The 57671-nt window shown below is 61.2% G+C and carries 37 protein-coding genes and 1 tRNA gene (1 of these 38 running past the window's edge); 16 read left to right on the top strand and 22 right to left on the bottom strand.

Annotated elements, in window-relative coordinates:
• Positions 1-22 precede the first annotated feature (22 nt).
• Positions 23-1360 (bottom strand): diaminopimelate decarboxylase, encoded by a 1338-nt coding sequence (gene lysA / locus QP999_RS07395; RefSeq protein WP_284847990.1) that lies wholly within the window; start codon positions 1358-1360, stop codon positions 23-25.
• 12 nt (positions 1361-1372) lie between these two features.
• A complete protein-coding gene (argS, locus tag QP999_RS07400) occupies positions 1373-3034 on the bottom strand; it encodes an arginine--tRNA ligase (protein ID WP_250223778.1) in 1662 nt (553 codons plus the stop codon).
• Between the two features lie 236 nt (positions 3035-3270).
• On the opposite strand from argS, the gene QP999_RS07405 reads away from it, so the two are divergent.
• The 6 genes from QP999_RS07405 (at position 3271) to QP999_RS07430 (ending at position 10073) form a co-directional block, all read left to right on the top strand.
• Positions 3271-4923 (top strand): L-lactate permease, encoded by a 1653-nt coding sequence (locus QP999_RS07405; RefSeq protein WP_070562998.1) that lies wholly within the window; start codon positions 3271-3273, stop codon positions 4921-4923.
• A 324-nt stretch (positions 4924-5247) separates the two neighbouring features.
• Complete coding sequence (locus QP999_RS07410) at positions 5248-6033, top strand: (Fe-S)-binding protein (protein ID WP_070708381.1); 786 nt, start codon at positions 5248-5250, stop codon at positions 6031-6033.
• Positions 6033-7538: a LutB/LldF family L-lactate oxidation iron-sulfur protein gene (locus QP999_RS07415; protein WP_070684325.1), complete on the top strand. Its 1506-nt coding sequence runs from the start codon at positions 6033-6035 to the stop codon at positions 7536-7538. The genes QP999_RS07410 and QP999_RS07415 overlap by 1 nt, the downstream gene beginning before the upstream one ends.
• Positions 7535-8164, top strand: a complete 630-nt coding sequence (locus QP999_RS07420; RefSeq protein ID WP_070708379.1) for a LutC/YkgG family protein — start codon at positions 7535-7537, stop codon at positions 8162-8164. The genes QP999_RS07415 and QP999_RS07420 overlap by 4 nt, the downstream gene beginning before the upstream one ends.
• A 104-nt stretch (positions 8165-8268) precedes the next feature.
• On the top strand, positions 8269-9861 hold the full coding sequence (locus tag QP999_RS07425; protein WP_284847991.1) for an alpha/beta hydrolase: 1593 nt from the start codon (positions 8269-8271) through the stop codon (positions 9859-9861).
• Between the two features lie 138 nt (positions 9862-9999).
• Positions 10000-10073, top strand: a tRNA-Arg gene (locus QP999_RS07430).
• Between the two features lie 203 nt (positions 10074-10276).
• Here the strand turns inward: QP999_RS07430 and QP999_RS07435 are convergent.
• The 8 genes from QP999_RS07435 to QP999_RS07470 all read right to left on the bottom strand — a co-directional run bounded on the left by QP999_RS07435 (position 10277) and on the right by QP999_RS07470 (position 19976).
• Positions 10277-10717, bottom strand: a complete 441-nt coding sequence (locus QP999_RS07435) for a hypothetical protein (RefSeq protein ID WP_284847992.1) — start codon at positions 10715-10717, stop codon at positions 10277-10279.
• Between the two features lie 307 nt (positions 10718-11024).
• A complete protein-coding gene (locus QP999_RS07440) occupies positions 11025-11231 on the bottom strand; it encodes a hypothetical protein (RefSeq protein WP_154737117.1) in 207 nt (68 codons plus the stop codon).
• A gap of 182 nt (positions 11232-11413) precedes the next feature.
• Positions 11414-11707 (bottom strand): molecular chaperone GrpE, encoded by a 294-nt coding sequence (locus tag QP999_RS07445; protein WP_070597093.1) that lies wholly within the window; start codon positions 11705-11707, stop codon positions 11414-11416.
• Between the two features lie 66 nt (positions 11708-11773).
• Positions 11774-12283, bottom strand: coding sequence for a MarR family winged helix-turn-helix transcriptional regulator (locus QP999_RS07450; protein WP_284847993.1), 510 nt, complete (start codon positions 12281-12283; stop codon positions 11774-11776).
• A gap of 24 nt (positions 12284-12307) precedes the next feature.
• Positions 12308-14881: an AAA family ATPase gene (locus QP999_RS07455; RefSeq protein WP_284847994.1), complete on the bottom strand. Its 2574-nt coding sequence runs from the start codon at positions 14879-14881 to the stop codon at positions 12308-12310.
• Positions 14882-14883: 2 nt separating this feature from the next.
• Positions 14884-16008 carry a metallophosphoesterase family protein gene (locus tag QP999_RS07460; protein ID WP_167595750.1) on the bottom strand — a complete coding sequence of 375 codons (1125 nt, stop codon included), beginning with the start codon at positions 16006-16008 and terminating at the stop codon, positions 14884-14886.
• A 62-nt stretch (positions 16009-16070) separates the two neighbouring features.
• Positions 16071-16904, bottom strand: a complete 834-nt coding sequence (locus QP999_RS07465; protein WP_070597097.1) for an SWIM zinc finger family protein — start codon at positions 16902-16904, stop codon at positions 16071-16073.
• Positions 16905-19976, bottom strand: coding sequence for a DEAD/DEAH box helicase (locus QP999_RS07470; RefSeq protein WP_284847995.1), 3072 nt, complete (start codon positions 19974-19976; stop codon positions 16905-16907).
• A gap of 242 nt (positions 19977-20218) precedes the next feature.
• Here QP999_RS07470 and putP point away from each other — a divergent pair, with 242 nt between their 5' ends.
• From putP to QP999_RS07485, 3 genes are all read left to right on the top strand, one after another.
• Positions 20219-21781 carry a sodium/proline symporter PutP gene (gene putP / locus QP999_RS07475; RefSeq protein ID WP_284847996.1) on the top strand — a complete coding sequence of 521 codons (1563 nt, stop codon included), beginning with the start codon at positions 20219-20221 and terminating at the stop codon, positions 21779-21781.
• A gap of 311 nt (positions 21782-22092) precedes the next feature.
• Positions 22093-22635, top strand: a complete 543-nt coding sequence (locus QP999_RS07480; RefSeq protein ID WP_070524985.1) for an HNH endonuclease family protein — start codon at positions 22093-22095, stop codon at positions 22633-22635.
• Positions 22636-22682: 47 nt separating this feature from the next.
• Complete coding sequence (locus tag QP999_RS07485) at positions 22683-23126, top strand: DUF2269 domain-containing protein (protein ID WP_284847997.1); 444 nt, start codon at positions 22683-22685, stop codon at positions 23124-23126.
• Between the two features lie 94 nt (positions 23127-23220).
• Here the strand turns inward: QP999_RS07485 and QP999_RS07490 are convergent, their stop codons facing one another.
• The 6 genes from QP999_RS07490 to QP999_RS07515 form a co-directional block, all read right to left on the bottom strand.
• A complete protein-coding gene (locus QP999_RS07490; RefSeq protein ID WP_269948162.1) occupies positions 23221-25236 on the bottom strand; it encodes a DEAD/DEAH box helicase in 2016 nt (671 codons plus the stop codon).
• Between the two features lie 287 nt (positions 25237-25523).
• Complete coding sequence (hutI, locus tag QP999_RS07495) at positions 25524-26702, bottom strand: imidazolonepropionase (RefSeq protein ID WP_284847998.1); 1179 nt, start codon at positions 26700-26702, stop codon at positions 25524-25526.
• A 21-nt stretch (positions 26703-26723) separates the two neighbouring features.
• On the bottom strand, positions 26724-28400 hold the full coding sequence (gene hutU, locus QP999_RS07500) for a urocanate hydratase (RefSeq protein WP_070528883.1): 1677 nt from the start codon (positions 28398-28400) through the stop codon (positions 26724-26726).
• A 286-nt stretch (positions 28401-28686) separates the two neighbouring features.
• Complete coding sequence (gene hutH / locus QP999_RS07505; RefSeq protein ID WP_284847999.1) at positions 28687-30240, bottom strand: histidine ammonia-lyase; 1554 nt, start codon at positions 30238-30240, stop codon at positions 28687-28689.
• Positions 30241-30429: 189 nt separating this feature from the next.
• Complete coding sequence (locus QP999_RS07510) at positions 30430-31158, bottom strand: IclR family transcriptional regulator (RefSeq protein ID WP_284848000.1); 729 nt, start codon at positions 31156-31158, stop codon at positions 30430-30432.
• 37 nt (positions 31159-31195) lie between these two features.
• Positions 31196-32542 carry a YjiH family protein gene (locus QP999_RS07515; RefSeq protein WP_284848001.1) on the bottom strand — a complete coding sequence of 449 codons (1347 nt, stop codon included), beginning with the start codon at positions 32540-32542 and terminating at the stop codon, positions 31196-31198.
• 367 nt (positions 32543-32909) lie between these two features.
• On the opposite strand from QP999_RS07515, the gene QP999_RS07520 reads away from it, so the two are divergent.
• Genes QP999_RS07520 through QP999_RS07535 form a run of 4 tightly spaced genes read left to right on the top strand, consistent with a single transcriptional unit; the run spans position 32910 to position 38820 of the window.
• Positions 32910-34310: an amino acid permease gene (locus QP999_RS07520; RefSeq protein WP_284848002.1), complete on the top strand. Its 1401-nt coding sequence runs from the start codon at positions 32910-32912 to the stop codon at positions 34308-34310.
• Positions 34311-34312: 2 nt separating this feature from the next.
• Complete coding sequence (hutG, locus tag QP999_RS07525) at positions 34313-35281, top strand: formimidoylglutamase (RefSeq protein ID WP_284848003.1); 969 nt, start codon at positions 34313-34315, stop codon at positions 35279-35281.
• Between the two features lie 33 nt (positions 35282-35314).
• The gene (locus QP999_RS07530) at positions 35315-35707 is read left to right on the top strand and encodes a (deoxy)nucleoside triphosphate pyrophosphohydrolase (protein WP_284848004.1); all 393 of its coding nucleotides are present in this window, start codon (positions 35315-35317) and stop codon (positions 35705-35707) included.
• On the top strand, positions 35704-38820 hold the full coding sequence (locus QP999_RS07535) for a DUF3427 domain-containing protein (RefSeq protein ID WP_284848005.1): 3117 nt from the start codon (positions 35704-35706) through the stop codon (positions 38818-38820). Before QP999_RS07530 ends, QP999_RS07535 begins: the two co-directional genes overlap by 4 nt.
• Before the next feature lie 350 nt (positions 38821-39170).
• Here QP999_RS07535 and QP999_RS07540 read toward each other — a convergent pair whose 3' ends face one another.
• Complete coding sequence (locus tag QP999_RS07540) at positions 39171-40406, bottom strand: MFS transporter (RefSeq protein WP_070547289.1); 1236 nt, start codon at positions 40404-40406, stop codon at positions 39171-39173.
• A 94-nt stretch (positions 40407-40500) separates the two neighbouring features.
• Between QP999_RS07540 and QP999_RS07545 the strand changes: the two genes are divergently transcribed.
• Positions 40501-41022, top strand: a complete 522-nt coding sequence (locus QP999_RS07545; RefSeq protein WP_246819891.1) for a hypothetical protein — start codon at positions 40501-40503, stop codon at positions 41020-41022.
• A 67-nt stretch (positions 41023-41089) separates the two neighbouring features.
• Here the strand turns inward: QP999_RS07545 and QP999_RS07550 are convergent, their stop codons facing one another.
• The 3 genes from QP999_RS07550 to QP999_RS07560 all read right to left on the bottom strand — a co-directional run bounded on the left by QP999_RS07550 (position 41090) and on the right by QP999_RS07560 (position 44686).
• On the bottom strand, positions 41090-41941 hold the full coding sequence (locus QP999_RS07550; protein WP_070547269.1) for a hypothetical protein: 852 nt from the start codon (positions 41939-41941) through the stop codon (positions 41090-41092).
• A 62-nt stretch (positions 41942-42003) separates the two neighbouring features.
• Positions 42004-42879, bottom strand: coding sequence for a DNA primase (locus QP999_RS07555; protein ID WP_070547270.1), 876 nt, complete (start codon positions 42877-42879; stop codon positions 42004-42006).
• 76 nt (positions 42880-42955) lie between these two features.
• Complete coding sequence (locus tag QP999_RS07560) at positions 42956-44686, bottom strand: carboxylesterase/lipase family protein (protein WP_284848006.1); 1731 nt, start codon at positions 44684-44686, stop codon at positions 42956-42958.
• Between the two features lie 115 nt (positions 44687-44801).
• Between QP999_RS07560 and QP999_RS07565 the strand changes: the two genes are divergently transcribed.
• On the top strand, positions 44802-45569 hold the full coding sequence (locus QP999_RS07565) for a hypothetical protein (RefSeq protein WP_284848007.1): 768 nt from the start codon (positions 44802-44804) through the stop codon (positions 45567-45569).
• 153 nt (positions 45570-45722) lie between these two features.
• A complete protein-coding gene (locus QP999_RS07570; protein ID WP_284848008.1) occupies positions 45723-49460 on the top strand; it encodes a multifunctional oxoglutarate decarboxylase/oxoglutarate dehydrogenase thiamine pyrophosphate-binding subunit/dihydrolipoyllysine-residue succinyltransferase subunit in 3738 nt (1245 codons plus the stop codon).
• Positions 49461-50140: 680 nt separating this feature from the next.
• On the opposite strand, the gene QP999_RS07575 is transcribed toward QP999_RS07570, so the two are convergent.
• The gene (locus tag QP999_RS07575) at positions 50141-57109 is read right to left on the bottom strand and encodes a G5 domain-containing protein (protein WP_284848009.1); all 6969 of its coding nucleotides are present in this window, start codon (positions 57107-57109) and stop codon (positions 50141-50143) included.
• Positions 57110-57498: 389 nt separating this feature from the next.
• Positions 57499-57671, bottom strand: the end of a protein-coding gene (locus QP999_RS07580; protein WP_284848010.1) for a hypothetical protein. 604 nt of this gene lie beyond the right edge of the window; 173 of the gene's 777 nt are visible here — the last part of the coding sequence; the start codon falls outside the window, past its right edge — the gene reads right to left on this strand; its stop codon occupies positions 57499-57501.

The following is a 57671-nucleotide window of genomic DNA, read 5'->3' on the forward strand; positions in this document are numbered from 1 at the left end:
GGTGAGCTGTGACAACGCCGCGCTAATCGACGTCCAACGCCAGCAAGTCCTCCACCGTCTCCCGGCGCAGCATGAGCTGGGCCTTGCCGTCGCGCACGGACACAACCGCCGGGCGCAAAGCGCCGTTATAACGCGAAGCCATCATGTACTGATAGGCGCCGGTGGTGGCGAAGGCGAGGAGATCACCGGTGGTGATATCCGAGGGGAAACGGCGCTCGTTGACCAGGATGTCGCCAGATTCGCAGTGGAAGCCCACTATGCGTGAATCCACCGGCTCACCCTGGGTGCGGCGGTTAACCACGCGCACGTCGTACTCAGAGCCATAAAGCGCTGGGCGGATGTTATCGGACATGCCGCCGTCCACGGAGAGGTAGCGGCGCATCGGCAGATCCGCCTTGCCGGTTTCTACGTCCTTGACCGTGCCCACGCGGTACACGGTGACCGCAGAGGCACCCACCAGGGAGCGGCCGGGTTCCACCAGCACGAAGGGCGGCGTGATGTCGAGCTCGGTGGCGGTGCGTTCCACGGCGTCGAGCAGATCCTTGGCCAGCGTGGCGACGTCGAGCGCTTCCTCGTATTCCATGTAGGGAATGCCGAAGCCGCCGCCCAAGTCCAGCTCCTCGAGGGCAACGCCGAGCTCGCAGTGGATGCGCTTGTACAGGCTGAGCACGCGCTCGGCGGCCAGCTTGAAACCATCAGCATTAAACACCGAAGACCCCACGTGGCAGTGCAGGCCCACAAGCTTAAGGTTGGCGGATTCCAGCACCTTCTGCGCGGCGTTGAAGGCGGCACCGGTGGACAGGGAAATGCCGAACTTCTGATCCTCGTGCGCCGTGGCGATGAACTCGTGGGTATGTGCATCCACGCCGGGCTTCACGCGGATCATCACTGGCTGCACGCGGTCGGCGGACGCCGCGATGCTATTGAGGCGCGAGAGCTCCTCCTCGTTGTCGAGGACGACGTGCCCGATACCTTTATCCACGCACAGCTGCAGGTACTCGTCTTCCTTGTTGTTGCCGTGGGCGGTCATGCGCTCCGCCGGGAAACCTGCGGCCAGCGCCAGCTTGGCCTCATTGAGGGAGGCCACGTCGAGGCACAGGCCCTCCTCATCTACCCAGCGCACGATGCGCTTGGTGATGAAGGCCTTGGAGGCATAGTGCACGTGGTCGGGCCCGCCGAAGGCTTGGGCCATATCCCGGCAGCGCGAGCGGAAGTCCTGCTCGTCGAAGACGTAGAGCGGGGTGCCATATTCTGCGGCCAACTCGGTCAGAGCCACACCGCCAATCGAGACCACACCATTAGAGTCTCGAGCGGCGTTGCGCGGCCACACGTGGGCCGGAAGAGAATTGAAATCAGTCATCGATACCTTTTCTTACATCTTCTCCGGCGCGCTGACCCCGACCATGGTCAAGGCATTCGCCATGACCTGGCGGGTGGCTGCAGCCAGGGCAAGGCGTGCGGAGTGGATCGGCTCGGTCTCTTCGCCTGCCTTCGGCAGCACCTGGCACTGGTCATAGAAACGGTGGAACACGGCAGCGAGCTCCTCGGCATAACGCGCGATGCGGTGCGGTTCACGCAGCGTGGCGGCGGTGGCCACAACCTCGGGGAACTCGCCCAGGGTGCGGATAAGGTCGCCTTCCTTGTCGTGGGTGAGGAGGTCGAGGGGGGCGTCGCCAAGCGCGGCAGTGTCGAAGCCCAGGTCCGTGGCCTTGCGCAGGATCGAGCAGATGCGGGCGTGGCCATACTGCACGTAGTAGACCGGGTTATCGGACGACTGGGAGGCCCACAGGCCCAAGTCAATGTCCAGGCTGGAGTCCACGGAGGAGCGCACCAGCGAGTAGCGCGCGCCGTCGACGCCGATGGCCTCGACGAGGTCATCCAAGGTGATAACGGTACCCGCGCGCTTGGACATCTTGACCGCCTTACCGTCGCGGACCAGATTCACCATCTGGCCGATGAGCACCTCAACGGCCTCCGGGTCATAACCCAAAGCCTGGGCCGAGGCGCGCAGGCGGGCGATGTAACCGTGGTGGTCAGCGCCGAGCATGTAGATGGCCAGGTCGTGGCCACGGTCGAATTTATCGGCCACATAAGCGATGTCGCCGGCGATGTAGGCAGCATTGCCATCGGACTTGATGACCACGCGGTCCTTATCGTCGCCGTATTCGGTGGACTTCAGCCACCACGCCCCCTCGGCTTCGTAGAGTTTGCCGTTGTCCTTGAGCGTCTGGATAGCCTTCTCCACGGCACCGGATTCGAAGAGGGAATTCTCGTGGAAGTACACGTCGAAGTCCACGCCGAATTCGTGGAGGGATTCCTTGATCTGGGCAAACATCATCTCCACGCCGTCAGCGCGGAAGTTCTCCTGGACCTCGGCATCGCTGCCCTCGAGAGCCTGCGGGTTCTTCTCCACTACCGCCTGCGCGATGTCCTTAATGTAGTCGCCGCCGTAGCCATCCTCCGGGGTGGGCTCGCCCTTGGCCGCGGCCACGAGGGAGCGAGCAAAACGGTCGATCTGTCCGCCGTGATCATTGAAGTAGTACTCGCGGGTCACGTCCGCGCCGGAGGCCTCGAGCACGCGGCCGAGTGAGTCCCCCACGGCGGCCCAACGGGTACCACCCAGGTGGATGGGACCAGTCGGGTTCGCGGAGACGAACTCCAGGTTGATCTTCTTGCCCTGGTAGGTGGAATTGCTGCCGAACTCTGAGCCGGCGTTAAGAACCTGCGCCACGATGGCACCTTGTGCGGCGGCAGCGAGGCGAATGTTGAGGAATCCCGGGCCCGCGATGGACGCTTCATCGATGGCGTCGTTGCCTGCGAGGGCATCGGCAAGCCACTGCGCCAACTCGCGCGGCTGGGCGCCAGCCTTCTTAGCCACCTGGAGGGCCAGGTTAGTGGCGTAATCGCCGTGCTCCGGGTTGCGTGGGCGCTCCACGGTCACGGTCTCTGGCAGGACTGAGGCGTCTAGCTCATGCTCGGTGAGCACGGCGGCAGCGGTGTTCTTGATCAGGACGGAAAGATCTTCAGGATTCATAGGGCCAAAGTCTATCGTCCCCGCCGCTGGGAGGCACTATCAGGTCGCGGACGTTAGCAAGGTCACCCACCCCCGTAGTGTGAATCCGGCGACACAAGCACTCGCATGGTTTTACCCTAAACTTGATATCTGAACCGATTTATTCTTTCGCCTCTCTCGCCCGGCCGAAACTTGTGGTGCCACACCGCGGGGACCACCGCAGGGACGCCGGCGGGACTCAACCTGAAGTGAGCGTTATGTCTACATTCACAATCACCACCGACGCCATCGCTGGCAACGTCGGGCTTACCGCGCTGGTGTCCACGCTGCCGCTCATCGCGTTCTTCATCATGCTCCTGGGGATCAAGGCCCGCGCCCACACCTCGGGTGCGGTAGCGCTTCTCGTAGCGGTTCTCATCGCCATTTTCGGCATGGGCATGCCAACCGGCATGGCTTTGTCCTCCGCGGTGCGCGGCGGGCTCTTCGGCCTCTTCCCCATCGTCTGGGTGATCATCACCGCCATCTGGTTCTACGAAGTGACCGTGGCTTCCGGACGATTCAATGACCTGCGCAAGACCTTTGACTTGCTGGGCGATGGCGATATCCGCATCCAGGCCATCCTCATCGCCTTCTGCTTCGGCGGCCTGCTGGAGGCCCTCGCCGGCTTCGGCGCCCCCGTGGCGATTACGGCGACCATGATCCTGGCCTTGGGTGTTAAGCCGCTCAAGGCGGCCACCACGGTGCTCATTGCCAACACCGCGCCCGTGGCCTTCGGCGCGGTGGGCATCCCAGTCACCACCGCGGGCTCGGTCGGCGGGCGCACCGCCGAGCAGACCGCTGACATCGCCGCGTTGATTTCCCTCCAGGTCCTGCTCATTGCCGCCGTCGTGCCTTTCTTCATCCTCTTTATCCTTGACGGCATGCGCGGTGTTAAGGAGGCCGGCCCCGCCGCGGCCGTCATCGGCATCTCCTTCGCCATTGCCCAGTGGGCCGCGGCTACCTTCTTCGCCTACCAGCTCACCAACGTCGTGGCCTGCATCGTCTCCCTCGGCGCGGGCTTCATCTTCCTGCGTGTGTGGAAGCCCAAGGGTGTCGACAGCCTGCGCGAGCGCATGGAGCTGCCCGCCCAGGAGGAGGTCACGGATCTCAACAGCAGCCGCATTTGGATGGCCCTGCTGCCCTATGCCGTGGTCACCGCTGTCTTCGCCATCGCCACCGCATGGCCGGCCATCTTCGGCTTCCTCCAGGTCAACGTTGCCTGGCCGCTTCTCGACGGCACCGTCTTCGACGCCGAAGGCCACGCCATGGACACCGCCTTCACGTTCAACGTGCTGGGCAACCCGGGAACCCTACTGCTGATTTCCGGCATCATCGTGGCCCTTATCTACATGACCTTCAACGAGAACGGCCGCTACAAGCTGGACGCCTCCGCGCCGCTGACCAAGTTCGGCGAGGTTGTCTCCCGCATGAAGTTCTCCGCGCTGACCATCATCCTGGTCCTCGCACTGGCCTACACCATGAACTACTCCGGCCAAACCATCTCCATCGGCCAGTTCGTGGCTTCTGTCGGCGGCATCTTCGCGCTCTTCTCCCCCGTCCTGGGCTGGATCGGCACCGCCGTCACCGGCTCGGATACCTCCGCCAACGCACTCTTTGCCAACCTGCAGGTCACCGCCGCCGAGCGCATCGGCGTCAATCCGGACCTCATGCTGGCCGCCAATACCTCCGGTGGCGTTGTGGGCAAGATGATCTCCCCGCAGTCACTGGCCATCGCCGCCACCGCCGTGCAGATGGAGGGCGAGGAATCCCGCATCTTCAAGGCGGTCGTGGGCTACTCCGTGGCCTTCCTCGCCGTCGTGTGCGTCATCGTCTTCCTCATGACCAACGTGCTGGGCTTCTTGGTCCCCTAAAAGGGTTTAGCCATAAAGTTCTACACCACTAACTACCCCCAGATTCGGGCGTCTTCATCGCCCAGTCTGGGGGTTGCCTCATATCGGCCGCGACCGCTGCGACCATCACCGCACGTTAGGAATTTCACAACATTAGTGTTGCGATAAAAAGCCAGGTAGGAGGGGTAATCCTGTGTCGATAATGTGAGTTTTGGGCGGTAGGCTTAAAGGTACACACTCGAAAAATGCCCAGTGCGGCTGTCCTGGTAGCGCGCATCCGAGCACAACTCCGCTGTGCACAGCACGGGACAAGCCACATGGAGGCAGATTAAGGAGCGCTCACAAATGCGAATAGCATTGTTTTCCACCTGCATCGGTGATTCACTCTTCCCCGATGCACACAAGGCCACGGCCCTCATTCTCTCCCGCTTAGGACATGAGGTGGTCTTCCCGGAGCAGCAGACCTGCTGCGGCCAGATGCACATTAACACCGGCTACCAGGAGCAGACCTTGGGCATGATCCGCACTTACGCGGATGCCTTTGCGGATCCGTCCATCGATTACGTCGTCTCCGCCTCCGGCTCCTGTGTAGGGGCCGTGCGCGAGCAGCACGAGATGATTGCAAACCGCTTCGGCACTTCCGCCGATGTGGACGGCGCCAAGAAGGCCGCCGGCAAGACCCTGGACTTGCCGGAGTTTCTTGTCGACGTCGCCGGTGTCACCAACGTCGGTGCCTTCTTCCCCCACCGCGTGACCTACCACCCTTCGTGCCACGGCCTGCGCTTCCTCAAACTGGGTGACCGCCCCTACCAGCTTCTTAAGGAGGTCGAAGGAATCGACCTCGTCCAGCTGCCTAATGCCGAAGAGTGCTGTGGTTTTGGCGGCACCTTCGCCCTCAAGAACGCCGAGGTTTCTGCAGCGATGGTCGGTGACAAGACCCGCCACATCCGTGAAACCGAGGCCGAATATATTACCGGCGGTGACTCCTCCTGCCTGATGAACATTGGAGGCGCTCTGGCTCGCCAGCGCTCCGGTGTTCGCGCTATCCACCTGGCGGAAATCCTCGCCTCCACCAAGGAACACCCGTGGACTCCCACCTCCGCGGCCTACTCCAAGGAGAAGATGCTCTAATGACTTCCTTCCTCGACACCACCCCTCCCCGCGCCCCAGAAGGCTACGGCAACCTGCGCGGTTCGAAGGCGTTCGTGCCGCTGGCACACGTTGGCCTCAATAACGCCACCCAGCGCCGCAACCTGCACCACGCCACCACCACCATTCGCAACAAGCGCCAGCACGCCGTGGAGGAGACCCCGGACTGGGAGCAGCTTCGCGACGCCGGTTCCGCCCTCAAGGATGACGTTGCTGTCCGCATGGGCGAACTGCTAGTCCAGTTCGAAGAGCAGGTAACCAAGCGCGGCGGCATTGTCCACTGGGCACGCGATGCCAAAGAGGCCAACAAGATCATTGAGGGCCTTATCCGCGAAACCGGTGAGACCGACGTGGTCAAGATCAAGTCCATGGCCACCCAGGAGATCGCGCTCAACGAGCACCTGGAAGAGGTCGGTATCCACGCCCAGGAGACTGACCTGGCGGAGCTCATCGTCCAGCTGGGCGAGGATAAGCCTTCCCACATTCTGGTCCCGGCCATCCACCGCAACCGCGCGGAGATTCGGGACATCTTTGTCAACAAGATGCCGAACACCGATGACTCCCTCAAGGCCGAGCCGGCGGAGTTGGCTGAGGCTTCCCGTAGCTTCCTGCGCGAGCAGTTCATGAAGGCCAAGGTCGCCATCTCCGGCGCTAACTTTGGTGTGGCAGAAACCGGCACTATCAACATCGTGGAATCCGAGGGCAACGGCCGCATGTGCCTGACCCTGCCGGAGACCCTCATTACCGTGATGGGCATTGAGAAGCTGGTCCCGACCTTCCAGGACCTCGAGGTCTTCCTGCAGCTGCTGCCGCGCTCCTCCACTGCTGAGCGTATGAACCCGTACACCTCGATGTGGTCCGGTGTGACTGAAGGTGACGGCCCGCAGAACTTCCACATCGTGCTTCTGGACAATGGCCGCACCGCAGCCCTGTCCTCCCCCAAGGGCCACGAAGCACTCAAGTGCATTCGCTGCTCTGCCTGCCTGAACGTCTGCCCGGTCTACGAGCGCGCCGGCGGACACGCCTACGGCTCTGTCTACCCGGGCCCAATTGGCATCTCCCTGACGCCGCAGTTGACTGGTATGAAGGACCACAACGATCCGTCGGCAAGCTTGCCCTATGCCTGCTCCCTGTGTGGCCGTTGCGACGAGGTATGCCCGGTGCGCATCCCCCTCTCCCAGGTCATTCTGGAAAACCGCTACCAGAAGGTCACTAACGCCACCCCGCCGGTGGAGGAAAAGCTCTTCCAAGTCGTGGAGCTGGTGTGGAAGAACCCGAAGATCTGGAACCAGATCACCCACATGGTGGCGCTCGGCCGTGTCCTCGGTGGCTTCAACGGAGTCATCGACAAGCTACCGCTGTTCATGTCCGGTTGGTCCGAGGTACGCGATACTGCCGTTCCTCCGAAGAAGTCCTTCCGCCAATGGTTCAACTCTGACGAAGCTCAAGAACTCCTCGCCCAAGCCAAGAAGGAGGGCATCAAGTGACCACCGCCAAAGAGGAAATCCTCAACCGCATTGCCGCCGCCCAAAAGCAGGCCGGTTTGCCGGACCACGTAGACATCCCGCGCGAATACCAGAAGGAAGGCACGCTCAACTCCGACGAGCTGCGCGAGATGCTTGTAGACCGCCTCGAGGACTACAAGGCTGATGTGCACGTCACCGATGAGTCCGGCCTGAACTCCACCCTCGTGGACATCCTCAAGGAGCGCGGCTGCTCGAATGTCGTCTACGCCCCCGGCATGGACGCTGGGCTTCTCGCCGGCTTCGAGGGCACCATCACCCCTGATGACAATGCCAAGGACCCGCGTGAGCTCGACGCCGTCGACGCCGTGGTGACCGAATCCCACGTCACCTCCGCGCAGACCGGCACCATCGTGCTCGAATCCAACGAGACGTGCGGCCGCCGCGCGCTGACCTTGGTGCCGGACCGTCACGTGTGCATCGTGCGCAAGGACCAGATTGTCTACGGCGTCCCAGAAATGGTCTCCCGCATCAACCCTGAGCGCCCGGCAACGTGGATCTCGGGACCGTCCGCTACCTCGGATATTGAGCTCTCCCGCGTGGAGGGTGTCCACGGCCCGCGCGATCTCATTGTGGTGATTGTTAAGTAGTGAGGCTTTCGGGGGCACCCGCCCTGTATGAGAGCTCGGCTCACATCACCCCTGACGCATAGGATAAGGCTCGTACCAATTTACGATTTTAGGAGCCTTGTTCTATGCGTCTTTCTCGCGTTTTAGGTTCGGTTCTAGGACCTGTAGCCATCGCCGCTGGCTTGGTTGCGGCACCTGCCGTTGCTCACGCTGACCAGCCCGTCATCAACTGGGGGCCGTGCCCAGAAGGGGTCACCGAGGAGCGCGCCGAATGCGGCCACGTGACCGTGCCGAAGTACTACGACGCACCAGACAAGGGCACCATCGACGTCGGTTTCATCCGCCTCAAGGCCACGGGCGAGCGTCAAGGCACTCTGTTCACCAACCCGGGCGGTCCAGGCGGTGACGCGTATAGCTGGGTCAACTTCGCTGCCTGGCCTGAGGAAGTCAAACAAGGCTACGACATCATCGGCGTTCAACCGCGTGGTTTGCGCGAGTCTGCACAGGTGAACTGCTCGTCAACTGAGGCGGGCGGAAACCCTCTAGAACAGCTGACAAAGATCGGCTCCATTACCCGCGACGACTGTGAGAAGAACACTCCGGGCTACACCGATTCCCTGACCACGGAGAACACCGCCAAGGACTGGGATGTCGTGCGCCAGGCGCTTGGTGAGGAGAAGATCAACATCTTCGGCCTCTCCTACGGCACCTTCTTGGGGTCCACGTACTCCACGCTCTATCCGGAGCACACCGACAAGGTCGTGCTGGACTCCGGAATGAACCCCAACATGGCGTGGAACCAGATTTTCGCTTCTCAGCAGGCTGGTTATGAGAATGCTCTGCATGACTTCTTTAGCTATGTGGCGAAGAACGACGCCACCTACCACGCCGGCACGACACCGCTGAAGGCCTACGAGCGCTGGTCTCAGATTGTGGCCGCGGAGGCGGGCGTGCGCCCCACCGTGCTTCCTCCGAACGCTCAGATTGGTGACCTCCCGCCGGGGCTCGAGTTTGCCGGCCAGCCCGGCGCCAATGTCATGACTGCGACCGGTGAGCTGCGCGTACAGGCAGAGCACCTCGCGGGCAAGGTCCAGAACCCGCAGGCTGTTCAGGCCACTTCGCCGACGCTCACCGCTACCCGTGACCTCCTTCCCCGCCCGGAGTCGTGGGACTCCCTAGCCAAGCACATTGGCGGCGTCGAAGCCATCAACTTTGAGGAGCAGGCCGCACAACAGGGCGAGCAGGACCCGCAAAAGGTCCAGCAAGAGATTCTCAACTCCATGAGCATGCAGAACATCATCATGTGCAATGAGAACACTGCGCCGACGGATCCGGCCTTCATACCGGCCTTCCTCTGGTCTAACTATGTCACGGTTGACCCGTTCTCACTGTTCAACGCGATGTATGCCTCCGGCGCCGGTTGCTCCGGCCGCGCACCGATCACTACCCCGATTGCCGTTTCTGGTGACAAGCTGCAGACCAAGCCACTGCAGCTGCAGGCTACCGGTGACCCGCAGACCCCGTATGCCTTCTACCGCGGCCTGTCTGACCCGATGCAGTCCCGCGTGGTGACCGTCCACGGCCCGGGTCACGGCCACTTCGCGGTGGGCAACAAGGCTGTCGACCAGATTGTGGTTGACTACCTGCGCACTGGCGAGGTCCACACCGCGGATGCCCCGGGCTTCTTTGACCAGCCCCAGGAACAGCCGGCCCAGTAAGCGCCCCAGCGAAAAACTCGAAGCAGTGGCTACTCCGGCCGCTGCTTCTTTCCCACCACACCCCCATCGGCGCTAGGCCAATTACTGCGCTTCAGTCTTTATAGGTTAGAATCGCATCGTTGGCATTTCGCCAGCAATGCCCTTGTAGCTCAGCGGATTAGAGCATCGGTTTCCGGTACCGAAGGTCGCAGGTTCGAGTCCTGTCAGGGGCACTTTTTCATGCCCGCCTACCCCGAATCGGCCAGTACGCCCCGGCCCACTTTTTACGACGCCACGTTTGCGGGTGGGCGGCTTGTCTCATTTTGCATCTCCCCAGACCTGAAACCCGCAACCTGCAGGGTGGGCGTCGTCAAGCGCCCTCCGGCACCAAGCCACTCACTTGGAAGTATCGGGATCGAGGTCTGGGGATATGGAACTAGTGCAAGCGCGCCTTAATATCCACAACCACTTCTTCCGGGTTCTTCGCCGAAGCAATGAGAGAACTCCGGCCACATTCAATGCGCACCGTCGGCCCAGAGACGATATAGGCTGGTGCGCCATCGACGATGCGCGGGCCCGCACCTTCTTTAAGCCCCGTCTCCGGACCGATACTCACCCCGGTGATCTCGCGCAGGGGAATTCTCTTTGTGAAGACGCCAAAGACGGACACCGCAACCTCGCCATCGTTGACGGCGATCTTCACCCGCATCAAAAGGCAGGCCACGGTTGCAATGATGACCAGGGCACCAAATAGGATTGCTGCCCACGTGGAATCAATCATCGTGGGCACCACCGCTGCCACAACGGCAAGGCCAACGACTATTCCCATCCACAGGAGCGGACCGTTGAGATAGCGAATGTAGATGCGAGAGTCCATGGAGTTCAGGCTATCGGATTAACGCTCTCTCGGACGAATACGCCCTTCGCGCTCACCGAAAGGACGGGCGGCGGCTGCTCATGGAACGACGGTGAGCGCGAAGGGCGTAGGAGTCATCATGCCTCGAGACATCGCACTCGGAGATTAATTCTCAGGCTTAGCAGTGGCTCAAGCCGCCTGATGGATCCACGTCACGAGTTAGAGAGATGAGCCTGGTGATAAAGATGAGGCCCCAGCAGACAATTCTGCTGGGGCTTAAAGTCAAGCTACTCGCTTCTGCCGAACGGCAGCAAGGGAGCGAAACAGGTTACTGGGTGATGTACTGGTTGACGATCGGCTGGGTGATGTCCAAGGTGCCGTGCTCGATGTAGTACATGCCGAACATCATGGCGCCCAGCATCACCACGGAGAGAAGCATGGAGGGAATCCACTGAACGAAGACGGATACCCAGCCGTCAGCCTTGTCACGTGCAGCTGCTTCGCGCTGTTCCTGAGCCAAATCGCGCTCGACCATTATGTTTTGTCCTTTCACTTAGCTCCCCTAGCCAGATGGCGCTCTCGCTCAAGCTGCCTCTGAAAAGCGCGGGGATGCTCGCCCTTTAACACAGAGTATCTTAGCAGTTTAAACAGAACCGCCCGTAGTTAAACCCAGTAAATTTAGCCGCCATCCACCTTTAGTATGACACCGACTGTGGGCTAGACCCCAGGATCTTCGTTGTTGTTGAGCGCTTCGACGAATCCCTCGCGGTCTTGGAACATACGCTCAATATCCTCATCCGCGCCGATAATCCACAGCTGCGAGGCGTCATCGAAGGTCAGCGCGCCCTCCGGGTGCTGCTCGAGGGCCGCCTCAAGCGCGGTGGCTTGTTCCTCGGAGAGCTCATCCAGATCATCGACCGGGCCGACTTGAGCGCTGAGCTCTTTCAGCGGAGTAATGTCGTACGTAGCGTACTGGCGCTCGGGATGCTCAAACAGTTCTTGTCCCATCATGGTGCGGACAGATCACCTCCAGGTGAGTAAACGGTCGAAAACTAACACTACCCGTACGAAGCACAACTAGTCGGTGTGAATACCCAAGCGCTCATCCGGCACGAAGCCGTCATATCCCGGAAGGTTGCTTTCTGAAAGGACGCCCTCGCAGAAACGCAGGACCACCGGAGCGTCGGCAGGATCGAGGTGATCAAAAACCATGCGGCGCACGGACTCGACGTGCTCAGGTACCGCCGCCTCTAGACGCTCCCGGCCGGACTTCGTCATGACGACCTCCACGCCACGCGCATCGCCCGCACACTTTTCCTTGCGCACCAAACCCCGTTTTTCCATACGGGTGATTTGGTGGGAGGCGCGGGAGCGGTCCCACTCCAACTCCGTGCATAATTCGCGCAGGCGCCGCGTGTGCTCGGGTGCTTCCGAAAGAGAAACAAGCACCGAAAACTCCGCGGCCGAGATATCGCCGCAGGCCAACAGGGTTTCCTCCATACCGCGATTGATCTTGCGAATGCTAGCTAGAATGTGGCGCCACAGGTTCTGTTCGCTTTCGGTGAGCCATCGAGTGTCCGCTGTCATGGCTCATACCCTACACTCCGGGACTTAGGCCCTTGTAAGTTTCTCCATATCCAGCTCCATTCGCCCAGGCACCCAGGAGTAGCGCTGCGGCATACAGGTCAGCACGATGACCTGAGTGCTTTTCCCAGCCTTACTGAACAGCGCCGCCATGAGCTGAAGGCGCTGGGAGTCCGTGGAACCCAACGCATCATCGATCAAAACGGGCACCGGTTCATCGGAGACCAGCTGGGCTATGGCGAAGCGCGTCAGGATGCTCAACTGCTCTTTGGCACCGCCAGAGAGCGCGTCAAAAGACACGGTCTCACCGTCGCGGCTGCGAGCTTCGACCTTGAGCTCTTCCGACAGCTCGAAGTCCACATCCCCACCGAAGACTGTTCGTGCCAAGCTATTGAGCGCTGTGACAAACGGCGCGGCATAGCGCTGGCGCGCGGCGTCACGGTGGCGCAGCATGAGTGTGCGCAGATAACGCGCAGCCTCCGCGCGACGCTCGATAGCGGCGTGGCGCTCACGAGCAACCTCGAGCTCGGCGGCGGCTTTCTCCGCATCCTCAGCCGCACCGGAATGCATATCGATGAGTCCCCGGAACTCGCGCATGTCACCGACCGCTGCATTCACCGCTGCCTTCAGGGAATCCACGTGTGTACGCGCTCCCTTGGCAAGATGCTCGGCGGTGTCCACGTCTACCGCGGACATCTCCGCCAGCACTGCTCTTTCTTCCTGCAGCTTGGCCTGTGCTGCCTCGATAGCCGTGGTCACGTCGGCATCACTGAGTTGAGCACGGGCGGCCTCCACGGCTGCGGCCTTGGCATCGCGCTGCACGGTTGCCTCCTCCGCGCGCACGGTGGCTACCTCTAATGCCGCGCCAGCCTTGTTCTCACGGTAGGGTGCCACAGCGCGGTCGAGTTCATCGAGCTTCCTGCGTAGCTCCTCTTCCTCCTGCTCCACCACGTCCAGCTCTCGCGGTTCCGCGGCCTCCTCAGCGCCCTCGACATCCTCAATCTCTTCTGCGCCGGCCTCAAAACGCGCACGCAGTTCACCGAGGTCCTCCCCTCCCAACGCAGCAGCCAGTTCGCGCGCCGCGGAATCCGCGGCGGATGCGAGTTCGGTGTGTTTCTCGTGAGCGGCACGGGCCGACTCGAGGTCTTCGCACCCGGCATCCTCCAGCAGGCGCGCGAGCTCAGCGCGAGCCTGCTCTACGCCTTCCTCGCCGCTTTCGCCGGCACCTGCGGCATAGCGGGCGGTGACCTCGCCTACCTGAAGGGTCGTGCCCTCACGCAACTCGACTGCAAGTTCTTCACCGCTCTCCAGAGAGCGTTCCTCGCCATCGACGGCGACGGAGCCCTTCCCGGAAAAGTACAGCTTGGCAGCAGCCGCCGCTCGCAGGCGCTCCTGGACAGTGACCTCACGAGCCGCCTCTTCCAGTGCTTTCAAGTTTGGCACGTCTGGAGCGGCAGCCAGCTCACGACGGCGCGACGCCAAGGTCTCTTCCAGCTTGGTCAACGCTTCGAGGCGGGTGCCCAAAGCCTCACGTTCGGCTCGCCGCTGCGCGCGGCGGGCGCGCTGGCGTTCCTCGCGCACGGCCTCGTACCGCGTGTGCACCTCGGCGCGTTCTTCTTCCAGCTTCGTGCGCGCGGCGGACTCTTCCTCGGCGCGCTCGCGGGCTTCGCTAACCGCAGTTGCGGCACGCTCGGCCGCTTCAACCGCTGCGGAGTGCTCAGCAATCACAGCCTTGCGCCGCGCCGATTCCTCCTCCGCGCGCGTCACAGCTTCCGCGGCCCGGGTCACCGCTGCCTCCTGCGCCGTGACCTTCTCCTGTGCGGCCCGGGCGGCGACTAGTTCGCCGTCACGGCGCTCGCACTCTTCTACGGCCGCTGGCAAAGCCGCTTCGGCCTCGGCCTTCTTCAGCTCAGCGGCTTCATAGCGCTCCACCACGCCGTCGAGCTCTCGTAGCGCAGACTCAGCGTTCGCGTGCTCCTCCTCCGCCTCTGACAGCGCGGCGATCGCGGCCTTATAGTCCCCCGCCGGCTTGTCCTTCTTCGCGGTGAAATACTCCTTGTACTCCGCCTCGATGCGCGTGAGCAGCTCGGAGTCTTCCGCCACGGCATTCGCCCCGGTCTGCTCCTCTAGTGCCGCAGTAAGGGAAGGAATGCCCACGGCGGCGATGCCCTCGTGGCTATCGTCTTGGCGGACGAAGAGGGCGTCGACAAGCGCGCGGTCCATATGTTCACTGAGAATGCGCTCGAGCTCCCCATCCGCTTCCGCACCGGTCCACTGGCCCGGGCGCGGGGAGAACACATGCAGCTCCGAGGTGCGCTTCTTCACCCACCGCTTGTGGATGCGGAAATGATAGGGCCCCACGGTGGCCTCCAGCGTGACCTCTGGACCCACATCGCGGCCGGCGGGCTGCAGCGCCCTCACCGCCTTAGAGTTGGCGGTGTGTTTTTGCGTCAGCACAAAATCAATAGACTCCACCAATGTGGATTTGCCAGCCTCATTCGGCCCGCCGATGACCACCACACCGGTTTCTGGAAGGTCCTTGACCTCCAGGTGATCCACGCCCCGGACATTATTGAGTTCAACAGAATGTAGCTGCATCATGATTAAGCTCCCTTCGCGCTGAGGCGGAACAGCAGGTTGGCGGCGTCGCGGGCGGTGGGATCATCTAAGTCCTCGAGCAGCTCCGCCAGGGCATCAGCGGCATAACCGCTCAAGCTCAACTCGCTGAGCTCCTCTTCGGAGGGCGCCAGATGCAGATCCATCGTCCTCTCGCGCGGCTTGAGGGAGGCAAAAACCTCCTCCAGCTCCGCCAGCCCCTGCTCCAGACGAGCCTGCGCGCTCAAGCCCACGGTGCCACGCAGGCTGTATTTCACCGCGGTACGAATCTTCTCCGGCACGGCGTCTAGCTCCGCAAGAAAAGCCTCGACCTCCTCCAGTGAGTTAACGTCCGCATCAATCGCCCGGAAGTCCCAGCGACCGACGCGGTGCTTGGCGACGTCCACCCGCTCCCCCTCAACGGTCACCACCAAGGCATTGCCCGAATCGCGCTCCCTATCGTCGAAGGCCGTAGTCTCCGGGCTGCCGGAGAACCACACCTTGCCGGTACGGCCCAGCGATTCCGTGGAGTGCGTATCCCCCAAGGCCAGATAATCAATAACGCCTTTATCCAGGCACTCCTCCACGAAGGAGAGGTCAATCGTATCGGCATCCGAGTCCTCGCCCTCGCCCGCGCGGGACTCCACCTGGCCATGCCCCACCGCGATGCGAACCGTGGCCTCATCGGCAGGCTGCAGCGGCTCCAGCGCGCGGCGAACAAGGTCATAATTAGCCCGCTTGGACAGGTAGGGAGCGCCGACGATTTCCACGCCTGGTCGCACCTCGATGGGCTCTGAATCCGCGATGACGTGCACGTTATCCGCAAAGGAGTTGAAGAAGATGGAATCCGCCACGAGAGGATCGTGGTTGCCGGGCAGCAGGTAAACCGGCACCGGCAGGCGCTTAAACATGTCCTTGGCGCGCAGCAGCGTGGATTTGTTCAAGGAGTTGTGCTCAAACACATCACCGGCCACGACGATGAACTCCGCCCCTGTCTCGGTGGCCAACTCCCCTAGCCGCAGGGCCGCTGCTTCGCGGTCATCATCAAAGCGCGACTGCGCGGCGGGACTTAAAAACCAGCGTGTCATTCCCAGCTGGAAATCTGAGGTGTGGATGAACGTAACCGCGGCCATGCAAACTCCCTACAACGTGGTCCAGGGCTGGCGCTTGAGCCTCTCCCCTGGGGTGACAATGTCTAGTGCGTCAGATGATAGTAAAGGTCCTCGACATCGGAGACGGCCCGAAGCAAATCTATGTTCGTATGGCTGACAGACCTCATGGCCTTGCGCAGCAGTTCCGGGTCGGAATCATCGACGGCGGGAGCGGTCTTCGGTTCCGGCAGGGGCGGGAGTTCTCGCCCCTCCCAGAACAAGGCATTGCGCTCCTCGGCAGAGATTTCAGAGGCCGCGGAAGCTGAATAAGAGTCCTCCGAGGCGGCCTTGGCCTGCTCCATGACCGCTTGCTCCAGCCGCGCAAAATCGAGGCCACGCAGGGCGAAAATAACGGATGGGTCAGCATCCATGCGCGCGGCCAGTCGGTCCGCCACCGCCACGACGTGCTTGCACACGTACTCCGGATCGGGGCAGGTGCAGGAAAAACGGAGGTCGTCGGGGTATTCGGCGATGAGGATGTCGAGGGAGGCGTCGGCAAGCATGCCCTCCCTAGCCTTCGCCACGGAGTTGGGGGTGCGCGCGAACATCTCCGACAGCCGCCCGATGTCCTCGTTGTTGCGGTAAGGCACCTGGATGAGCACCGCGAAAGGTTCGTTCTGAGAGCCCGCAACCTTGCCGTGCACAGCACCATTGCGCACATCGAGGCCCACGACGTGACCCTCGGTGGCGTATTGGCGCCCGCGGCGAATGCGGCCGGAATCCGTTTGCTGGTTGACGAAATTGAGCAGGCGCGTGGCCGCCGGCTGCATGGTGCGCACGCGGTCGACGCGGTTGACCTCCTCCGGCGTGCTCACGCGCTTGCGGGTGCCGAAGTTGGCGTAGATGACGTTATTGTCCTCAGGATTCTTCGGTGCCATTTACTTCTCCTGCTCCCTATAGCTCATGAGATCCGCCAGCTGCTCAGGGCTCAGTTCGGTGAGCCAGCCCTCGCCCTCGCCCACGACGGCACCGGCCAGCTGTGTCTTGCCGTCGAGGATGTCCTGGATGGATTCCTCCAAGGTGCCGGCGGTAATCATCTTGTACACCTGCACATTGCGCTGCTGGCCGATGCGGAAGGCGCGGTCCGTGGCCTGGTTTTCCACCGCCGGATTCCACCAGCGGTCCATGTGCACGACAATCGACGCCGCCGTGAGGTTCAGCCCCGTACCACCCGCCTTGAGCGAGAGCAGCATGACGGGTGCGCCGTTATCGGCCTGGAATTCCTCCACCATCTGGTCGCGCCGGTTCTTGCTGACCCCGCCATGGAGGAAGGGAATCTCGCAGCCCAGTTGTTCAGAGAGGTAGGGCTGGAGAACGTCGCCGAAGGCCTTGTACTGGGTGAAGATCAGTACGCGCTCCTGAGATTCGATGGCCTGGTCGATGATCCGCATGAGCTCCTCCACCTTGCCGGAGCGGTGCTTGCCCTTGATGGTGATGGGGCTACCATCGGCCAAGAAGTGCGCCGGGTGGTTACAGATCTGCTTGATGCGGGTCAGCGATGCCAAGATGAGGCCGCGGCGCGAGATGCCCTCCTTCTTCTTTGCCAAGGCCTGCTCCACGTCATTGACCAGGGCCTTATAGAGGGCGGCCTGCTCATCGGTCATGCGCACGGTAATGATCTGCTCGGACTTCTCCGGCAGGTCATCGATGATATTCGGGTCCGTCTTGAGGCGGCGCAGGATGAACGGGCCGGTGAGCAGGCGCAGGCGCTCCGCCATGACATCGCTTCCTTCGCGCTCAATAGCCTTGGCAAAGTGGTTGCGGAAGAAGGAAGCAGAGCCCAGGATCCCGGGGTTGCAATAGTCCAGGATGGAGCGCATTTCCGACAGGCGGTTCTCAATCGGCGTACCGGTCAGCGCTACGCGGTGACGCGACGGGATGGCACGCACCGCCTTGGATGAGCGCGTGGAGGCGTTCTTGATCGCCTGGGCCTCATCGAGGACCACGCGGTCCCACTCCACCTTGCTCAAGGTCAAAAAGTCACGGCTCACCGTGCCATAGGAGGTAATGACGATATCGGCCTCCTGAGCTGCGCTGACCAATTCCTCGCCCTTCAGGCGCCCAGTGCCGTGTTGCACCATGACCTTAAAGTCCGGCACGAAGCGCGTAGCTTCCCTAGCCCAGTTGCCCACCACGGAGGTCGGCGCGACGACGAGGGTTGGCTTCCACGCCTCCGCTTCCCCATCTGTCTCCTGGGCAGCCTTTTCCACCGCCAGCAAAGACAGCAGCTGCAGGGTCTTGCCCAAACCCATGTCATCTGCCAGCACCGCGCCGATGTTGTTGCGGGACATCCAGTACAGCCAGTCCACACCGCGGCGCTGATACTCGCGCAGCTCGGCATGGACCGTATCGGGGATGTCCACGCGGTCGGGTGCCGTACTATCCAGCCCACCGAGCAGCGAGGTATGCCACTCGGATCCGGTGAAGGCCACGGGGTCCTCCGCCATGGACTTCAAGGCCATCTCGCGCAAGTCTGCAAGCGTTACCGCTTCTTCTTGCTCGCCCTCGTTGAATTCCTTGCGGCGGCGCTCTACTTCGGCCACCAGCTCTTCCCAGCCAGGCTGTTCCAGCTGGCGGGCCATCTCTGCGGTGGCTGCGAGTTGCTCCAACTCCTTCAGGGCGCGCTTACGTGCGGTATCGGCCAACTCGCGCATGTACTGCGAGATCTTGTTCAAGGCCTGGGTATCCGCCATGACCCACTCGCCGCGCAAACGAATCAGCCCGGACTTAGAAGTGATGAGCTCTTGCATTTCGGCGTCGGTAAGCTGCGTGTCACCCACCGAGAGCTTCCAGTCATAGCTGAACAGCTTCTCCATACCAATGTGCGCCTTGGTGGCGGCATCGGCCGGATCACGGACCTCCGTGGTTTCCAGCTTGGCCTTGGTCTCCATGTGGGACCAGGACTTGGGCAGCAGCACGGTGAAACCGGCCTTGCGCAGGGCGGCGGCGTCGTGGGTAACAAAATCCACGAGCTGCTCGGTGGTCAGGTAGACGTCCCAATCCCCCGCATTCCGGCTCGCCGGGGCGGAGTTGTACTTCAGCCGCGGAGCCACGTCGAAGGCATGGCGACGGGCCTCACGCAGCTTCTCGACGCTCCCCCGATCCAACTGGTCCTGCCGCACCGGCAGCGGCGAATCCGTACCGGAGCGCACCAGCAAGCGGATAGGCCACGCTGCGTCCTCGACGGAGTCAGTACTATTTGGCGGTTCCTCCACGAGGAAGACGAGCTGGAGGTCGACAGAAGTAATAGAGTCTTTCCACTCATTGAGCCCACGAAGCAGCTGGGCGCGCCCCTTCTTGACCGGCGCGGTTTTCAGCAAGGCCTGCGCGAATTCATGCCAGGGCGCGGCGCGTGGGGCATCGATCTGCGGGCGCAATTGGGTATAGGCAATCCAGTGCGTGAGCTCGTCGGCCAAATCATCCGAGAGCGCCCGGTTATTAATGGAGAGGATGCCGGGCGCGGAGGCTAGCATCTCTGCCAGCCAGCTGCGCTCGCCCAAGCCAGAAGCCAGTTGCCACATCGGGTACCACTCACCCGCCTGATACGACAGGCGGATGGTCACGCGGCCGGCACGGACGAAACGGTACAGGCCGCGATAGGCGCGGATGAGCCACAGGAGGTCCGGCGCAATAGCTGCACGCTGTTCCGCCGAAACCGCCTGGCTATCGGTATCGAGGTATTCCAGTTTGGCCAGTGTTTCCACTGCCTCATCCGGGGCGAACATGGCCATGGGGACCATGAGGGAGACGTCCTTGCCCTTCGGTGTGCGGAGGGAGACGCGCGCTCGGTTCCGGAAGGTCTTCTTGCTCAAGATGGTATCGACCACATCCGGAAAGGTTCCCTCCGGGACTGCTGAGGGCATGACGATCTTGTGCCCTTCGACCTGTTCGATCCATAGACTCAGGCCGGAGACGGGCAGCCAGAGGCCATGCAGCAGGTAAGAAGCCATAGGGGCCAGTTTAGCAGCACACCTTTGTGGGGAAAGGGTTGCAGAAAGTTCCCGGTTCCTGCCCAAATACGCAATTGTTACAGTCTCGTTACATAACGGCGTAACACCAGTAAGACCGTGCATTAAGCTGTGACCAAGGTAACCAAATACTGGTCAAGGTGCCGAATTTCAGTTGGGTAGGGCCTTTTGCCTCGTTAGCGTGGATGAGTCCTATTCTTAATCTCAATCTCAAGGAGAGATCAGTGCAAGACTCCACTTGGTATGTCGTTGCGATGATCATCTACCTGCTTGCCATGGCCGCCATCGGCTTCTGGAGCTACAAGCAGACGGATGAGTACGACGACTACGTTCTCGCCGGCCGCGGCCTTCACCCGTTCGTAGCCGCCCTATCCGCCGGCGCCTCCGATATGTCCGGCTGGCTGCTTATGGGCCTGCCCGGCGCATTGTTCCTGACCGGCATGTCCGAGCTATGGATGGCCATCGGCCTTCTCATCGGCGCTTGGGCCAACTGGAAGTGGGTCGCGCCGCGTCTGCGTTCCTACTCCGAGATCGCCGGCAACTCGATTACCGTTCCCTCCTTCTTTGAGAACTGCCTGCACGATAAGTCGCGCTTGCTGCGCATTATCGCGGCGGCGATCATCATCTTCTTCTTCACCTTCTATGTCTCCTCCGGCATGGTGGCCGGCGGCCGCTACTTCGAGTCCAGCTTCGGCGGTGACTACATGGTCGGCATGCTCGTCGTGGCTGCCGTGACGGTCTTCTATACCTTCGTCGGCGGCTTCCTCGCGGTGTCCTACACCGATACCGTCCAGGGCCTGCTCATGTTCGCCTCTCTCATCATCGTGCCGATCATGGTGCTCTTCTCCTTGGACAACCCGGGCGAGATTTTCAGCTTCGCCGCTGAGAACCCGTACGCCACCGGTGGTGTAATTGAGAACCCTGACTACTTCTCCTTGTTCTCTGGTGTGTCTGCCGCCGTCATCATCGGCAACCTGGCCTGGGGCTTGGGCTACTTTGGCCAGCCTCACATCATCGTGCGCTTCATGGCGCTGCGCAAGCCTTCCGACGCCCGCGCGGGCCGCTTCTACGGTGTGAGCTGGATGGGTATCTCCCTCATCGGCGCTATTTTCGTCGCGCTCTCCGGCACGGTCTTCTTCACTGAGACCAGCCACTCCATTACTGACCAGGAGAACTACGAGACCATCTTCCTGGACATGGCCCAGGTCATGTTCCACCCGCTGTTTGCTGGTCTGGTCCTGACCGCCGTTCTTGCGGCCATCATGTCCACGATGTCCTCCCAGATGCTCGTGGTCTCCACCTCCCTCATTGAGGATCTCTACCTCATCTTCGCTAAGAAGAAGCCGAGCCAGAACGTCCTGATCAACCTGTCCCGTACCGCTGTCGTGGCCATCGCCGTCATCGCTGCCGTGTTGGCCATCAACCCGTCGGATTCGATTCTGGGTCTGGTCGGCTTCGCCTGGGCCGGCTTCGGTTCCGCCTTCGGCCCGCTGGTGCTGCTGTCGCTGTACTGGAAGCGCCTCAACTCCACTGGCGCCATCGCCGGCATGATCACCGGTGCTGTCGTTGCGATTGGCTGGGGTATGAGCCCGCTGGGCGATACCCTCTACGAGCTGGTACCGGGCTTCATCTCCGCTCTTCTCGTGACTGTCGGTGTTTCCCTGGCCACCAAGGCTCCGGATGAGAAGGTCACCCAGGAGTTCGAGGAGGCATCCCGCCTGGCTAAGCTCGTTGAGAAGAACGATGACTTGGACTTCGAGGAGGCAGCGGAGCAGGTTCAGAAGTAGGCCTCTCCCCCTCTCCCCTCACGCGCGAACCCCGCTCCAGCAGTCCAGTTACTGCTGTGGCGGGGTTTCGCTTGTGATTGGATCGGATGGCTCTACATGGTCGCTACTCAAAAGGCATTTCTCAAAAGGTGCCTTTGCTTCGAGAACGCCGTGTGCGAGCCTCTAAAAGGTGTCTTTGCCCCCAAAGAAACCTTCTTACTGATGCCTTCTGGGAAATGCCTTTTGACTGCATCCATGTAGCCCTCCCTGTGCACTCACAGGCTTCCTGCTCATACGGGAACCGCGAACACCCCCGCGCAGTCTAAAAGTGCATGAACCTGCGCACGGTCTATATAGGCTTCCTCTCCGTGGCAACCGTTGTCTACGGCGGCTATCACCTCCTCCCCGGACCTGATCTGGGCGTGGCAACCGTGCCCGCGCGCGTGGAGGTCCCCGGCTATGAACGGGAAGACTTCGGCGGATGGGCACCTGGAACACGGGACAACGTCAAGGCCGCGCAGACTATCGACGGGGCCCTCTACGATCCCTATGCCCGCGCGCCCGCGCCGGACCGCGTGGAAGTTGACCACGTCTTCCCGCTCGCGGCGGCCTGGGACCTTGGGGCATCAGTTTGGCCGCCGGATAAGAAGATGGCCTTTGCTAACGATCCGCTCAACCTCGTCGCCACCGCCCGCAACCTCAACCAGGCCAAGTCCGATTCTCTGCCGGCCGATTGGCTCCCACCCGCCGACCGTTGCGACTACTCGCAGCGGCTTGCCGCAGTGGCCCGCAAATACCAACTACCGCTGCCCTCCCGCGACTACGTGGTCATGCGCCACCAGTGTCGATTCGATTTCATCTCACCGCGCCGTTAGACTCTCGCAGGGAAAAGCCCCGTACAGAAAGGTATAAGCACCCTCCCATGACTAGCTTGCTCATCTTCCTCCACGCCTTCGCCGCTATCTTGTTGGTCGGTACCGTGTGCATCTCCACCTCCGCCTTCCCCGGTCAGCTGGCAAAGGCTGGCTCCGGTGATGCTTCTGCGGCTGGTGCCGCCGGCGTCCTCAATAAGATCACCTCGACGTATGGTTACATTTCCGCCATCGTTCCGGTTATCGGTCTGGCTGTCTTCCTTACCGATCTCGACGCTTACAAGTCCCAGGTCCAGTTCCACATCGCTCTTCTTCTGGCCGTCATCGCCTGGGTTATCCTGCTCGTCGTGGTCATCCCGAAGCAGAACCAGGCCATGTCCGCGATTGCTGCCCCAGGCAGCGCCGATGTGGCCAAGCTAAAGAAGCAGCTGGCTATGTTCTCCGGCATCTTCAACCTGCTGTGGGTTGTGTGCGCCATCCTGATGTACGTCTAATCCTTCGGGTTTAGGCCCCAAAAGCGAAACCTCCCAGGCTCTTATGAGCTTGGGAGGTTTCTGGATCTAACGCCGCCGCGGCGCCGAGCGAAGGCTAGTCGCGCCAGCCGCCGCGGCGTCCACCACGATCACGGCCGCGTCCACCACGGTCACGGTCACGGTATCCGCCACGATCACCGCGTCCACCACGTCCGCGCCCGCCGTAACCGCCGCGGCCCCGGTCATCGTCGAAGTTCCGGCGCGGCGGGCGTCCGGTATCCTTCTGGATCTTGATGAGCTGGCCGGAAATGCGGGTGTCCTTGAGACGGTCCAGCACCGCCGGGTCCAGGTTCTTCGGCAGGTCCACCAGGGTGTGGCCCACGGCGATGGTGATGCGGCCGAAGTCCTTGGAGGTCAGGCCACCTTCGTTGGCCAACGCACCCACAATGGCGCCGGGGCGCACGCCTTGGCGCTTGCCGACGTCCAGCCGGTACGTCTCAAAGTCCCCGTCCGGACGGCGCGGGCCGCGGTCACGGTCGCGGCCACCACGGTCACGCCCGCGGCCATCACGATCGCGGTCACGCCCACGGCCATCGCGCTCAAAGCGATCGCGCTCGCGGCGGTCGTTCTTGGACACCGGGCGTTCCTTGAGCAGGAAGTCCGTTCCGCCCTGCAGCTGCACAGCCAGGGAGGCCGCGATGTCATCCATCGCCACGTTCTCTGCCGCGGAGTATTCGCGCACCATGTCGCGGAAGAAGTCGAACTGCTTGTCCTGCTGAGAGGCGCCGATGGCGGCGAAGAACTTCTCCTTGCGCTTGGCATTGACCTCATCCGCGGTCGGGAGATCCATCTCCTCCAGGCGGGCGTTGGTCACGCGCTCGATGGAGCGCAGCATGCGGCGCTCACGCGGGGTGACGAACAGGATGGCCTCGCCAGTGCGGCCAGCACGGCCGGTACGGCCAATGCGGTGCACGTAGGACTCGGTGTCATTCGGGATGTCGTAGTTGACCACGTGGGTGATGCGGTCGACGTCGAGGCCGCGGGCAGCAACGTCGGTAGCCACCAGGATGTCCAGGCGGCCATCCTTGAGCTGATCGACGGTACGCTCACGCTGCTGCTGCGCGATATCGCCGTTAATGGCAGCGGCGTTGTAGCCGGCCTCCTTGAGGCTGTCAGCGACATCCTCCGTGGCATGCTTCGTGCGGCAGAAGACGATGATGGCGTCGTAGTCAATGACCTCGAGGATGCGAGTGAAGGCATCCATCTTGTGGCGGTGCGGCGTCAGGAGGAAGCGCTGCGTGATGTTGTCATTGGTGCGGCGCTCCGACTTCACCGTTATTTCGGCAGGGTTGTTGAGGTACTGCTTGGACAGGCGGCGGATGGAGTTCGGCATGGTGGCCGAAAACAGCGCTACCTGCTTGTCCTCTGGGGTGTCCTCAAGAATGCGCTCAACGTCTTCCTGAAAGCCCATGTTGAGCATCTCGTCTGCCTCATCGAGGACGAGGAAGCGCAACTGGGAGATATCCAGGGAGCCCTTCTCCAGGTGGTCGATGACACGGCCCGGGGTACCCACAATGATCTGGGCACCACGGCGCAGACCAGAGAGCTGAATGCCATAGGCCTGGCCGCCGTAGATGGGCAGGACTTCGATGCGGCCAAGGTGGTCCGCGAAGGATTGGAAGGAGTCCGCAACCTGGAGGGCCAGCTCGCGCGTAGGCGCAAGGACAAGGGCCTGCGGATAGCGGGCTTCTGTATCGATCTGGGAGAGCACCGGCAGTGCAAAGGCTGCGGTCTTACCCGTACCCGTTTGGGCGAGGCCGACGACGTCGCGGCCCTCCATGAGGATCGGGATGGTTTCTTCCTGAATCGGGGATGGCTTGGTAAAGCCCACCTTGGACACGGCTTCCTGAACGTCATCGGGAAGGCCGAGGTGTGCAAAACCCTGGGAGTTGTCGTTGGCTGAAGCTTCTTCAGCGCCGGTGTCCTCAGGGTTATTCGCAGCCCCGGTGTCATGGTTCGACACCTGCGAAGCGTCCAATGCTTCGCCACCTTGCGAGTTTTCCTGAGATTCCGACTTATTGAATTCTTCCGGCTCGTTGACGCCGCCGGTGGCGTTATCGGTAATGCTCATTGCTCAAACCAGAGTACGGCACTGAGGTGAGATTAGCTATTTCTCCCCACGACCTGTCTCTTCCCGACGCGGCACCCCGGCACCTCGAACTTCAGCCAAGGCCCTTTAACTCAGCCCCATTTGACCCAGCCCTTTGAATCACACTTAGTCCCCGTCCGCGAAGGCCCGAAAAGACCGAAGATACCAAACCCAAAGGCACCATTTGCGGCTTCCGAAATCTAAAACCCCACGTCAATACATGTCGGTTTCTTTATAAGGTGCCCCTCAAATGGTGCCTTTGCCCCGGCCTAGACTTCGCGGCCACCCACGAAGGTCTTCCAGGTCATCGGCATGCCCGGGCGGTAGGCCAGGTGGATAGCGCTCGGGGCATCGAGGACATGCAGGTCCGCGGCAGCGCCGACCACCAGCGAGCCCTTGGCCGGGCGGCCCTTCGCGTCCTTACCCTCACCGACATCCTGGCGGCGCAGCGCGGTGGCACCACCCAGCGTGCCGGCGGCGATGGCCTCATCGAGAGTCAGGTGCTGCTGGAGCACGGCCGTGGTCACGCAGAAGTTCATCGAGGACGTGTACGAGGTGCCCGGGTTGAGGTTGGAAGCGATGGCGACGGTCGCGCCGGCATCAATAAGCTTGCGGCCAGGCGCCAGCGGCTCACGCGTGGACAGGTCGCAGGCCGGCAGCAGCGTGGCCACCGTCTCGGAGGAGGCCAGCGCCTCAACATCGGCATCACTGAGGTAGTTGACGTGATCCACGGAGGCCGCGCCCAACTCCACTGCGAGTGCTACGCCTGGACCCTCGCCGAGCTGGTTGCCGTGCACGCGCACGCCCAAGCCCCGGGCCTTGCCAGCCTCGAGCACGCGGCGCGACTGCTCCTCGTCGAATGCACCGCGCTCGCAGAAGACGTCAATCCACTGCACGTGCTCGGCCACGCCGTCGAGCATCGGGCCCACAACCTCGTCGAGGTAGGTTTCAGCCTCCGCCCCCGGCGGCACGAGGTGCGCGCCGAGGAAAGTCACGTCATCGACGTGGCGGGCCGCCACGCGAGCAGCCTCCACCTCGGATTCGGTATTAAGACCGTAGCCGGTCTTGGTCTCCAGGGTCGTTGTACCGCCTCGGCGGGCCGCTGCGATGCGCTCCACCAGGAGCTTTTCCAGGCGCTCCTCCCCCGCCGAGCGGGTCGCATCCATGGTCACGGCGATACCGCCGGCCTGGTAAGACTCGCCCGCCATGCGGGCTTCGAACTCGGCGGAGCGGTCACCGTCGAAGATCATGTGGGTATGGGAATCCACCCAGCCCGGCAGAACTGCGCGGCCGCCAAGGTCGACCTTCTCGTCCGCGGCCGGCGCCTCGGAGGCTGGGCCGATCCAGGCGATGGTGCCGTCGGTGTTGGCGATGAGTGAGGCGTCGGCAAGCGTGCCTGTCTCCGACACCGTGCGCAGCTCTGAGATTCCAGTAAACAGGGTGGACATGATCTTCTTTTCCTCTCTTGTCTAGTCGCGGGCCTTGAATTCCATCGGGATACGCACGCCGCGCTCGTCGGCGACTTCCTTGGCGCGAGTGTAACCGGAATCCACGTGGCGGATAACGCCCATGCCCGGGTCGTTGGTGAGCACCGCGCGCAGCTTGGCGGCGGCCAGCTCGGTGCCATCGGCGACGGTAACCTGGCCCGCGTGGATGGAGCGGCCCATGCCCACGCCACCACCGTGGTGGATGGACACCCAGGTGGCGCCGGAGGAGACTGCGGTCATAGCGTTGAGCAGCGGCCAGTCAGCCACGGCGTCGGTGCCATCGAGCATGGCCTCGGTCTCTCGGTACGGGGAGGCCACGGAGCCGGAGTCCAGATGGTCACGGCCGATGACGATCGGGGCCTTGATCTTGCCTTCCTTGACCAAGTCATTGAAGAGCAGGCCGGCCTTGTGGCGCTCGTTGTAGCCCAGCCAGCAAATACGCGCCGGCAGGCCCTCGAACTCCACGTATTCCTCGGCGGCATCAAGCCAGTTGTGCAGGTGCTCGTTGTCCGGGAAAAGCTCCTTGAGTGCCTGGTCGGTGACCTTGATGTCCTCCGGGTCGCCGGAGAGCGCTGCCCAGCGGAAGGGGCCAAGGCCCTCGCAGAAGAGCGGGCGGATGTAGGCCGGGACGAAGCCCGGGAACTCGAAGGCGCGCTGGTAGCCGGCCTTGCGGGCCTCGTCGCGGATGGAGTTGCCGTAGTCGAAGACCTCGGCGCCCTCATCCTGGAATTCCACCATGGCCTGGACCTGGGCGGCCATGGCCTCGCGAGCCTTCTTCGTGAAGGTGGTCGGGTCCGCCTTGGCCTCGTTGTGCCAATCCTCGACGGTGATTTCGGTGGGCAGGTAGCTCAGCGGGTCGTGCGCGGAGGTCTGGTCCGTAACGATATCCACGGTGAACTCACCGGCGCGCTGGCGGCGCAGCACCTCCGGGAAGACCTCGGCGGCATTGCCCACCAGACCCACGGACAGCGGCTTCTTGTTCTCCTTGGCGTCGAGCACCAGCTTGAGGGCCTCGTCGAGGTCGGTGACGACCTCATCGAGGTAGCGCTTGGACTGGCGGCGCTTCAGTCGGGTCTCGTCAACATCGACGATGAGGCAGGCGCCGCCGTTCAAAGTAACGGACAGCGGCTGCGCGCCGCCCATGCCGCCGCAACCACCAGTCAGGGTGAAGGTGCCGGCGAGCGTGTCGTTGAAGCGCTTCTTGGCCACAGCCGCGAAGGTCTCAAAAGTACCCTGCAGGATGCCCTGGGTGGCGATGTAAATCCAGGAGCCGGCCGTCATCTGACCGTACATCATCAGGCCCTCGTCCTCGAGCTTGCGGAAGTGCTCCCAATTGGCCCAGTCGCCGACCAGGTTGGAGTTGGCGATGAGCACACGCGGCGCCCACTCGTTGGTCTTCCAAATACCCACCGGCTTGCCGGACTGAACCAGCAGCGTCTCGTCGGACTCGAGATCCTTCAGCGACTCCACGATGGCATCGAAGGCTTCCCAGCTGCGGGCAGCACGTCCGGTGCCGCCGTAGACTACGAGGTCCTCGGGGCGCTCGGCAACCTCGGGGTCGAGGTTATTCATGAGCATGCGCAGCGGGGCTTCGGTCTGCCAAGACTTGGCGGTGATTTCGGTTCCGCGCGGGGCGCGTACTTCGCGGGGTTCAGACATGACTTCCTTTCGCTCGTGCTTTTCGACGCGCTCCCAAACCCACCAAGGCCGGTTCCCCGGGGCTGTCCCTTTTAGGGCTTGGTCAGCGTCACACAGGACAAGTTACTGTGACCCATAACCTTGAACTAGCTCTCTTTCTGGCTAGCTGTCTCAGATACAAGACTGTCGCACGACCAGTACTGCAGCGGCGCGCTTCCCGAACAGGTCTGCACTTCCAGGTCTGCGCTTTTGGAACTGAGACGGCACGAGAAAGCCCCATGGCACATGCCATGGGGCTGGGGCGGAGTTAGCGCAGCGTGCCGACGGCCCCCTCTACCGCATCCACCAATGCACCTTCCTTAACCAGGCGCACGGTCTCCTCGATCTCCGGGGAGAGGTAACGGTCAGTGCCCGGCCCCTGAACGGTCTGGCGCAGCGCATCGATGACCGCGCCGGTGCCCTTGGCCGGCTGGCCCTCGCGCATATCAATAGCGCGGGCGGCGGTGAGAATTTCGATGGCAAGCACGCGCTGCAGACCGTCGACTGCCTTGCGCAGCTTGCGCGCACCCGACCAGCCCATGGAGACGTGGTCTTCCTGCATCGCCGAAGACGGGATGGAATCCGCCGAAGACGGGTTGGCCAGGCGCTTGAGCTCAGAGACAATGCCCGCCTGCGCATACTGCGCAATCATGTGGCCGGAGTCCACACCCGGGTCATCGGCCAGGAAGGCGTTGAGGCCGCGGTTGCGCGCAACATCGAGGAAACGATCAGTGCGGCGCTCGGAAATGGAGGCCAAGTCGGCTACGACGATGGCCAGGAAGTCCAGCGCATAGGCCACCGGCGCGCCGTGGAAGTTGCCGTTGGAGACTACGCGCCCATCCTTGGCCACGACCGGGTTGTCGACGGCCGCGGCCAGCTCGCGCTCAGCCACCAAGGCGGTGTGCGCCAAAGTATCGCGGAAACCACCGGCCACCTGCGGGGCGCAGCGCACCGAATAGGCGTCCTGGACCTGCTTCTTCTTGAAGTCCTCGAGGGCGGCCGCGAGAATCTCCGAGCCCTCTGCAACCTGAAGGATGTTGGCTGCGGCATCTGCCTGGCCCGGATGTGGGCGCAGCTGCTGCAGATCATCGGCAAAGACCACCAGAGTGCCCAGCAGACCTTCCACCGTCATTGCGGTGGCAATATCCGCGGTCTTGGCCAGTTCGCGCAGATCTGTAATAGCCAGGCACAGCTGCCCCAGCATGCCGTCGGTGCCGTTAATTAGCGCCAAGCCCTCCTTCTCCCGCAGCTTGAGCGGCTCAATGCCGGCAGCCTCCAGGGCTTCGGCGGCCGGGGTGATGTCGCCGCCATCGACGCGCACCTCGCCCTCACCCAACAGCGCCAGCGCGCAGTGCGCGAGCGGAGCCAAGTCGCCGGAACAGCCCAAGGAACCGTACTCGCGGACCACCGGGTGGATGTTCGCGTTGAGCACTGCCGCGTAGGTTTCCGCCACCACCGGACGCACGCCGGTGCGGCCAGTACACAGGGTGGACAGGCGCAGCAACATGAGCGCGCGGATAACCTCTTGCTCTACCTCCGGGCCCGTGCCCGCAGCATGGGAGCGCACCAGCGAAAGCTGCAGCTGCGCGCGCATCTCCTCCGGAATGTGACGGCGGGCCAGGGCGCCGAAGCCGGTGGAAATGCCATAGACCGGAGTCGGGTCCTGCGCCAGCTCCTCGACGCGCTCGCGTGTGGAGGCGATTTCCTCAAGCGCATCCTGGGAAATCTCTACCTGTGCGCCATAGCGCGCTACGGCTACAACCTCTTCGATGCTCAGCGCACCGATACCCACGGTCACGGTTGAGGGATAAGAATTGGACATGTAAGGCTCCTTCGACGTCACTGCATTACCCGCACCTCACCCCTTTCAAGAAGGGGTAAAAAGGCACGCGAAAACACGTACTTGCTTTCACAAGTTTAGAAAAATAGTGATACGCGCGACAGCCTTACGCGCTGCGCTCATAGTACAACAGGTTCCCCGGCGCGCAAGCACCTCGCACACCCACGCGCACTAACGGCGCCCGTACATCCTCGCCGCAACCTGCTGCGCAGCCGCGTGTAATTTCTCCGCCGCGCCGGCGGCATCAACGGTGCCCACGGGAAAGGTCACAGCCAGCGCCGCCGCGGGCCTGCCCACGTGGTCTACCACCGCTACGCCAACCGACGCCTGCCCCCGCGCCACCACCTCAACTTCTTCGGCCCACCCGCGCTCACGCACCTGGCGCAGAATCTCCTTGTACTCCCCAAAACCTAAGGAACCAGGGAAATACGCCGCCTTCCATTCCGCTTCTGGTAGCAGCGCCAGCATGGCGCGCCCGGAGGCCGTCTTTTGTGCCTGCAGGCGCACTCCCCTCTCCGTGACCAGTGACAGCGCACCCGGCGCGCGCACCTCGTTGAGGTAGAGGATCTCCGACCCCGCCAAGCGCGACAGGTGCCCCGAGCCGCCCACGCTGCTGGCGATGCGTTCAAGGTGCCCCTGCGTTGCCTTCACGAGGGGCTGCTGCGTGGCATAAGCCGCGGCCATAGAGTAGGCAGCGAGCCCCAACCCATAGGTTTGGTTCTCCGGAAGGTGCACCACGAATCCCGCGTCCACCATCTCCTTGAGCAGGTGGTAGGTGGACGAGCGCGGCAGGTCCAGCTCACTGCGGATGCGTGCGGCGGAAATCGGCACGTCGATGGTGGACAACAGCCGCAGGATCTCCAGCGCGTTGCGCGCCGCCGGGACTCGGGAGGTACTCATGGGCCCACATTCTAGTGAGCCCTCGACTGAGCCTTCCTTAGGTCACCAGGAAGGCAATCGGCGTCGCAATAATGATGGTCAGCACCACGCGCTCGAACCAGATGACCACAAGCTGCCACAGCTTGATCGGAATCTTGGTGGCCAGGATGCAGGGCACCAGCGCGGAGAAGAAAATGATGGCGGAAATCGCGACCACACCGATGACGAACTTGAGCACCATGCTCGAGGACCCAGCCGCCACGGTGGCAGGCAGGAACATTTCCGCGATTCCCATAGCGGCTGCCTTGCCCGCGAGCGCCGGTTCCGGCAGCTGGACAATCCATGCGAAGGGATAGAACAGGTAGCCCAACCAATCGAAGAGCGGGGTGAAGTTAGCCAGCAAAAGGCCAATCAGGCCCACCGACATGATGGAGGGCACGATCGCCGCCGCCATGCGCACACCATCGCGCAGGTTCTCCCAGATGGCAGCGCCCAAGGACGGCGCGCGGTCCAGCGCCAGCAGCGCCTCGCGCCAGGCGGCCTTGATGAAGTTACCCTTGACCGGCTTTTCGGGGTCCGGTTGCACGCCGTCGACGTACTCATCAGGGATCCTGCTCAGCGGCGGAATCCACACGGTGATTGCAGTAACCAGGAAGGTCACCACGAGGGATACCGCGAAGTAGGTGCCCCACATGCCCATCAGGTCGAGCTGCTTGGCGACGATCACCATGAAGGCCGCTGAGACCGTCGAGAAGCCCGTCGCGATGATGGATGCCTCACGCGCGGTGTAGCCGCCGCGCTGGTACACGCGGTCAGTAATGAGGATTCCCAGCGAGTAGGAACCCACGAAAGAAGCCACCGCGTCGATGGCGGAGCGCCCCGGTGTGCGCCAGAGTGGGCGCATGATGGGCTGCATGAATACGCCCACGAATTCCAGAAAACCGTAGCTGATGAGCAGGGCTAGGAAGGCACCGCCAATCGGCACGATGAGGCCTACCGGGGTGGCAATGGAATTCCACAGGAAGGGCACGATGTCTTCGTTGGCCAGCACACCCGGCAGCTTTCCGATGACCATCAGGAAGGAGACCACCAGGCCCACTACGTTGAGCGCAGTAAAGACCGCCTGGAGCGGACCTTCCTGCCAGTTTTTATTCAGGATACTGCGCACCGTGCCATAGAGCGCTAGCGCCAGGATGAACCAGGGCACCAAGACTTCGGCATAGGTGCGGATGATGGTGACCATGTGGTCAAGCGGGATGGACTTCTTTCCGTCATAACTAATGGGAAAGAAGAATACGAAAGCGCCAATAGCGCTGTAGACAAAGAGGCGCCAGATGCCCTTCTTGGAGGGCACGTCATCCTCGGTCTCGTAGAAGGCGTCAACGATTGCGTCTTCAGAGTTCATGTTCTACCTCACGGTGGTGGAAACTACACGTCACTAGCACGGCCACAAACGCGTTCTCTTAAACGAGCGCGCCAAGCAACCACACACCAAGAAAGGGGCGGTTGCTTTTAAGCCATGCCCACGCGACAGCCACACGCAGGTCTTCCACATACTAGCGGCACCATAAACAAATGTCACCCACGTCACCCCCGCGCAAAGAATGCGGTCCCCGCCATACATCCAATCGCATCACCCCCACCACAAAATTGACCCCACGTCTGAACTAGAGGAAAGTAGCTCCCAGACCCACCCGCACCAACTACTCCCCTTAATCCGCGGCGCCAGGACCACCAAGCGCCATACAGGGGACAGAGGAGGACGCATCCCCGTGGCAGAAACCACCACCAAGCGCCCCGGCTTGAAACACCGGCACCTACACTTCATCGCCTTGGGCTCGGCCATCGGCACCGGCCTGTTCTATGGCTCCGCCGGCGCCATCCAAGCTGCCGGCCCCTCGGTGCTCTTGGTCTACCTCCTCGGTGGCGCCGTGGTCTACTTCCTCCTGCGCGCACTCGGTGAGATGTCCGTGCACCACCCCGTCACCGGCTCCTTCGCCGAATACGCCCGCACCTTCCTAGGCCCCTGGGCCGGCTACATCACCGGCTGGATGTTCGCCTTCGAAATGGTCATCGTGGCCCTCGCGGATCTCACCGCCATCGGCGTCTACATGCAATTCTGGTTTCCCGGCTCGCCCAAATGGGTGTGGGTCGCGGCCACACTCCTCCTTGTCGGCGGCGCCAACCTCGCCACTGTCAAGGCCTTCGGTGAGCTGGAATTCGCCTTCACCATCGTCAAGGTCGGCGCCGTCATCGCCATGATCCTAGGCGGCGTGGCCGTGCTCGTCTTCGGACTCTCCACCGCGGAGACCACCGGCCCGGCCAACCTGGTCAATGATGGCGGCTTCTTCCCCAACGGCGTCTCCGGCATGGTCGCCTCCTTCATCTTGGTCCTCTTCGCCTTCGGCGGCACGGAGATCGTCGGCGTCGCCAGTGCGGAGGCAGAAGATCCCGCCAAGTCCGTGCCGAAGGCCGTCAACACCATCCCGGTGCGCATCCTGCTGTTCTACGTCCTAGCCATCCTGGTCATCCTCATGATCAACCCCTGGCGCAGCATCACCGGTGAGGAAAGCCCCTTCGTCCAAATCTTCTCCACCCTCGGCGTCACCTGGGCTGCGGCCGCCCTCAACATCGTCGTCATCACCGCGGCTGTTTCCGCCATTAACGCCGATCTCTTCGGCGCCGGCAACGTCCTTACCGGCCTGGCACGCCAGAACCTCGCACCAAAAGTCATGGCCAAAAAGACCCGCGGTGTGCCCGTCATGACCATGATCATCCTGCTCATCGTCATGATCATCGGCACCGCGCTCAACGCCCTCATCCCAGATAACGTCTTCGAGGTCATCGCCTCCCTGGCCACCTTCGCCACCATCTACGTGTGGTTGATGATCCTCCTGGCCCACGTGGCCTCCCGCCGCCAGATGCCCACCGAAGAACGCGCCAGCCTGGAATACACCGTCCCCTTCTGGCCCTGGGGCCAATACTTCTCCATCGCCTTCATCATCTTCACTTTTGGCATCATGGTGTGGCAGGAGCAGTACCGTCCGGCACTGGCCACGGGCGTTATCTTCATCCTCCTGATGACCGCCATTTTCTACCTCACCGGCCGCCGCACCGCCGCCGCGAGCACCCCACAGGGAACAGCTCCGCAAGGAACAGACGCGAAAGGATAACCATGAACACCGTTGATGCCCCCGCCTACTCCCCTGCCCCCGAGTGGTCCGGCCGCTCCGATGGCCCGGGCCCCGAGCATGCGCGGTGGCACAGCGTGGTTCGCCCGCTGGACGTCGCCAAGCCCCAGGCAGAACCCGGCGTCGCACTCTTGGGTTTTGCCTCCGACGAGGGCGTTGAGCGCAACCATGGCCGCCCCGGCGCGGCTGCTGGCCCGGCCGCTCTGCGCAGTGCACTGGGTTCCCTGGCGCTGCACCATACGCACCCGCTTTACGACGGCGGCACGATCACCACCCAAGGCACCGACCTGGAGGGCTCCCACGAGCGCCTCTCCGATGCAGTGGAGACACTCTCACGCGCCGGGCATCTGCCCATCATCCTCGGCGGCGGCCATGAGACTGCCTTCGGCTCTCACCGCGGCGCCTTCCGCGCCCTAGGCCCGCTGCAGATCATCAACCTGGACGCGCACTTCGATCTCCGCACCGCCGCCGTGCCCACCTCCGGTACTCCGTTCAAGCAGATTTCTGACCTGGTGGGCCGCGAGGACTTCGACTATTCCGTCCTGGGAATCTCCCGCCCCAACAACACGCCCGTGCTTTTCGACGAAGCCACCGCCCTCGGCGTCACCGTCGTCCTCGACGAGGAACTGCTCAGCATGGACCGCGCCCAGGTGCGTGACACCGCCGCGCGCATCTGCGCCGGCACCACACCCATCCACCTCTCCATCGACTTGGACGTTCTGCCCGCCGACCAAGCCCCTGGCGTCTCCGCCCCCGCCGGCCTCGGCGTCCCGGTAAACATCATCCGGGAACTAGCACTCACCATCGCCGCCACGGGACGCCTAGCGCTTGTCGACGTCGTCGAGCTCAACCCCACCTTCGACACCGACGCCCACACCGCCAAGCTGGCCGCGCGGTTGATTGATGACATTGTGACGGTGCATTTTTCTGCTGCCACGAAAGCGAATTCCTAGATAAGGCGCGGGCCAGCCGGCATACTAGTGCCCATGAGTTCACCGATTCGCGTTGTCGGAGCCGTCTTCACAGACGGTGATCGTTTCCTGGCCTGCCGAAAGGCTCCTGGAAAGTCCCTCGCCGGCATGTGGGAGTTTCCGGGCGGCAAGATTGAGTCGGGCGAAACCCCGGAGCAGGCGCTGGCGCGTGAGATCAAGGAAGAGCTTTCCGTAACCGCAACCGTTGGCGACAAAGTCACCACGACCGTATATGAGTATGACTTCGCCACCATTGAACTAACTACTTTTCTGTGCACAATCGAGTCTGGCGACCTGACTCTAAGTGATCACGATGAGACTCGTTGGGTGACCTCTCCTGAGGCAAGGGAACTCGACTGGGCTCCCGCAGACATTCCCGCCGTCAAACTAATTTCTTCGCGCCTATGAGTTCCGATTCTCTTCTCCCCTTCGGCATCTACGAAACCCCGGTCACCGCTCGTGTTCAGGAGCGAATCGAGGAAACCAAGCGGGCTCGGCCCACGGCAGCAACGGGCATCGCTCACGAGTCAACGAAGGACGTCAATCCGCGCTTCGCCGCGGCAGTGTCTCAGCATTTTGCGAAAGCACTTGAACAGAAGCTCACCGAGATGACGAAGGCGGAGGACCGCGTTGCCCTCATCAATGCGCTAGCGCAACATCTCGGAACAGATGAGTCCATCGCCGCAGAGCAGCTGCTCTACGCTATCTACAGATCAGAGCTTGAAGAGCCGCCAGAGCTTCCGGAAGTCTCGCTCAACACCAGTGCCTTGTTCACCAACAGCGTGGACGACACCAATATGTCGGTCGAGATTGCCCGCGAGATTAGAACGGCGGATTCCGTCGATCTGCTGTGCGCTTTCATCAAAAGCTCGGGCATTGCGGTCATCAGCGATGAACTGGAATACCTCAGGGACCACCAGATTCCGATACGAGTAATTACGTCCACTTACTGCGGGGCAACCGAAGCAGCCGCAGTGCGCCGACTCGTGGAAGACTACGGCGCTGAAGTCCGAATCTGCTATGAGCACAAGACCACGCGCTTGCATGCCAAGGCTTGGCTCTTCCGCCGTCAGTCGGGATTTGACACCGCCTTCATCGGCAGCTCGAACCTCTCGCGCTCAGCGCTTGTCGACGGCTGGGAATGGAACGTCCGGGGCTCTCGTTCCTCCACGCCGGAGATCATCGAAAAGTTCATCAAGACCTTCGACAGCTATTGGTACGATGCCCACTTCAAAGCATTTGATCCGGAGAAGGACTACGCGCGCCTCAAGGCGGCTCTCGGCAGCGCCAAGTTCCTCGAATCAAAGCCCGGCGAAAAGCTCGAGCTGTCCGGCCTTCGCGTCGAGCCCTACCCCTACCAAGAGGAGATGCTCGAAGCTTTAGACTCCGAGCGCGAAGTTCACGATCGCCACCGCAACCTCCTCATTGCCGCCACAGGTACAGGTAAGACGGTCGTGGCTGCACTTGACTACCGCCGCCTGTGTGAGAAGCTGGGGCGCAGGCCACGGCTGCTTTTCATTGCCCACCGGCGCGAGATTCTTACTCAGGCCCAGCGGACATATCGCGAGGTACTTAGTTCCGCTGGGTTTGGCGAGCTCCTCTTAAGCGGTGAACAGCCCGCCCAGTGGGACCATGTCTTCGCGAGCATCCAGTCTCTGCATGGCAAGCGCCTAGCCCAGCTTGCGCCTGACCATTTTGAAGTCGTCGTCATTGATGAGTTCCACCACGCAGAGGCCGCGACGTACCGCGCGGTTCTGGACTACCTGCAGCCGCGTGAGCTCCTCGGGCTGACTGCCACTCCGGAGCGCGGTGACGGCGAGAACGTTCAAAAGTATTTCGACTACCGCGTAGCTCATGAACTTCGCCTCTGGGATGCCTTGCGCCTCCAGCTTCTCGCACCGTTGCACTACTACGGAGTCGACGATGCTACTGACCTGACAAGCCTGACCTGGAATCGCGGAAAGAAGGACTACAAAGCTTCGGAGCTGAGCGAGTTTTATATCAAGGCTGGAGAGAAGCGCACCAGGTTCATTATCAATGAGCTCAGTCGTCGCATTTTCGATCTCTCCGAGATGAAAGCCCTCGGCTTTTGCGTGACCATCGCCCACGCCGAATACATGGCGGAGCAATTCAATCTTTTCGGCATCCCAGCTCTGGCGGTCAGCAGCAAGCTCAGCCTTGATGAGCGTCGCCGCGCCATTGAACAGCTTCGTGAGGGCACTATGAAGATCATCTTCGCCGTCGATATTTTCAACGAAGGCGTCGACATCCCATCGATCAACACGCTGCTGCTTCTGCGCCCAACGCAAAGCCCGGTGCTCTTTGTCCAACAACTGGGCCGCGGGCTGCGCCTCCATGAGGGAAAGAATGCCTGCACTGTCTTTGATTTCTTGGGTGTACAGCACGAAGAATTCGATTTCGAAGAGCGCTTCAAAGCTCTCACGCCTGCTCGCGGAAAGAACTTGGCCAAGGAGGTAGAGCAAGGATTTCCTACCGCCCCGCCAGGCTCCAACATCACCTTGGACCGTGTAACGACCGAGCGCGTTCTCAAGAACATAAAGCGCTTGGCACGTAACTCCATTAAGAAAATACGAGCACTTATTTCTGATTACGGCACAACGGACCTCGCCAGTTTCACTAACAGCTCCGGAGTTCCGCTAGAAGACATCTACCGCCGCAAGGGAATTACGTGGACCACGCTGCTGCGCGATGAGAAGCTTCTGCCCTCCGTCCCTGCGAGCGAGCACGAAGAGTTTCTACTCAGCCGAATCCGGGTCCTGTTACACATCAACGATCCCAACCGCGTAGCGGCCTACAGTCTCCTGGTTTCTCGGGATGGGCCCACCCAAAAGGACATGACTCCCGAGCAGGTTCGGTACGCCACCATGCTCGTGCTGGCGCTGTGGGCGAACTCAAATACGCCGGTACCGGAATCCTTGGACGAGGCCCTCGGAATCATCCGCTCATGCCCTTCCTTCGTCGCTGAGGTAACTCAGGTCATGCAGCTCACGCTCGACCGCTCCCGCGTCATTCCAGAGAAGTCAACGAACAGCGTCTTGGAAACTCACGCCGACTACAGTCTTGCCGAGCTCGTCGGAGCTTTGGACGATGGCACGTTGCGCAAATTGGCAAATCTGCCGCGCGAAGGTGTACGGCGCTTCGATGCATCAAACACCGACCTCTTCCTCGTTACCTTTCAAAAAGACGAGAGTGTCAGTGCTTCCACGAACTACCGCGACTACCCACTGGCGCCGGATCGCTTGCACTGGGAATCCCAATCCACCACGTCGCTCAAGTCCGCGATGGCACGGCGCTACATCCACCATCATGAGCTCAACGGCAACATCATCATTGCTACGCGCTTTAACAAGCGGAACAAGGTGGACACTGCATCGGCATACACCTTCCTCGGCAATGTCGACTACGTTACGCATAGGGGCGAGAAGCCCATCCAGTTTGAGTGGAGCCTTCGCCGTGACATGCCTAAACAGCTTTATGCCGCTGGACGCACTGTGGCTTAAGTCTCACATAAATATAAATAATAAAGTTGACACCACAACTAACCCACTTTAAGATTTTCTTAGCAGATTAAGAAGAGTGCAGTCTCTGTTACCTTGGTGCAGAAGTGTGGAGGACGATCATGGGAGCCGCCAGCAAGCGTAGCCGGAAGCGGTGGAGCCGACCAGAGAACGGTTCCGAGACTTCCACGTACGGCTTTACGCGTTTTCGGGAGCGCAGTTTTAAGACTGGCACCACTCCACGCTGGGCCGCGTGCAGCAAGAAAATACGCCGCACTCGCTAGGGATACACAGCCCTGAAGACTCAGGCTCCGTCAGTACTGTACTGACGGAGCCTTTCAGTTTTCCGTCTACTATCGCCGCGGGCGGTAGCGGCGGCGCAGGCCGCGCAGAATGCCTGTTCTCTCCCCCAAGGTGTCGCGGCCGAAAACCCACGCCACGACGCCGGCCGCGGCCACTACCGCGCAGAAACCAAAGGCTGCCTCAAACCCGTACCTATCTGCCAGCAGACCAATGACGATGGGGCCCAAGATTTGCCCGAAGTCACCAGCCATCTGAAAAGTTGATAGCACCTGTCCACCCGAGCGCTGCGAGCCGACGATATCCGCCACTGCTGCCTGCTGCGATGGGGCGATAAGGCCCGAAGCCGCGCCGGACAGGGCGGAGAGAATGAGGAGGGAAACGATGTTCGTCGCCAAGCCCAGCGTGCCCACAAACAGAGCGGAACCCACGAGCCCCGCAACGATGAGCGGACGGCGCCCCACACGGTCCGACCAGGAACCGGAGAACTGCAGAACAATGGCGTTGCCCGCGGCGAAGGCAGCCAACGCAACGCCGGATGTGGATGCGCCGTTGGCAAAAATGGCGGCCGCGAACAGCGGGAGAACCGCCACGCGCACGCCCATGTTGATCCATCCTTGGGCGAAGTTCGACGTCAGCACTGCGCGGAAGGCAGTATCCGCCCAGGCTTCCTCCAAGCGCATCGGTGTCAGGTGGCGCCGGCGTTCATCGGCCTCGTTGACCGAGGGCATAAGGATCCACACAACGACTGCTGCGATGGCTACGCCAACGCCATAAATGACGAAAGGCCAGCGGAATCCTAAGAAGGAGAGGCTTGCGCCCACGAGCGGGCCAATCACATTGCCAAGCAGGAAGGATGTTGCATAGGTGGCCGAACAGCGCCCGCGGATGCTGGGTGGCGCCAGGCGCACAATGAGTCCCATAGCCGCGACGGTGAACATCGTCGAACCAATGCCAGCGATTGTGCGCAAGACGACGATCTGCCAGTATTCCTGCGCCATTCCCACCAGGCCGGTCGTCGCCGCAACGGTGAAGAGACCCGTCACGTAGACGCGGCGCGTGCCCACACGGTCGATGAGGAACCCAGCGGCCGGAGCGAAGATGAGGCGGCTGGCGGAAAAGACGGAGACAACGAGGCCTGCTGCGGCCATTGAGACGTCGAAGCTGACGATGAACTGCGGCAGCAGCGGCGCAATGAGCCCGTACCCCAAGGCGATGATGAACCCGGCGGTGACCATGACCCAAATTTCCCGCGGGATTTTAACCTGCGGCGCAGCATTATTTTTCATATCGCCACTCACTGTATCCCACTCCGCCAAATCATCGCACACGAGTTCGATACTCGTGGAGGGAATGTCCGCTCGGTTTTCTAGTGTGTGGGCCATGAAGAACTACAGCAGCATTTACCAATCCGTTCAGTCCCCGTCCACGCTCAGCCCCGGTGAGCTCACCACGGAGATCCTTTACCACCACCATGAAACGCTTCGCTCCATCGAGAGCATCATCCGCCACCCACGCTCGCTCGCGCGGCCCACGCCGCAGTGGCGTCCACCATCCAAGGTGTTGCCGCCGGTAGACATACAAGGCGAAGAATCACTACCGCTGACTTTTACTGTCTCACGCCACCGCGTGGGTGAGCGGGCTAAGGCCCGCGTTCTGGGTTATGGCGAAAAGCGCGTGCCCTCTTACCTCATTACGGTGCGCATCACCGACCCGACTGGGCGTCCCGTTGCTCCCTCCTTGGCTGAGGCATGGGTCCGGGCACTGGTTCCAGAGGAGCTTGTCTCCGCGGTGCATGAGATTTCCAGCAGCAGTGCAGCGACGTTTGTGTGGCTGGTGGATAGCACCTATACCCCGGTGCATTCACCGCTCTCCCTCTTCGAAGGATTCAGCCAAGCCGCTTAAAACCTACTTAACTACTAGCCAAAGTAGGTGTGGCCCGAGTGGTCGGAGCCGCGCAACTTTAGAGCTTTCAGAAGTAGCGCTGCATCCGGCCCAAGAGGTTGCGGGGTGGTTCCTCATCAAGAGAAATCGAGAACCTGTCCTCCGTTAAGACACGGGCACGGGATCGGCGTGTCTCCGGGTAGTCATATAGACGGAGGATGGGCTGCGGCGCCAAGCGAATAGCTACGCAGACTACGAGGGCCGTGAATGTCTTATCAATCACGTCGGAGCTCAGACTCTGCAAAAGAACCGCCAGGCGCCCGTCATGCAAAATTAGCTCCCACAGCGCCATGAGCTTGATGGGTCCGCTTTGCCCATACTCACTGGGCAGGAGCAAGGTACACATCGTGGTCAATAGCCCGGCGACTACACCCACACCGGCGCCGGTGAGCATCATGACCAACATCCGCTTAAAGGCACCACGACGTGCCAGCCAACCAAATAGGTAGGCCACCACCACGGCCACCGGGAGGTACACCAAAAGCAGCGGGTTGTTGATGCTGGCCAAGCACGCAGTCAAAAGCGCTGTTCCCATGCCTAACACCGGACCGTAGACAATAGCCACGAATGCTGTACCCATCATGTCCAGGTATAGGGGCACGTTCACGTTGAAGATCAGCGATGACAGCACCAGGTTCACTGCCACCGCCAGCAACGGGTTAAGCAATGCGTGATGACCCAAAGAACGCCACTGCGCGGCAAGGAAGAGAAGGGCGCCGAGCAGGGTCAGGCACCACACACTGATGGAGAGGACAGAGCCAAAAACATAGTCCCCGCTACCGTAGTTCGAATTCAGCGACAGGACCCAAGCCAGAGCCGCGCACACTAATGCGGAGCCAACACACAGGCGTTGGCTCCGAGATGCCTTCTTGTCCGGCATGTGTTTTGGTTGCTCCTCATTAACGTAGGGAAAAGTACGCACCTACCCTACCCTGGGAGCTTTTAGCCCTCGGAGTCACCGTCGCTATCGGCATCCTCTGCTTCGTCCTCGTCGTAATCATCGTCATCGTCCTCATCGTCGTCGAAGAGAACGTCCTCCTCGTCCTCATCGTCGGCGCCGAAGATGTCATAGACCTCAGGCTCGTCGAAGTCGGAGTCATCGATGCTCACCAGCTGGGCTTCCCAGTCCAGGGCTTGATCAGAAACCAGGCTCAGCACATCAAAGAGGCGGTCGAAGTCGGTGTAGGTGCCCAGTTCGAGGGCCTCGGCGGGAACCTCGATGATGGGGGCTAGCCCGCCGTCCTCGTCTTCCGCATCACCGAAGATGGCAACGCGCTCTTCCTCGCTCATGTCCTCCGGGGTATCAACGTCCCAGAGCTTGCTGATTGCCTCATCCTCCAGCTCATCGAGCTCTTCCTCATCGAAGTCGAAGGAGAGGAAACGCACGATTGCGCTCGGGACACCATCGATGGTTTCCACCAGCACGCGCAGCTCCGAGTCGTTTGCTACCTCCGCCACGACGAGGTTCGGGTTGAACTCATCCTGGAGAAACTCCAACTCAGCGATGCGCTCATCGGTGCCCTCCAGCAGATCACGCAGCACGGTTACCACCTGGTCGGTCGCGATGTGACGCGACACAGCCTCGACTGCATCCTCGACGGAGAACGCCACGGAAACTAAAACGGCCTCGAAGTCTTCATCGTCTTCATCCACATCGGCTGCGGCAATGTAGACGTTGGCCGCCGGCAGGATGGGGTCAATTTCCACAAACTGGATTTCCAAATCGGAGGTGATGGGCACGAACATCACATCGTCGTTGACGCGGGACTCAATGCCCTCCCCGTCCAGCGCAGAGGCGATATCTTCAAAAAAGCTCATGTGATTAACATCCGTCCATGTGGGAGTCTCACCCGGGCTGCTGCCAAGGCCCCACACATCTTACCTGCGATCCCCATCAATAGCTCTCCTCATTGAGCAGGAATCCCAGTTCCTTCAGAATCTCCGGGCGCCCCGTACCCCACTCCAGCATGTCGTAGGCCTCCCATGCTTGGCGACGCCCCTCCATCGGCGCCTCCTCCACGCGCGGCTCCACATCGAAAACCATGGTCGAGCGCTGCGGAGCGCGATACTGCGGCCAGTCGTCTCGCGGGGCCCCGCCCCGAATGAATTCGCCCCATTGCGTCTGCATGGCCCCGGTTACGTTCTCCATTTCGGAAGGCTTGGCGATGGTGTTCAGGAAGGAGACGCGCGACGCTCCTGGGTCACCAAAGATATTGGAGAGCTCCATCGAGTGCATCGCCCCCAACCCCAACCAGCGCAGTGCTGCCGGCGCGAAGTCGAAGCGGTACATCCACGTCGGATAGCGCCGCGCGTGTTCGGAGACCACGCGGACGGTGGGGGCCCAGAAGAGGGCGTCGGTAAGCAGGTCCCCAAAGTCGCGGCGCGAGACCGCACCGCCGTAGGCCGCAATGACGTCCGGTGCGCTCTCCGGATCAAAGGAGGCCAGCAGTCGCAGGGCCGCGCGCTCCCGGGCACTCTGGCGCTGGAAGAGGAACTTTCCAAAGCTAGCCTCACCGGAGTTGGTTCCCACCAGCAACGGCACTGGGTGTTGGTTGCCGTCCACAAAGGCTTCGATGGGGTGTTGCGGGATGAGGTCGCCGTCGACAGTCGGTGCGTAGCAGGAGTTCAGGTACAGCAACTCGCCCGCGCGCCACATCATGGACTGCCCGGAGCGCACCAAGTCCGCAAAATCCTCCTGGCGCAGATCATCCGCGGTGGTATCGCGCGGCAAGGCCATCTTGTGAACCAGCTCGCGGGCCCAAAACACCGACTGCGCCCGCGAATGAATCATGCCTATGGGCGGTGACTGCGCAATCGCGCGGTGGAACAGCCCCTCGGCGCGCGGCACCGCCATGAGTGTCAGGACGGCCGCGCCGCCGGCGGATTCACCCATGAGCGTGACGTTTTCTGGGTCTCCGCCGAAGGCGGCGATGTTCTCGCGCACCCACTCCAACGCCAGGACCTGATCCGCCACGGCCGGGTTAGCGCAGGCCTCACCACCTAAGCTGCGGACGTCGAGGTAACCCAAAGCACCTAAGCGGAAATTCACCGAAACGTAGACCACGTCCATCTGCGCTGCGAACTCGAAGCCGCGCAACATCAGCATGTGGGAGGAGCCCACAATGAAACTGCCGCCATGCAGATACACCACAACGGGCAGCTTCTCCCCCGCCTCGCGCGCCCCGGGCGTCGCCGGGTTAGTGGTCGGACCTGAGCGGTGGGGCCGAACGATATCGAGGGTCAAGCAATCCTCTGCGCCCTCGATGCGATCGGTCCAGGAATAGACGGGCTGCGGGGCCACGTGCCCGAACTCGCGGCAATCTCGGATTCCTTCCCAGGCGGGGGCAGGTCGCGGCTCCATGAAACGGTGAGCGCCCGACGTATCCGCGCCGAAAGGAATCCCGCGCCACGAGCGCACGGGAGCGCTCAGCGGACGGTCCGTGCGCAACTCCTCTTCGATGCAGCCGCGTACCCAGCCGCCGGTGGTGAGCACCGTGAGGTCGTCGGCAAGCGCGGTGCGTGCTGCCTCATGGGCGGCGCGGGCACGGGCGTGGAGGGAATCTGCAAGCAAGCGCGCCGCAGCCGCGCTGACCTCGCGCGAGGGGGAAGGCTCAAACTCGCTCATGTCTCATACCCTAGTGCGCGCGCCTGCTAACGCGCTGAATAAAGCTTTTTCGATACGGTGGTAAACATACAGTTCAGATTCACAATCAAATTTAGTTAAGAAGTTAGGTGAGACAATGTTGGACAAGGTCTTTAACAAGGAGAAAAAGAGCAAAGACATTAGTCTCAGGGACGGGGCCGTCGAGGAGACTGGCTCCGCAGAGGCCGTGGGCACCTTGGAAATTGATGAGGCCAACCGCATTACTAAGGGATTCTTGGGGGCCATCGACAAAATCGTCTCCGTCCAGTCCTCCGTCATCATTAACTATGTCGAGGGCGTGAAGAAGCGCAACCCCAACGCCAGCCCGGCACAGCTCCAAGAGCTCATTGACAAGCACTTCATGAACATCATCACCGGCACGGGTGCCGCTGCCGGCGCATCCGCGGCTATCCCCGGCATCGGCCTGGTCACCGGCGCGGCCACTATCGGCGCAGAATCCATGGTCTTCCTTGAGGCCGCTGCCTGGTACATCCTCGCCTCCGCGCACCTGCGCGGTGACAACATCCGGGATAAGGAGCGCCGCCGCGCCCTGGTCTTGGTGGTGCTCACCGGCTCCCAGGGCAGCGCGTTGGTCGATACCTTTGTAGGTGACGCAACCTCTCTGTCCGGCGTCACCTCCGCTGCTACCCTCTCGCGCTTTTCCGGCCCCACCCTCAGCGGCCTCAACGGACGCCTGACCAAGCTGTTTATGAAGCAGGCCACCAAGAAGCTCAAGTGGGCGTGGGTGTCCAAACTGCTGCCGATGGGTGTAGGCGCGGTGCTGGGAACGACCGCCAACCGTAAATTGGGACGCCAAGTTATTGACCATGCCGGAACCCAGCTCTCCCCCCTGCAGGGGGAGTAAAAGGCGGGAAACCCGCCCGGGATAGTGGGCAAACTTCCAAGGCCCGTATCATAAGGGAAGACACTTTTCGGGGTGCCTTTCGCACCCGTGGATTGGCCTACTAGAGTCGAATAAAGACAAACTTAGAAGCACAGAAAGAGGCGAGCATCTGCCGTGAGCAACTCGAGCATCTATGGCCCGAATGCGTGGCTGATTGACGAACAGTTTCAGCAGTACTCAAAGGACCCGAACTCCGTAGACAAGGAGTGGCGCGAGTACTTTGAGGCCAACGGGGCACCGAAGTCGGCCGCAAAGTCCAAGGCTGCGAAGGCTCAATCCAGCACCCCCGCCCAGAAGAAGGGCGCAGCAGCACAGGCCGAGTCCAAGCAGGCACCGGCTCAAGAGAAGTCTCCCGCCGCACCGGGTGCTAAGGCACCGAGCGATTCCAAGGCTTCCGCCGCGGCTGCGAAGAAGACGGAGAAGAAGTCCGAGTCTCCGCTGGACCGCATCAAGGACGCACCGGAGCCGGGCTCCCGCGTACTCAAGGGCATGTTCAAGGCAATTGCCAAGAACATGGATGAGTCCCTGGAGATCCCCACCGCTACCACCGTGCGCGACATCCCGGTCAAGCTCATGTGGGAAAACCGCGCGATGATCAACGATCACCTCAAGCGCACCCGCGGCGGCAAGATCTCCTTCACCCACATCCTGGGCTACGCGCTGGTTAAAGCCGTTCAGATCCACCCGGACATGAACGTGCGCTACGAAATCCAGGACGGCAAGCCCACCGTGGTCCAGCCGGAGCACGTCAACCTGGGTCTGGCCATTGACCTTCCGCAGAAGGATGGCTCCCGCGCCCTCGTCGTCGCTGCCATCAAGGAAGCGGAGAACAAGACCTTCTCCGAGTTCATCGATGCCTACCAGGACATCGTTGACCGCTCCCGCAAGAACAAGCTGACGATGGATGATTTCTCCGGTGTCACCATCAACCTGACCAACCCGGGTGGCATTGGCACCCGCCACTCCATCGCCCGCCTGACCAAGGGCTCCGGTTCCATCATCGGTGTGGGCTCCATGGACTACCCGGCCGAGTTTGCCGGCACCTCCGCTGACCGCTTGGCTGACCTCGGCGTCGGCCGCCTGGTTACCCTGACCTCCACCTACGACCACCGCGTCATTCAGGGCGCTGAGTCTGGTGAGTTCCTGCGCACCATTGGCCAGCTCATTCTGGATGATGCCTTCTGGGACGAGCTCTTCGAGTCCCTGGGTGTTCCCTACCAGCCCTTCCGCTGGGCTGCCGACGTGCCGAACACGGGCGTCGACAAGAACACGCGCGTCATGCAGTACATCGAGGCCTACCGCTCCCGCGGCCACCTGCTCGCGGACATCAACCCGCTGGGTTGGAAGCAGCCGGGTCTGCCCTGGCCGGATCACCGCGACCTCGACCTGGCTACCCACGGCCTGACCATCTGGGATCTGGACCGCACCTTCAACGTTGGCGGCTTCGGTGGCAAGGAGACTATGACGCTGCGCGAGGTAGTTACCCGCCTGCGCTCCGCCTACACCCTCAAGGTTGGCTCCGAGTACACCCACATCCTGGACCGCGACGAGCGCGGCTGGCTGCAGGAGCAGATTGAGGCCGGTATGCCGAAGCCGACCAACTCCGAGCAGAAGTACATCCTGCAGAAGGTCAACGCCGCTGAGGCCTTTGAGAACTTCCTGCAGACCAAGTACGTGGGCCAGAAGCGCTTCTCCCTGGAGGGCGCTGAGTCCCTCATCGCTCTGCTGGACTCCATCGTGGACACCGCGGCTGGCCAGGACCTCGACGAGGTTGTCATCGGTATGCCGCACCGCGGCCGCCTGAATGTTCTCTTCAACATCGTGGGCAAGCCGCTGGCGGATATCTTCGGTGAGTTCGACGGCAACTACAAGGGCGGCCAGATGGGCGGCTCCGGTGACGTGAAGTACCACCTGGGCGCTGAGGGCGAGCACCTGCAGATGTTCGGCGACGGTGAAATCAAGGTCACCCTGGCTGCTAACCCGTCTCACCTCGAGGCCGTCGACCCGGTCATGGAAGGTATCGCACGCGCCAAGCAGGACATCCTGGACAAGGGCGCTGAGGGCCACACTGTTGTGCCGATCATGCTCCACGGCGATGCTTCCTTCACCGGCCTGGGCGTGGTCCAGGAGACCATCAACCTCTCCCAGCTGCGTGGCTACACCACCGGCGGTACCGTCCACGTGGTGGTCAACAACCAGGTGGGCTTCACCACCACCCCGGATTCCGGCCGCTCCACCCACTACGCCACCGACCTGGCTAAGGGCTTCGACTGCCCGGTCTTCCACGTCAACGGCGATAACCCGGAGGCAGTTGTCTGGGTGGGCAAGCTGGCCACCGAGTACCGCCGCCGCTTTGGCAAGGACGTCTTCATTGACCTCGTCTGCTACCGCCTGCGCGGCCACAACGAGGCCGACGACCCGTCGATGACCCAGCCGCAGCTCTACGACATCATCGATGACCACAAGTCTGTCCGTGAGCGCTACACCGAAGAGCTCATCGGCCGCGGTGACCTCTCCGATGAAGAGGCAGAGGCAGCTGCACGCGACTTCCACGATCAGATGGAGTCCGTCTTCGCCGACCACAAGAAGGCGGAAGAGGCTGGTCCGAAGGAACAGACCGGCATCACCTCCTCCCAGGAGCTGACCCGTGGTCTGGACACCTCCATCACCGCCGAGGAGCTCGCCGAGATCGGTGACGCCTACGGCACCCCGCCGGAGGGCTTCGAGTACCACAAGCGCGTGGCCAAGGTGGCCAAGGACCGCCAGAAGTCCTCGCGCGAAGGCGGCATCGACTGGGGCTGGGGCGAGCTCATCGCTTTCGGTTCCCTGGCCAACTCCGGCAAGGTTGTCCGCCTGGCCGGTGAGGATTCCCGCCGCGGTACCTTCACTCAGCGCCACGCTGTGGCCTTCGACCCGCGCACGGGTGAGGAGCACAACCCGGTTGCTCACCTGGCGAAGTCCAAGGGCAATGGCGGTAAGTTCATGGTCTACAACTCGGCCCTGACTGAGTTCGCCGGCATGGGCTTCGAGTACGGCTACACCGTGGGTAACCCGGATGCTGTCGTGGCTTGGGAGGCACAGTTCGGTGACTTCGCCAACGGCGCACAGACCATCATCGATGAGTACGTCTCCTCCGGTGAGGCGAAGTGGGGCCAGCTCTCCAGCCTGATCCTGCTGCTGCCGCACGGCTACGAGGGCCAGGGTCCGGACCACTCCTCCGCCCGCATTGAGCGCTTCCTGCAGCTGTGCGCTGAGGGCTCCATGACGGTGGCTCAGCCTTCCACCCCGGCTAACCACTTCCACCTGCTGCGCCGCCAGGCTCTCGGTGAGATGAAGCGCCCGCTGGTGGTCTTCACCCCGAAGTCCATGCTGCGTAACAAGGCCGCAACCTCCTCCGTGGAGGACTTCACTGGGGTCAAGAAGTTCCAGTCCGTCATCAATGACCCGAACTTCGTTGACATCAACGGCAAGAAGGTCGGCGATACCGACAAGGTCAAGACCATCATGCTGGTCTCCGGCAAGCTCTACTGGGAGCTGGCCAAGAAGAAGGAAGCCGATGGCCGCGATGACATCGCCATCGTTCGCGTGGAGATGCTCCACCCGATTCCGTTCAACCGTCTGCGTGAGGCTTTCGAGGCTTACCCGAACGCAACGCAGATTCGCTTCGTGCAGGACGAGCCGGCCAACCAGGGCCCGTGGCCGTTCTACAACGAGCACCTGCGTGAGCTCATCCCGGATATGCCGGAGATGGTCCGCGTCTCCCGCCGCTCGCAGTCCTCGACTGCTACCGGTAACGCGAAGGTTCACCAGATTGAGCAGAAGAACCTGCTCGAGGAAGCCTTCGACGTCTAAAGGCGCTTGAAGCCACAGGCGCTGGCCACAGCACAGCGCCGAGCATGGCCCCGGCCACCACGAACTCATAACGAGCGTGGTGGCCGGGGCCTTTTCTTGCTTGTGGGTTGGGCTCCCCTACCAGAGCACAAAAGCCGCGCTGCGCGCTCAGCCACCCGCCCCTCGCGCTCAGCTACCCGCCCTCTGTTCTCCCTTAATCGCCCTTCGCGCTCACCGTGAGCCTCAAACAGCAACCACAAGCTCTCCCGGTGAGCGCGAAGGGAGACACTCATAAGAATCTCTTTTCAGAAACTCCACGAAATGTTGGGCAGAATTGCGCGAGGAGATAAAGCTGTGGCGAAACCTCTAAGCAGTCTTCGCATCCACCAGCGTGTTCGACCACGATAACGCCCCAGCTGCCGACGATCGCGACAGAACCCGCGACAGAACCCGCGGCAGTACTTAGTGAGTCGTTGGGCTGGACATCAAGCTCCCCAATCATACTCACGCCGGGTCGAGTGGTGCTTCACGACGAAAGCAGACAGACCTAGCTCGATATGACACCGAATCTCGAAATCGCTTTTCGACTGCCGCAATGCAATTCAGCAAAAAGAAACGCCCGAGCTATTGCTCGGGCGTTTGCTCGTGGTTTACTCAACCACTGCCGTGGGGCCGGCGAGGCCCCTGCGGACACCTAGTGTTTAGGAGTCCTTGCGGCGGCTAGGACGCAGAATCAGAGCTGCACCAACGATGAGTGCCAGTGCCACACCAATGAGGCCCAGGACGTTAGCACCGGTGTTGGCAAGCTTGCCAGACGAGGTGCTCTTGGAAGAGGCCGGGGTGCTCGATGTCGTTCCAGGCTGGCTGGCCTGGCTCGGCTGAGTACTCGGGGTCGCCTGCTCGGACGTCGGCTGTGCTTCCCCACTAGGTGCCTCCGGTGCCTCTGGCACCTTCGGCTCCTCAGGCTTCAGCGGCTCCTCAGGCTTCAGCGGCTCAACTGGCTTGGCTGGCTTCGTCGGCAGCTCCGGAAGGTGCGGAAGCTTAAAGAAGTGGGCCAATGCCGGCGGGATAATCACCAGCGGGATGAGAGGCCACAGGCTACTGAGGTTCGGGATGCTCGAGGTACCTGGCTTGTCGGGGTTGTCCGGAGTGTCCGGCTTGCCTGGCTCATCAGGGTTGTCCGGGTTGTCGGGGTTGTCCGGAGTGTCCGGCTTGCCTGGCTCATCAGGGTTGTCCGGAGTGTCCGGGTTGTCGGGGTTGTCCGGAGTGTCCGGGTTGTCCGGAGTGTCCGGGTTGTCGGGGTTGTCCGGAGTGTCCGGCTTGCCTGGCTCATCAGGGTTGTCCGGAGTGTCCGGCTTGTCGGGGTTGTCCGGCGTGTCGGGGTTGTCCGGAGTGCCTGGGTCCGCCGGCTTATCGCAGTTGCACTTGGTGCCAACGCGGATCTTCCGATCCTGCTTTTCCTTCGTCACCGTCTCGGTAGTCTCCGGATCGCCCACAGGCTCACCGTTTACAAGCTTCCAAGTCTTGGAAACTTCCTTCTCACCATTGACACCAGGCTGGTCCTCTTCGACCTTGCCTGCTTCGAGGTTCGGGTCGTACTCAATGATGGTCTCGTACGGAATCTCCTCGGTGTGCTTGTCCGTCAGCTCGGTCTGGTTCTCAGCCGGACCAACCTCGATGATGCGCGGGGAAGGCTTGCTGACTTCCTCAGAAGACTCCTCCTTGCTCACCTCGCCGTTATCAACAGTCACCGTGACGGTGTGCTTGATCTCACCAGGCGTGCCTTCTTCGACAACCTTGGACTCGCCCGGCTCCAGGTCCGGGTTCACACGGATCTCGGTCTCGTACGGGGTCTTCTCGGTCCATTCGACGTTCTCGGTGACAGCCTCGGTCTTGGTGCCAACACGGATAATCGCGTTGGTCGGCTCCTTGGTGCGCTCGGTGGTCACGGTCGGCTCGCCGGAAGGCTTACCGTCCACGATCTTCTGAGTGGAAGTGACGACCTCAGTACCCAGCTCGCCCTGCTTATCGACGACCTGCTCACCCGCCTTCAGATTCGGATCGAAGACGATCTCAGTCTCGAACGGGACAGGCTTCTCAACCGTGGTCACCACAGAAGTGTCCTCGGGTGCCGGACCGTACTCAATGATTTCATTGACCGGATCCTTGGTCTGCTTCTCCTCAGGGGTCACCGTGGCTTGGTCGCCCTTGGCGGTGAAGTCTGCGGTATAGGACTTCTCACCCGGTACACCCTTCTGAACGACCTTGATCTCACCCGGCTTCAAATCCGGATTCGGTCGGGTCTCAACATCGAATGGAACCTGAGCCTTCCACTCAACCTTCTCCGAAGCTTCGGAAGTGTCCGAAGGCTTGGTGCCAACGGTGATGACCTCATCAACCGGCTGCTTCGTGATCTCCTCGGTGATCTGCGGATCACCTGGCTTGGAGTTGACGATGTCACGCTTGATCGTCACGGTCTTCTCACCCGGCTGACCAGGCGTCGTCACCTTGGACTCACCAGCAGGCATGTTCGGGTCGTACTTCACAACAACCTTGAACGGAGCCTCAGCCTTGAAAGACTCAGTGTTCTCACCGGTCGTCTTGGTACCCACACGAATCTCGGCCGCAACCGGCTCCTTGGTGCGCTCAGTCGTCACGGTCGGCTCGCCGGAAGGCTTGCCATCCACGATCTTCTGAGTAGAAGTCTCGACATCAGTGCCGAGCTCACCCTGCTTGTCGACGACCTGCTCGCCAGCCGGCAAGGTGTCATCGAACGTAATCTTCGTTTCGAACGGCACCGGCTTCTCAGTCTTGGTTACCACAGAGGTGTCCTCAGCGCGTGGGCCATACTCTACGATGCGCTCAACAGGTTCAGTGCGGGCCTTGCTTTCCGCAACCTGTGCTTCACCGTTGGTGCCGATGAAGGTTGCAGCATAGGAAGCCTCGCCGTTTTTACCTTCCTGGACGACCCTGGTCTCGCCCGGAGCGAGGTCATTGTTCGGTCGCAGAGTCGTGCCGAATGGAATCGGTTCAGTCCACTCGACCTTATCGGTCGCCGTGGCCTGCTTGGTACCAACGGTGATGACCTCGTCGACAGGCTGCTTCGTGATCTCTTCAGAGACCGTCGGCTTACCGTCCGGGTTCGAGTTGGTGATGTTGCGCTTGATCGTCACCGTCTTCTCACCCGGAACTCCTGGCGTTGTCACCTTGGACTCACCAGCAGGCATGTTCGGGTCGTACTTCACAACAACCTTGAACGGAGCTTCCGTCTTGAAGGTCTCTGTGTTCTCACCAGTGGTCTTGCCACCAACGCGGATGATCTGCTTGACCGGAGCCTTAGTCTGCTCCTTGGTGACTACCGGGTCGCCAGAAGGTTTACCGTCGACAAGCTTTTGCTTAGTCGTAACGGTCTCTTCGCCTTCTTCACCCTTCTGGCCAATGACCTGCTTGCCAGCCTCCAGGTTCGGGTCGTACTTAACCTCAGTCTCGAACGGAACACGGTTCTTCTCAGTGAAGACCAATTCCTGATCATCAAGGCGCGGGCCGTACTCCACGATGCGTGGCTTCGGGTCCTTGATCACGGTATCGGACGTGGTCTTCACCGTCGGAACGCCACCAGGTTCAAGCGTGGCGTCGAACTTCGCAGTGATGGTGCGTTCACCAGCTTCGCCCTCCTGAACAACCTTCACCTCACCCGGCTTGAGTGCCGGGTTCGGACGCATGATGGTATCGAAACCAGTAGCCATGGTCCAGGTCATTTCATCGGTAGCCTTTGCGGGCTTGGTACCAATGACGACGACCTCATTGACCGGTGCCTTGGTTTGCGACCACTTGCCCTTTCGGTCCTGTACCTCTGTGCCTGGAACACCTTCGGTTTCGACCTTGTAGGTACCCTGCGGGACGGTGTCATCGAACTTGTACTCAACATCAAACGGCACCTCGCGCGTCGGGGCATCCTGGATGTTGATCGGTGCATAAATCCGATCGGTGGAACCATCGGAGTAGGTAACCGTGACCGAAACCTTGATAGAGTCACCCGGCTTCGCGGACGTCGGCGCGGTAGCAATTACGTTGCCCTTGTCATCCAGGCCGACCAGCCAATTGCCGTTGGCCGTCGCGACCGTGTACGTCGGATTACCAAACTCGTTTTTATCCCCGGTTGCAGTGTAGCCATCAGCCGGAGTGATCTTGTATGGCTGATCCGGCGCCACGGTAATACCTTCAGGCAACTGAATGGTGAGCGGAGAAGTAGCAGTCTCGCCTGGGAACGTGGTCTCAGGCGGGTAGGTTGGATCGACCTCGAAATTCTGAGTCAAGTTCACCACGGTGGTAACTGGGGTCTCATCAGTGGAGCCATCAGGGTAGGTCACCGTCACGTTGTGGACGTGCTTGTCCCCCGGCTTGGAGCCAGCAGGCGGGGTTACGGTGACCTCACCGGTCTTCGGATCGATCCTGTAGGTCCACCCGCCAACGTTGTCCTCAGTTTTCGGCTGGTCACCGTCCATGCCGAAGGAGAATGTCGTGCCGTCCGGTGCACCGTCCCGGTTAACGGAACGCTTCACCTCGGTGCCCGGCTTGGTGGATTCGACCGGGTAAGTAGGCTTGTTGATGTCCTTCTGGTTCCCCTTGACATTAAACGGTGCATAGACCGTGTCGGTGGAACCGTCGAGGTACTTGACGGTAACAGGGACATTCACACCGTCACCAGGTCGAGCGTCCTTCGGTGCGGTAGCGGTGACGACACCGTTTTCGTCGACGCTGACCTTCCAACCATCGACGTCGGAAGGCACCTTGTAGCGCTGCGACGGATCTTTAGCTAGGTCGCGCTCGGGAATCTTTGATTCGTCCGTGATGTCAGACGTAATCACGCCACCCGGCGTCGTGGTCTGCAGCATGTACTGTGCCTCGTAAACCTGACGCATCTCTGCCACAACGACGACGGTGGCGATGGTCTTATCAGACGAGCCGTCCTTATAGGTGACACGAACAGGAATATCCGCGGAACTACCAGGAAGCGCTCGCTTGCTAATCGGGGTAGAGATCACACCCGTATCCGGGTCAATCTTTACGTCTTCCCACTTCAAATTACGCGGAGGCGCAATATAGTCCGGATCATTCGGATCCGTAATGATGGAGAATTTCGGTTCAGAAGCTTCGTGCATGTTAGTGCGGTCAACCTGGCTGACCGCCAAGTCGCCTGGTCGGCCCGTAACTGTCGGATACAAGGGATCATTCGTACGCGCGTAGGCATCGATGACCGTAAACTCTGCCGGAACGGTAGCGGTGGAACCGTCTGGGTAGGTTACTTCTACCGGAACGGTGACAGTCGTTCCGTTCTGCACGGTCACATCCGGGGTTGCGGTAACCGTACCCTTCTCATCAATGTCGAATTTCCAGTCCTGCGGCAAGTTATCAGGCAACTTGTACTTAGCGAGCTTCGGATCGGACAACATCGTATCGATATCCGAAGTCACCTTCTCCCCTGCCTTAGTCACCTGCGCAGGGTAGAAAGCGAAGTCCTTGCCGGTGCCATCACCAATAACGTTGATGGTGCCGGTCACCACCTGTGGGGTAGCGCCCGTAGCGTAGTAAGCCTTCACTGGGATGGTTAGTCGCGCGCCAGGTATAGCTGTTTCCGGAATCGTCGAAGTCAGCTCACCAGTCTTTTCGTCAATAGTGACTGCCCAGTCACCATACTTGTACTCCAAAGAACCGTCGGGGAAGGTATAGCGATTGGGCTTCTCGTCATCGGTGCGACCGCCCAAGCCAAGCTCCGGCAAGGTTGGCTGAAGCGTAACCGTTTCATTTACGTGGCCGGATTCTGCGGTGTAGTCCGGCACCTTGATCGCATTGACGATCTGGAAGGGAACCTCAACGGTATCGGTCGTCCCATCGGGGTAGGTAGCGATAACCCTCGGCAAAATCTTGGTGTTGTTCGCGGCAGCTTCCGGAGAGGTTGCTTTGACTTTCACGGTTCCGTCATCATCGACGGTTGCCTTCCACCCTTCCGGAACAGACGCCGGGTCAATCTCCAGGGTCTTGGGTCGGACTGGGTCGTATCCCTCAAAGCTGGGCTTTAAATCAAGCTCGGAAACAAGTTCCTTACCTGCTGGGCCCTCAACCGTTCCCCTGACAGCAAGTTCCGTCACCTGGGTATTGTTGGGATCAATAACTGCGAGCAGCGGAATAATATCTTGCGAACCATTGGAATAGGTGACGATAACACGGGGCTGAGCGAACGTGCCCGGCATCGGATTGGCTGGGGTCGTGACCGTGACGTCATAGGTGTTTGGATCTAGCTTGGCGTCCCAACCCCTATAAACGTAGCGCTTATCAAGTTTAACCTCAGCTTCAACGCCGCCATCCTCACGTCTTCTCACCAGGTCAGCGATCTTGTCACCGACCTGCTTATACGTAAGGGTCTGGGGCCCACTGACAACCGTATTCGAAGTCTTATCAACACCAGAGGTCACTGATTGCTGGACTGGAGAATACTCCGGATCGTGGAACTGGGTGTCGTCGAAGCTCCACTGATTGTTGCTCACTACGTTGGCCTTATTGTAGCGAGAAAGCGAATTAGAGCTATCAAAAGCACTGCCTTCGCCGTAATTATTCGTCTCAGCGGCAGCTTGAAGCTGCTCCACAGAACGCGGCTTTGCCAACACGCTAAACCGCATGCCCTGCTGTTGACTCAGCTTCGTGCCCTTGTACTCCGGCATGGTGTAGAAGATATCGCCGGTAGTCTGATCAATACGCAGGCTCGACGTGCCGCCACCGGAAGCAGCGGTGTCGCTCGTTCCGATGAAGCTACCCTGGGCGTCGTAGGCCTCCACAACCATGCGGGACAGGGAATCATCCACGCCCCCGTCTTTAATCGCTGGAACGTTAATCTTGCCGACCTTGAGCTCTTCACCCGGCCTGATCACCAGCTTTTCTTGGTTCTCCCATGACACTGAAATCGGGTTACATTCGATGTTCTCGCTCGGCCACGGGTTCACGATGGCCGTAAAGGCTGAGTTGGTTCCCTGGGTGGCCCTTGGCCGTTGAGGATTATCCTGCTTATAGTTGCCCTGCCAGGCGTAACGCACCGGGTTAGCGGCAGTGGCCTCAGCGAACTGCTTGACTTTTGCATCGGTCAGTTCTGCGTTGAGGTTCAGGTTTAGTTGTCTCCCAGAAGCGGTAATATCGAGTTTTTCGTCGGCCTTATGCGTGACTACCTTGTCAACAAGGGTCTGACCGGCATTCATAGCGGGAATTTGAGCCGTGTCGAGGTACGTACCCATCTGGCCTGAATTGGTAAAACTCCAATCGGCGAACGTGCGATCCTTCGAGTTATCAAAGGAAACACTCAAGCCCCAGGCTTTCTTGTTGGGGCTGGACGCAGACGGCTCAGAGGTATACCAGCTGAAACCAGCCTGACTGCCACTCTCAGTGCTTCCCGAGACAGTACACGAACCGGCCGGCAGGTCGGATGCCTTCTGGGCGTCCTGCTCCACCGCGCCGGAATGCTCGCGAATGCCTCCAGTGAACTCCGCGGCGATGGCGTCAGGGACCACCGTATTAAAAGAGGTAATGCTGAGGCCGCTCAGCGCGAGTGTAATAGCAGAAAGAGCTGCTACCCCTTTACGGGAAGAGGGCCGACGGGCCGAGCCACTTCGTGGTGCATTCATTCCTTAGGTCCTTTCAAATGCGGTACCCTGCCCACCCCACAGTGCGGAAACCCGAAAGCCGCGGCGGCTTCTCAAGACATTTCCTCACAAATTCGTTTAAGGATTGACAGGAAATAGGCAGGTGAACGCTAAAAATTGTACCCTCCTATACATAAAACCGCAAGAAAAACAGGGTTTTACCTGGAATCTTTAAGAATAAGTACACAAGCGCGTGGGAATTATAGATTTCCTGGAATCGACCACTCTGTGAGATACTGATCGGTTTCCACACGTAGGGAGTGGGGCGGTGCGGCGAGACGTCGCCAAGCAGGGCGTGCCCATCGCCGTTATATGCAGTCCCGTATCGCCACCCCCAGACGCCGAGGACTGCGCCCCCTAGCTTGTCTCTTCTAGGACTCCTCGTGGACCAAATCCGAGCCACCGGAAGAGTTGGAGTCGCCTTCCTCGTTGAGGTTCTGCATGAGGTTGGCCTCCATCCAGGCGCGTACGGTTTCCTCAAAATCCTCGGAGTTCTCCACTTCCTCCACGACTTCATCGAGGTCCTGTGCGGTGAGGAATTTGG

It is taken from the genome of Corynebacterium sp. MSK004 (assembly GCF_030232515.1).
In the GTDB taxonomy this organism is placed as follows: Bacteria; Actinomycetota; Actinomycetes; order Mycobacteriales; family Mycobacteriaceae; genus Corynebacterium; species Corynebacterium hesseae.

Bases quoted from the DNA above. Each gene is read 5' to 3' on its own strand.
- QP999_RS07540 (WP_070547289.1), bottom strand. From the start codon at position 40,406: ATGAAAAATAATGCTGCGCCGCAGGTTAAAATCCCGCGGGAAATTTGG.
- QP999_RS07425 (WP_284847991.1), top strand. From the start codon at position 8,269: ATGCGTCTTTCTCGCGTTTTAGGTTCGGTTCTAGGACCTGTAGCCATC.
- QP999_RS07440 (WP_154737117.1), bottom strand. From the start codon at position 11,231: ATGGTCGAGCGCGATTTGGCTCAGGAACAGCGCGAAGCAGCTGCACGT.
- QP999_RS07405 (WP_070562998.1), top strand. From the start codon at position 3,271: ATGTCTACATTCACAATCACCACCGACGCCATCGCTGGCAACGTCGGG.
- QP999_RS07465 (WP_070597097.1), bottom strand. From the start codon at position 16,904: ATGGCACCGAAGAATCCTGAGGACAATAACGTCATCTACGCCAACTTC.
- argS (WP_250223778.1), bottom strand. From the start codon at position 3,034: ATGAATCCTGAAGATCTTTCCGTCCTGATCAAGAACACCGCTGCCGCC.
- hutG (WP_284848003.1), top strand. From the start codon at position 34,313: ATGAACACCGTTGATGCCCCCGCCTACTCCCCTGCCCCCGAGTGGTCC.
- hutI (WP_284847998.1), bottom strand. From the start codon at position 26,702: ATGTCCACCCTGTTTACTGGAATCTCAGAGCTGCGCACGGTGTCGGAG.
- QP999_RS07435 (WP_284847992.1), bottom strand. From the start codon at position 10,717: ATGGACTCTCGCATCTACATTCGCTATCTCAACGGTCCGCTCCTGTGG.
- lysA (WP_284847990.1), bottom strand. From the start codon at position 1,360: ATGACTGATTTCAATTCTCTTCCGGCCCACGTGTGGCCGCGCAACGCC.
- QP999_RS07460 (WP_167595750.1), bottom strand. From the start codon at position 16,008: ATGGCCGCGGTTACGTTCATCCACACCTCAGATTTCCAGCTGGGAATG.
- hutH (WP_284847999.1), bottom strand. From the start codon at position 30,240: ATGTCCAATTCTTATCCCTCAACCGTGACCGTGGGTATCGGTGCGCTG.
- QP999_RS07575 (WP_284848009.1), bottom strand. From the start codon at position 57,109: ATGAATGCACCACGAAGTGGCTCGGCCCGTCGGCCCTCTTCCCGTAAA.
- QP999_RS07415 (WP_070684325.1), top strand. From the start codon at position 6,033: ATGACTTCCTTCCTCGACACCACCCCTCCCCGCGCCCCAGAAGGCTAC.
- QP999_RS07530 (WP_284848004.1), top strand. From the start codon at position 35,315: ATGAGTTCACCGATTCGCGTTGTCGGAGCCGTCTTCACAGACGGTGAT.
- QP999_RS07565 (WP_284848007.1), top strand. From the start codon at position 44,802: ATGTTGGACAAGGTCTTTAACAAGGAGAAAAAGAGCAAAGACATTAGT.
- QP999_RS07535 (WP_284848005.1), top strand. From the start codon at position 35,704: ATGAGTTCCGATTCTCTTCTCCCCTTCGGCATCTACGAAACCCCGGTC.
- QP999_RS07515 (WP_284848001.1), bottom strand. From the start codon at position 32,542: ATGAACTCTGAAGACGCAATCGTTGACGCCTTCTACGAGACCGAGGAT.
- QP999_RS07410 (WP_070708381.1), top strand. From the start codon at position 5,248: ATGCGAATAGCATTGTTTTCCACCTGCATCGGTGATTCACTCTTCCCC.
- QP999_RS07455 (WP_284847994.1), bottom strand. From the start codon at position 14,881: ATGATGCAGCTACATTCTGTTGAACTCAATAATGTCCGGGGCGTGGAT.
- QP999_RS07445 (WP_070597093.1), bottom strand. From the start codon at position 11,707: ATGATGGGACAAGAACTGTTTGAGCATCCCGAGCGCCAGTACGCTACG.
- QP999_RS07510 (WP_284848000.1), bottom strand. From the start codon at position 31,158: ATGAGTACCTCCCGAGTCCCGGCGGCGCGCAACGCGCTGGAGATCCTG.
- QP999_RS07450 (WP_284847993.1), bottom strand. From the start codon at position 12,283: ATGACAGCGGACACTCGATGGCTCACCGAAAGCGAACAGAACCTGTGG.
- QP999_RS07485 (WP_284847997.1), top strand. From the start codon at position 22,683: ATGACTAGCTTGCTCATCTTCCTCCACGCCTTCGCCGCTATCTTGTTG.
- QP999_RS07560 (WP_284848006.1), bottom strand. From the start codon at position 44,686: ATGAGCGAGTTTGAGCCTTCCCCCTCGCGCGAGGTCAGCGCGGCTGCG.
- hutU (WP_070528883.1), bottom strand. From the start codon at position 28,400: ATGTCTGAACCCCGCGAAGTACGCGCCCCGCGCGGAACCGAAATCACC.
- QP999_RS07480 (WP_070524985.1), top strand. From the start codon at position 22,093: ATGAACCTGCGCACGGTCTATATAGGCTTCCTCTCCGTGGCAACCGTT.
- QP999_RS07490 (WP_269948162.1), bottom strand. From the start codon at position 25,236: ATGAGCATTACCGATAACGCCACCGGCGGCGTCAACGAGCCGGAAGAA.
- QP999_RS07545 (WP_246819891.1), top strand. From the start codon at position 40,501: ATGAAGAACTACAGCAGCATTTACCAATCCGTTCAGTCCCCGTCCACG.
- QP999_RS07555 (WP_070547270.1), bottom strand. From the start codon at position 42,879: ATGAGCTTTTTTGAAGATATCGCCTCTGCGCTGGACGGGGAGGGCATT.
- QP999_RS07550 (WP_070547269.1), bottom strand. From the start codon at position 41,941: ATGCCGGACAAGAAGGCATCTCGGAGCCAACGCCTGTGTGTTGGCTCC.
- QP999_RS07470 (WP_284847995.1), bottom strand. From the start codon at position 19,976: ATGGCTTCTTACCTGCTGCATGGCCTCTGGCTGCCCGTCTCCGGCCTG.